We start from the raw sequence: 57,671 nt of genomic DNA, 5'->3' as shown, positions 1-57,671 counted from the left end.
CCGGGGCCCGCCCGCGCAGGGATCAAGCCTGACCGCCCGGAGCGGGCGGGCCCGGCGAACCCCCACCACGACGCACCGCAACGAACACGCCCCACCACCACGCACCGCAACGAGCTCGCCCCACCCCCGTACCCAAGTAATCGCCTTGCCCCGAGCGGGCCGCGACGGGCATCCTTGAGCCTGTGACCAGGCCCGATCCGGACGGGCCCGCCGGGCGCTCGGCACCGCCCGGCCCGCGGCGGCGCGGGGCGTTCACCTCTCTCTCACACGTGGCGCACCGCCCCGCGCCGCCGCACCGGCCACACCGGACGCTCAGGCGAAGATCAGCCCGCCCACCCAGAGCACGGCGATCACCAGCCCGGCGAGGAACTCCACCAGCATCGACAGCCCGGCGGCCTTGAGCGCGTGCACCGTCGACGGCCAGGCGAGCTGGTTGCTGCCCAGCCGCAGCCGCTCGGCTCCCCAGATCCCGCCGACGAACCCGACGACCAGGCCGACGACCGGGATCACGAAGAAGCCGACCAGCCCCAGCACCCCGCCGGCCAGCAGCGACGACGTCGGCACGCCCGCGTTCTTCAGGTTGCGCCCCGGCCACAGGTACTTGACGACGGCCCCGCCGACGGCGACGACCGTGGCGGCGGCCAGCACCAGCCAGCGGCCGGCCCCGGCGGTGCCGAAGACCGCCCAGACCAGCACGCCGCCCCAGCACAGCGGCAGCGCGGGCAGGCCCGGCACGATCACCCCGGCGAGCCCGGCCAGGATGGCCAGCGCGGCCACGATCGACACCACCGCCTGCGAGTCGGTGAGACTCATGGTGCACCCTCCGCATCGTCGCGCAGCCGGGCGGTGATCTCGGCCGCCGGCACGGGCGGGCCGAACCAGCGCCCCTGCCCGGTGTCGCAGCGCAGCGACCGTAGCCGCTCCGCCTGCGCCTCCGTCTCCACCGCCTCGGCGGTCACCCACAGTTCCAGCGCGTGCGCCAGCCGCACCAGCGCGTCGACGATCCGCTCGTCCCGGTGGTCGTCAGAGGAGACGGAGGAGGGGACGGAGGAGGCGTCGCCGGGCCGGATGCCCTCCACGAACGGCCCCGCCAGCTTGAGGCAGTGGATGGGCATCCGCCGCAGGTACGCCAGGTTCGAGTATCCGGTGCCGAAGTCGTCGATCGCCAGCCGTACGCCCAGGTCGGCGAGCTGGTGCAGCGCGCGCAGCGGCTCACCGGCGGTGCCCATCACGGCGCTCTCGGTCAGTTCGAGCTGGAGCAGCGCGGCCGGGAGGCCGGTGCGGCCCAGCGCGCCCGCCACCGTCTCGACGATGGCCGGGTCGTTGGCCTGCCGGGCCGCCAGGTTGACGCTGACGATCAGTTTCGCCTCGGGGAACTCGCGACGCCACGCCTCGGCGTCGCGGCACGCCTGCCCCAGCACCCATTCGCCGAGGCGGACGATGAGCCCGGTCTCCTCGGCCAGCCCGATGAACTGGTCCGGCCCGACCAGGCCCAGCTCCGGGTGCTGCCAGCGGACCAGCGCCTCCACGGCCACCATCGACGAGTCGAGCAGCGACACGATCGGCTGGTAGTGGACCACGAACTCGCCGCGGTCCAGCGCGGCGGGCAGGCCGGCGACCAGCGCGGAGCGGGCGATGTCGCGGGCGCTGCGTTCGGGGTCGTAGACGGCCCACCGGCCCCGGCCCTCGGCCTTCGCCCAGTACAGGGTGGTGTCGGCGGCCTTCATCAGCTCCGACGGGCTGGTCTCCCCCGCCGGGCACTCGACGATGCCGATGCTGGCGGAGACGGCCAGCTGCTGGTCGCCGACGTGCACGGGGGCGGAGACGGCGGCGAGGGCCATCTCGGCGACGCCCACCGCGTCGTCGATGTCCTCGCCGCCGTCGACGAGGATGACGAACTCGTCGCCGCCCATCCGGGCGACGAGGTGCCCGTGCCCGGCGACGCACTCGGCCAGCCGCCGGGCGATCACCACCAGCAGCCGGTCGCCGAGGTCGTGCCCGAGGCTGTCGTTGACCGCCTTGAAACCGTCGAGGTCGAGGAAGCAGACCCCGATCCGGTGGTCCGGGCCCGCGTCGGCGAGGACCTGGCCGAGGGTCTCGAAGAACAGCGTACGGTTGGGCAGGCCGGTGAGCGGGTCGTGCAGCGCCTGGAAGCGCAGCCGCTGTTGCAGCTCGTACCGCTCGGTGATGTCCTCGATCATCGCCACGGTGAAGCGTGGCCGGCCGTCGTCGTGCCGGATCAGCGAGACGGCCAGGTCCGTCCAGACGATGCTGCCGTCCTTGCGGTAGTAGCGCTTCTCCACCCGGGCCGAGTCGTGCTTGCCCTCGATGAGCGCCTGGTAGAGCTCCCACATGCCGGCGGCGTCGTCGGGGTGGAACAACGATGCCACGTTCGTGCGGCGCATCTCGTCGACGCTGTAGCCGAGCATGTCGGCGAACGCCTGGTTCACCTCGATGATCTGCCCGTCGACGCCGGCGATGCCGATGCCGATGGCCGCACCGACGAAGACGGCCCGGAACCGCGCCTCGCTGTCGCGCAGCGCCTGCTCGACGAGGTCCCGCGCCTGCCAGGCGCTGCGGGCGATGCGTTCCTGCTGGGTGAAGGTGCGGTCGCGCAGCGCCCGGGCGAACCCGGCGGCGAGCCCGCCCTGGAGCGCGGCGACCCGCTGGGCGGTGCCGGGGCGGCCCGCCCTCTCGGGCAGCACCTGGGCGACGAACCGGTCCCCGAGCGCCGCGACCGACCAGTCGAGCAGGCCCGGCTCGGCCAGGTGCGCCTCGACCAGCGCCCGGCCGACGCTCTCGGCCGGCCGGGCGGTGAACGCCTCGGCCAGCAGCGCCCCGGCCAGGTGCTCGGTGTGGCCGAGGAGCAGCCGCTCGGTCTCGGCGGCGCTGAACGGCACGAAGCCGAGCCGGCGGGCCGCGCGGGCCCACGCGGCGGCGTACGACTGGGCGCCGGCCCGGCTGAAGCCCGCACCGCCGGTCGCCGGCACGGCGGTGCTGGTGTCGCCGGTTGCCGCCACGGTGGTGGTGTCGCGGGCTGTCGCGTCGTCGCCGGGTGCCGGCGCGGCTGTCGCGTCATCGCCGGGTTCCGGCCTGGCTGTCGCGTCGTCGCCGGGTTCCGGCGCGGCTGTCGCGTCATCGCCGGGTTCCGGCCTGGCTGTCGCGTCGTCGCCGGGTTCCGGCACGGCTGTCACGTCGGCCTAGCCGGCGGGCTGGTCGTACCGGGCGACGCCGCCGAACGCGCCGAACCGCTCGGGGTGGGCGTCCACGTCGGACGGCGAGTCGGGACGCCAGAGCGGCATGTGCACCACGCCCGGCTCCAGGATCGTCCAGTCGCCGAAGAAGCCGGTGATCTCGGCGCGGGAGCGCAGCGTGATCTCGGTGGCGGTACGCGCCGACAGCCGCTGGGCGTCCAGCATCTCCTGCGGCTGGTCCTCGAAGGTGGAGTGCGACACGACGAGGAAGCTACCCGGGGCGGCGGCCGCCCGCAGGGTGGCGAGGACGTCGGCCGGACGGTCGGCGTCCGGGACGAAGTGGACCACCCCGGCGAGCAGGATGCCGACCGGGCGGTCGAGGTCGAGCAGGCCCATGGCCCGGCTCGCGGCGAGGATCGCCTCGGGCTGCCGCAGGTCGGCGTGGATCACCCCGGTCAGGTCGTTGCCGGCCAGCAGCTCCCGGCTGTGCGCCACGGCCACCGGGTCGATGTCGACGTACACCACCCGGGCCTTCGGGTTCGCGGCCTGCGCTACCTCGTGGACGTTGCCGACGGTGGGAATTCCCGAGCCGATGTCGAGGAACTGGTCGATGCCGGCGTCGAGCAGCGCCCGGACCGCCCGGCGCAGGAACTCCCGGCCCGCCCGCATGGTGGCGGCCAGGTTCGGCGTCATGCTGGCGATCTGCTCGGCCAACTGCCGGTCGATCTCGAAGTTGTGCGCGCCGCCGAGGAAGTAGTCGTAGACCCGGGCCGCGCTCGGTCGACTCAGGTCGATCTCGGTGGGAAGTGCGTCCGCCATCCTGTGTCGCTCCCGCCAGTGGTCGCCGCGGCACGGGCCGTGCCGGTCGTCGGAACACGGCACGGGGACGCCGGGCACGCCGACCGGCAGACCCGCGGGTCTGTGGTGTTCCACACTCTAAGCCGCAGGTTCCACCATCCGCGAGGTCTGTTTCCCGACCGGGACGTGGCCGGGCGGCCGGTCAGCCGGCTGACTCCAGCATCAGCGCGATGCCCTGTCCCACCCCGACGCACATGGTCGCCAGCGCCCGTCGGGCGTCGCGGCGGCGCAGCTCCAGGGCGGCGGTCAGGGCCAGCCGGGCGCCGCTGGCCCCCAGCGGGTGGCCCAGGGCGATCGCCCCGCCGTTGGGGTTGACGTGCTCGGCGTCCTCGGGCAGGCCCCACTCGCGCAGCACCGCCACCGACTGCGCGGCGAACGCCTCGTTCAGCTCGATCACGTCGACGGCGTCGAGGCCGACGCCGAGCCGGTCGAGCAGCTTGCGGGTCGCCGGGACCGGCCCGATCCCCATGATCCTCGGCGGCACGCCGGCCGCCGCCGCCCCGGTGACGCGGGCCAGCGGGGTCAGACCGTAGCGGGCCACCGCCGCCTCGCCGGCCACCAGCAGCGCCACCGCGCCGTCGTTGACCCCGGAGGAGTTGCCGGCGGTCACCGTGCCGCCCTCGCGGAACGGGGTGGGCAGCGCGGCGAGCTTCGGAAGCGTCGTCTCCCGGGGATGCTCGTCGACGTCGACCAGCTTCGTCTCGCGCCGGCCCGCCGGCACCGTCACCGGCACGATCTCCTCGGCGAACCGGCCGTCGGCCTGCGCCTTCGCGGCCCGCTGCTGCGACCGGTACGCGAACGCGTCCTGCGCGGCGCGGTCCACGCCGAATTCGGCGGCCACGTTCTCCGCCGTCTCCGGCATCGAGTCGATGCCCCAGCCCCGCTCCATCAGCGGGTTGACCAGTCGCCAGCCGATCGTGGTGTCGTAGACCTCGGCGGCGCGGGAGAACGCGGTGGTGGCCTTCGGCATGACGAACGGCGCGCGGCTCATGCTCTCCACGCCGCCGGCCACGACCAGCTCCGCCTCGCCGGCCACGACCTGCCGGGCGGCGGTGGCCAGGGCGTCCAGGCCGGAGCCGCAGAGCCGGTTGACGGTGCTGCCGGGCACCTCGCCGGGCAGCCCGGCCAGCAGCGCCGCCATCCGGGCGACGTTGCGGTTGTCCTCGCCCGCCTGGTTGGCGCAGCCGAGGACCACGTCGTCGACACGGGCCCAGTCCACCGACGGGTGGCGGGCCACCAGTTCCCGGATCACGTGCGCGGCGAGGTCGTCGGGGCGCACCCCGGCGAGTGCGCCGGCGTACCGGCCGATCGGGGTGCGGACACCGGCCACGAGGTATGCCACGGTCATCGACGTAGTCCTTCGGGGTGGGAAGGCCGACATTGCGGGCCCGCCGGGTCGCGGCGGGGCGGCCCCAGGATATCCGCGGGGGCAGCCGCCCGGCGCGGCCCGCCCGCCCGGGGCAAGGAAGGGCCCCTTGTTAACGCATTCTGTTGTACAGGGGGCCCTTCCTAACGTCCTACCGCAGGGCCCGCGGCGCGCGGTCCTCGCATCGACGGGCGACTGTGTAAGGAGCCTCACGCGGAGTGATCCTTCCACCCGGCGGGTGGCGGGCGTATCGTCGGCTGGCGATGACCAACGTCTGGGACCTCACCGTCCGCCTGTACGTCGACCTCCGACGGCAGGCCAGCGGCGTCTGTCCGGCGCGGCCCGTCTCCTCCTGACGCCCGCCCGACCGCCGATCTCTCCGCTTGGACGTTCCCATGGCTTCCGCCCTGCGCAAGTTTCCCTTCTCCCTCCAGATCCTGCTCGGCCTCGTGCTCGGCGTGGCGCTGGGCTTCGTCGCCCGCGCCAACGACCTGAGCTGGCTGGCCGGCACCCTCGACACCGTCGGCGGCCTCTTCGTCCAACTGCTGAAGCTGGCCGTGCCGCCCCTGGTCTTCACCGCCATCGTGGTCAGCGTCGTCAGCCTGCGCGGCGTCGCCAACGCCGCCCGGCTGGCGCTGAAGACGCTGCTCTGGTTCGGCGCGACCGCGCTGATCGCGGTGAGCATCGGCATCGGCCTCGGCCTGCTCACCGACCCCGGCCGGGGCGTCACCCTCGACGTGGGCGCCGCCGCCCCGCCGAAGGCCACCGGCTCCTGGACCGACTTCCTCACCGGCATCGTGCCGACCAACCCCGTCGGCGCGTTCGTCGAGGGCAACGTGCTCCAGATCGTCTTCCTCGCCCTCGTGGTGGGCGCGGCGGCGCTGCTGGTCGGCGAGGCCGCCGAGCCGTTCGTGGCGCTCAACCGGTCGCTGCTGAGCATCGTGCAGAAGGCGCTGTGGTGGGTGATCCGGCTCGCCCCGGTCGGCACCCTCGGCCTCATCGGCAACGCCGTCGCCTCGTACGGCTGGGACCTGCTGGCCCCGCTCGCGAAGTTCACCACCGCCGTGTACGTCGGCTGCGCGATCGTGTTGTTCGTGGTCTACCCGCTGCTGCTGCTCGCCGCCGGCCGCCTCAACCCGCTGCGCTTCTTCGCCGGGGCGTGGCCGGCGATCGAGCTGGCATTCGTCTCCCGCTCCTCGGTCGGCACCATGCCGGTGACCCAGCGTTCCGTCGAGCGCCTCGGCGTCCCCCGCGAGTACGCCTCGTTCGCGGTGCCGTTCGGCGCGACCACGAAGATGGACGGCTGCGCCGCGATCTACCCGGCCCTCGCGGCGATCTTCGTCGCGCAGGTCTTCGGGGTGGAGCTGGGCGTCGGCGACTACCTGCTCATCGCGTTCGTGTCCGTGGTCGGCTCGGCGGCCACCGCCGGCCTGACGGGCGCGATCGTGATGCTCACCCTGACCCTGAGCACGCTGGGCCTGCCGCTGGCCGGCGCCGGCCTGCTGCTGGCCATCGACCCGATCCTGGACATGATCCGCACCGCCACCAACGTGGCCGGCCAGGCCGTCGTGCCGACCATCGTGGCCGCCCGGGAGGGCACGCTCGACCGGGCCGCCTACGACTCGGCCGGCCGCCGCGACCTCACCGACCCCGAGCCGGCCGACACCGACCGCCGCGACCCCGAGCCGGCCGACACCGACCGCCGCGACCCCGAGCCGGCCGACACCGACCGCCGCGAACCCGGCACGGGCGACACCGGCCGCGCCGGACCCGCGACGGGCGACGCCGGCCGGCCCGCCCGCGCCGGGGAGCCGGCTCCAGCCCCCGCCTGACAGCTCGGAGAGGATCACCGCATGAGCAGCCTGTTCACGCCCCTGGCGCTGCGCGCCGTCACCCTGCCCAACCGGGTCACCCTGGCCCCGATGTGCCAGTACAGCGCGGGCCCCGACGGCCTGCCGACCGACTGGCACCGCGTACACCTGGGTTCCCGCGCGGTGGGCGGCGCGGGCCTGGTGCTCACCGAGGCGACCGCCGTGGTGCCCGAGGGCCGGATCAGCCCGCAGGACGTCGGGCTCTGGTCCGACGCGCACGTCGACGCCTGGCGGCCGGTCACCGCGTTCGTCGCGGCGCAGGGCGCGGTGCCGGCGGTGCAGCTCGCGCACGCCGGGTTCAAGGCGTCGACGTACGGGCCGTGGGCGCCCCGGCGCGGCGGGGTGCCCGACGCCGACGGCGGCTGGACGCCGGTCGGCCCCGGCGCGGAGCCGTTCGTGCCGGACTACCGGGTGCCGACCGCGCTCGACGAGGCGGGGATCGCGGCGGTGGTGTCGGCGTTCGCCACCGCCGCCGGCCGCGCGGTGGACGCCGGCTTCGCCGCGGTGGAGATCCACGCCGCGCACGGGTACCTGCTGCACGAGTTCCTCTCGCCGCTGACCAACCACCGCGCCGACGGCTGGGGCGGGGACCGGGCGGGCCGGATGCGGCTGACCCTCCAGGTGGCCCGCGCGGTGCGCGCGACGGTCGGCGAGCGCGTGCCCGTGCTCACCCGGATCTCCGCCACCGACTGGACCGAGGGCGGCTGGACCATCGAGGACAGCGTGGTGCTCGCCGGGGAGCTGGCGGCGGCCGGCGTCGACCTGGTGGACGCCTCGTCCGGCGGCGCGGCCCCCCAGGCGACCATCCCGGTCGGCCCCGGCTACCAGGTGCCGCTCGCGGCCCGGATCCGCCGGGAGGCGGGCGTCCCGACCGGGGCGGTCGGCCTGATCGTCGAGCCGGAACAGGCCGAGCAGATCGTGGCCGGCGGGGAGGCCGACCTGGTGCTGCTGGGGCGGGAGCTGCTGCGCGACCCGTACTGGCCCCGCCGGGCGGCGGCGAAGCTCGGCGCGACGCCGGACTGGCCCGTCCAGTACGAGCGCGCCTTCTGACCCACCCGCCGGCTGCCCCCGGGCCGGCCCGGGGGCAGCCGGCGGACTCGATGCCGGCCGCAGGGTGGGCGCGGCGGGTCAGCCGGCCAGGTGGCCCCAGTCCCGCTCCAGGTCCCGCCAGGGGCCGTGGGCCGCGACGGTGCCGTCGACGAGCACCACCACCTGGTCGGCGCGGACCAGCGCCGCCCGCTTCGACGTCGAGCCCACCACCGTCACCCCGTGCCCGCGCAGCGCCGCCCACAGCTCCAGCTCCGTGGTGACGTCCAGCGCCGAGGACACGTCGTCGGCGACCAGCAGTTCCGTACGCGGGGCCAGCGCCCGGGCCAGCGCCAGCCGCTGGAGCTGCCCGCCGGACAGCCGGGTGCCCTTGTGCCCGACGAGCAGCCCGAGCCCGCCCCCGTCGCCACCGGCCGCCGCCAGGTCGTGTTCGAGCTGGGCCGTCGTCACCGCCGCCGCCGCGTCCACGTCGTGCCCGAGCGCCACGTTGTCGGCGACGGTGCCGGAGAGCACCCGGGGCAGCTGGCCGACGTAGCCGACCTGCTGGGGGCGCAGGAACACCTCCGGCTCGGTGACCGGCTCGCCGTTCCAGCGCAGGACGCCGGTGTGGTGCACGATCCCGGCGAGGGCGCGCAGCAGCGACGACTTGCCCGACCCGACCGGCCCGACGACGAGCACGAGCTGCCCGCGTTCGACGGTCAGGTCGACGTCGTGGACGGCGAGCGTCCCGTCGGTGTGCAGCGCGCCGAAGCCGACCAGCTCCAGCCGGCGCAGCGGACGCCGCGGCGGGGGCTGCGGCGCGGGCGCGGTCCCGGCGGTCAGGTCGACCCCGGGCACCGCCGCCGAGTACGCCCCGACCCCGGCCATCGCGACCGTCCGGCGCGTCCACACCCGGGCGGACGGCAGCTGGGACACCAGCGACGCCGTCGTCCACGCGAACCAGCGGGCCGCGCCGAGCGTGGAGACCGCGACCAGGGTCGCCCCGGCGGACAGCCCGCCGCCGAGGTAGAGCGCCCAGGCGCCGATCGGCAGCAGGCCGCTGGCCAGGGCGGGCGTCGACCGGGCCCAGACCTGCACGGAGATCTCCCGCCGCTGCCGCTCGCTGCGCGTGGTGTCGAGGTCGGCGAGGTGGCCCAGCACCGGCCGGGTCGCGCCGGCCAGCTTCACCGTGCGGGCCGCCGACAGCGACGACACCAGCGCGGTGGCGAACGCCGCCCGCGCCGCCACGGTGGCCCGCGCCGACCGTTCCAGGCGCGGCCCGAACAGCGTCGCCGCCAGCCCGGAGACGACCATCGTGCCGGCGAAGAACAGGGCCGGGACCCAGCTGCCGGAGACCAGCGTCATGGCCACCACGATGAGCACGGAGATGGCCTGGTCGAGCATGTTGTCGGCGAGGATCACCACCCGTTCGGTGTCGCCGCCCTGGGCGACCACCTCCGCCGGGGTGTGCCCGCCGACCCGGCGCGGGCCGGTCTGCCCGTGCACCAGCCGCAGGCTGATCCGCAGCATCTGCCGGGTCCACCAGTTGGGGAACATGGTGCTGGTGAAGTAGGGCACCGGCGTCGTCACCAGCAGCCCGGCGACGATCCCGACCGCCGGCCACCACGGGCCGCCCACCCCGTCGACCAGGTCGGCCCAGAGCCAGGGCAGCACCACGCCGTCGAGGCCGAGCAGGCCCCCGAACCCGAACAGCGCGATCGCCGCGAGACCGTACCGTGGGTTGTTGGTGGTGAGGCGGAGGATCTCCCGCATCGTGCGGGTGCGCGGGGCCGGCGGCAGCGGGGGCGGCTCGACCTTCACCCGCGCGGCCCCGACCGGCGCGGCGGCCCCGGCGGCGCCGGGCGCGTCCGACGGCGGCGGCGGATCGGTCAGTACGGCCGCGCCGCCGGCCCGCCCGCCGGCGCCACCACCGACCCCCGCCCCGGCGTACGCGGAGGCGTGGCTCACGGCCAGCAGCTCGGCGAACCGCTCCGAGGCGTGCAGCGGCCCCGCCTCGACGACCGCGCCGTCGGCCAGCACGACCACCTCGTCGCACCGGCGCACCGAGGAGAGCCGGTGGGCGATGACGATGCCGATCCGGCCGGCGAGCAGCCGGTCGGTGGCCCGCTGCACCAGCGTCTCCGTGACCGGGTCCAGCCGCGCGGTGGCCTCGTCGAGGATCACCACGTGCGGGTCGCGGACCAGGATCCGGGCGAACGCGACAAGCTGCTCCTGGCCGGCGGACAGCACGTGGCCGCCCTCGCCCAGCCGGGTGTCCAGGCCGTCGGGCAGCCCGGCGATCCAGGCGGTCAGCCCCAGCTCGTCGAGCGCCCGGGCGGCGTCGCTGAGCAGGTCGGGGTCGAACAGCGCGACGTTCTCGGCGACGGTGCCGGCCAGGATCTCGGTGCGCTGCGGCACCACGGCGATCCACCGGCGCAGCCGCTCGACGTCGAGGTCGAGCAGGTCGGTGCCGCCGAGCAGGACGGTGCCGCGCGGCAGGTCCACGGCCCGGGTCAGCACCTTGGCCAGGGTCGACTTGCCGGACCCGGTGCGGCCCACGAGGGCGTACGACCGGCCCCGGGCGAACGTCAGCGACACGTCGCGCAGCGCCGGCGGCCGGTCGTCGTCGGAGCCGCCGGTCGGGTAGCGGTAGGTGAGGTGGCGCACGACCAGGTCACCCTCGACGGGCTCCCGGCCGCCGGCCGGCTCCTGCGGGGCGTCCTGGAGCAGTTGCACCCGCCCCCAGGCACCGAGCGCGTACTGCAACTCGGGCACCATCCGGCTGACGTTCTCGACGGTCGCGCCGAACGCGAGGACGAGCAGCCACACGGCGGTCAGCCGGGCCGCGTCGATCCGGCCGGCGGCCAGCGCCCACGCCCCGCCGAGGACCACCCCGACGATGCCGACCCGGATGACGCCGGCGCCGGTCGCGGTCACCCAGGCCGACATCCGCCACACCAGGTTGCCCCGGGCCAGCACCGCCGCGGCGCGTTGGGCGTAGAGCCGCAGCACGTACGGCCGGGCGAGGCTGGTGCGCACGTCGTCCTGGCCGTGGACGGCCTCCTCCATCACGGCGGCGAGGTCGGTCCAGGCCTCCTCCTCGGCCATCCGGGCCGGGGCGATCCGCCGCGTCGGGCGGCGCAGGACGAGGGCGAGCAGCGTGGTCAGCGCGAACATGCTCACCCCGGCCGGCCACCAGACGAACAGGGCCACGACCATGGAGAGCAGGCCGGTGGCGCTCAGCTGGGCGATGCGTACGCCGTGCCCGCGCACCTCGGAGGCCACCTGGTAGACGTCGCCGTCGATGCGGTCGAGCAGCTCGCCGACCGGGGTGCCCTCCAGGGTGGGCAGGTCCTGCCCGAGCGCCACCCGGCACAGCCGCCGCCGCACGTCGGCCGACCAGTCGGCGGTGACACCGGCCATCACGAGCCCGATGGTGAGGTCGGTCACGACGGCCGCGCACAGCGCCACGGCCAGGACCGCGAACAGGAGGCCCGAGCGGTGCACCAGCACCGGGCCGGCGAGCGCCGCGGCGGCGGCCTGGCCGGCGGCCCCGAGCACGATCAGGGTCGCCACCAGCGTCATCCGGCGGGCCGAGGTGGCCCACAGGTCACGGAAAAGGCGCATGTCGGTCCCTCCGGACACTCGGCTGGCGGTGTTCCCACCCTCCGTGATCCGACCGACGCCTTCAACGCATTTACCGCCCGCGCCACCCGCCCGGGTGTCGCCCCTCCCCCGCCTCCCGCCGCTCCCTGCGCTCCCGCCGCCTCCGCCGCTCCCGCGCCTCCCGCCGCTCCCCGCGCTCGGGGTGAGAGGGGAACCCTTCTCTACCGCAGGCGTTAAGAGGGGGCCCTTCCTTGCACCTCAGAAGAGGACGGTGGCGAGGGTGCCGACCGGGCGGAACCCGCAGCGTTCGTAGACGCGGCGGGCCGGCAGGTTGAAGTCGTTGACGTAGAGGCTGACGCTCGGGGCGACCCGCAGCAGCGCGTCGCGGGTGACCGCCGCCATCGCCGCCGTGGCGATGCCCCGGCCGCGCCACTCCGGGGCGACCCAGACCCCCTGGACCTGCGCGGTGTGCCGGGTCACCACCGCCAGCTCGGCCTTGAAGACGACCTGCCCATCGACGAACCGCGCGTACGCCCGCCCGGCCCGGACCAGGTCGACGACCCGCCGCCGGTAGCCGCGCCCGCCGTCCTCGGCCAGCGGCGAGACGCCGACCTCCTCGGTGTACATGGCCACGGCGGCGGGGAAGAGGCGGTCCACCTCGTTGCCGCGCACCAGCCGCACCTCGGGGTCGATGGCGATCGACGGGAGCGCGTCGGTGGCCAGCAGCGGCTGGTTGGGCCGGACGTCCCGGGCCGGCCCCCAGTGCGCGCAGAGCCGGTCCCAGAGGCCGAGCACCGCGTCGGCCCGCCCGACGATCGACGAGCAGAGCCGTTCCTCGGCGGCGAGCAGCTCGGCGTAGGCGGCGACGGCCGACTCCGAGGCGAGCACGGGGGTGAGGTTGCCGCCGAGCCAGCAGATCGATTCGAGGTTGCGGCGCGCGCCGTAGCCCAGGATGCGGGCCTCGGCCCGCCACCAGGCCAGCCCGCGCGCGGTGACCCGCTCGGCGACCTGCGCGCCCGCGAACGGGTCGAGGTCGAGCAGCCGCTCGACCGCGCGCCGCTCCGATTCCCCGAGTTGCCGCACCGGCGCCGTCAGCACGCCTCCAGCCTGCCAGATCGGCCGCCCGCCCCGCCGGCCGAGTACGGAGTCCGCCGCAGGCGGGACCGGGGGCACGGCGCGCATGGCAGCCGGCGCGCAAAAACGAGTTGTTGCCGACCCGTTGCCGATATATCGTTGATGCATCAGCGACAGAACTTCGAGGGGAGAACACCGTGGGGTTCCACCGACGGACACACCTGCACGAGGCGCGGATGCGGGGCTTCGGCTTCCCGCCGTTCCCGCCCGGCCCACCGTTCCCGCCGGTCCCACCCGGCCACGGGGGCCCGCACGGCGGGCGGGGCGGCCACCGGGGGCGCGGCCGGGGGCGACGGCCCAACGTCCGCGCCGCCGTGCTGGCCCTGCTCACCGAGCGGCCGATGCACGGCTACGAGATGATCCAGGAGATCGACTCCCGCACCGGCGGGGCCTGGCGGCCCAGCCCCGGGTCGATCTACCCGACCCTCCAGCTCCTGGAGGACGAGGGCGTCGTCGCCGCCACGACCGAGGAGGCTGGCGGCGGGCGCAAGCGGTTCACCGTCACCGAGGCGGGCCGGGCCGAGGCCGACGAGGCGGCCCAGGCCCCGCCGTGGGGCGAGTTCGCCGAGGACACCGTCGCGAGCTGGCACGACATCCGCGACGCCGGCACGCAGGCGATGCACGCGCTGCGGCAGGTGATGATGACCGGCACCGACGACCAGCGGGAGCGGGCCGCGCAGGTGCTCGCCGAGACCCGCCGCAAGCTCTACGCCATCCTCGCCGAGGGGTAAGGAAGGGCCCCTTGTTAACGCATACGGTCGAGAAGGGTCCCCTTCTCACGCCCCGGGCACCGCCCGCGCGGAGCACGCGGGGCAGGGGCACGCAGGGCAGGGGCACGCAGGGCAGGGGCACGCGGGGCAGGGGCACGCGCCATGGCAGCCGGGTGGACGGAGGGGCGCTCGGCGCAGCAGGGCCACACGACCAGGGGGCCGTTCCCGGCGGAACGGCCCCCTGTCGGCGCGTGGTGCGGCGTGCTGCGGCGGGTCAGTGCACCGTGACGGTGGCCCCCGGGAGCAGGTCCCGCAGCTCCTCGGGCAGCTCCGCGCCCATCTCGTCGGCGATCCGCAGCGCCTCTTCGATCAGCGTCTCCACGATCTGCCCCTCGGGGACGGTCTTGACGACCTTGCCCTTGACGAAGATCTGCCCCTTGCCGTTGCCCGAGGCGACGCCGAGGTCGGCCTCGCGGGCCTCCCCCGGACCGTTGACGACGCAGCCCATGACGGCCACCCGCAGCGGCACCGGCAGCCCCTCCAGGCCGGCGGTGACCTCCTCGGCCAGCTTGTAGACGTCGACCTGGGCCCGCCCGCAGGACGGGCAGGAGACGATCTCCAGGCCCCGCTCGCGCAGCCCCAGCGACTCCAGGATCTGGTTGCCGACCTTGATCTCCTCCACCGGCGGGGCGGACAGCGACACCCGGATCGTGTCGCCGATCCCCTCGGCCAGCAGCGCGCCGAAGGCGACCGCCGACTTGATGGTGCCCTGGAACGCCGGCCCGGCCTCGGTGACGCCGAGGTGCAGCGGGTAGTCGCAGCGCTCGGCGAGCTGCCGGTAGGCCCGGATCATGACCACCGGGTCGTTGTGCTTCACCGAGATCTTGATGTCGCGGAAGCCGTGCTCCTCGAACAGCGAGCACTCCCAGAGCGCCGACTCGACCAGCGCCTCGGCGGTGGCCTTGCCGTACTTGGCGAGCAGCCGCTTGTCCAGCGAGCCGGCGTTGACGCCGATGCGGATCGGCACCCCGGCGTCGCCGGCCGCCTTCGCGATCTCCTTGACCTTGTCGTCGAACTGCCGGATGTTGCCCGGGTTCACCCGCACGGCGGCGCAGCCGGCGTCGATCGCGGCGAAGACGTACTTGGGCTGGAAGTGGATGTCGGCGATCACCGGGATCTGCGACTTGCGGGCGATCGCCGGCAGGGCCTCCACGTCGTCCTGCGAGGGCACGGCGACCCGGACGATCTGGCAGCCGGACGCGGTCAGCTCGGCGATCTGCTGGAGGGTGGCGTTGACGTCGGAGGTGAGGGTGGTGGTCATCGACTGCACCGACACCGGCGCGCCCCCACCGACCGGCACCGGGCCGACCATGATCTGACGGCTGGCCCGGCGCGGGGCGAGCGCGGGGGGCGGCGCGACGGGCATACCGAGACTGACTGCGGTCACTTCAGGCACTCACCTTGAGAAGAGCGTGATCGGGTTGACGACGTCCGCGGTGACGGTCAGCAGCGTGAACACGCCACCGATCAGGATCACCACGTACGTGATGGGCATGAGCTTGAGATAGTCGACGCGGCCCGGGTCCGGGCGGCCGAACCGGGCGAAGACCCAGGACCGGACCCGCTCGAACCAGGCGATCGCGATGTGCCCGCCGTCGAGCGGGAGCAGCGGCAGCAGGTTGAACACGCCGATGAAGAAGTTCAGCGACACGAACAGCATGAAGAACACCAGCCAGGCGTTGTTCTCCACGGCCTCGCCGCCGAGCCGGCTCGCGCCGACCACGCTGATCGGGGTGTCCACGTCCCGCTCGCCGCCGCTGATGGCCGTCCAGAGGGCGGGCACCTTCTGCGGGATGCGCTTCATCGCCTCGTACGTGCCGACGGCCATGTCGCCGGTGAACCGCGCGGTCCCGCCGAGGGCGGCGACCGGGCCGTACTGGACCCGGGTGGGGGTGCTGAACTGGAGGCCGATGCCGAGCGCGGCGACCGGGCCGACCGCGCCCTTCGGGTCGTCCAGGGGCGGGCGCTGGGTCTGCGCGAGCACGGTGCTCGTGGTGCCGGGCTGGCCGTCGCGGACGTACCCGATCTGGGCGGTGTCGCCCGGCTTGGTGGCCCGCAGCGCGGTCAGCAACTCGCCGTAGTTGTTGATCGGGGTGCCGTTGAGCGAGGTGATCCGGTCGCCGTCGCGCAGGTTGCCCGTCGCGGCCGGGCTGGCCGGGTCGCTCGCGGCGCACTCGCGCACGGTGTTCTCCGGCACCACGCACTTGGCCAGGGCGATCACCGCCGGCTCCTGGCGGGCCTCGGCGTCGGTGGTCGGGAAGTCCGGGTTGGGCAGGCCGGCGGAGACGGCGATGATCCAGGTCGCGACGAGGGCCAGCGCGAAGTGGGTGACCGACCCGGCGGACATCACGATCGTCCGCTTCCAGACCGGGTAGCGCCACATCGCGCGGTGCTCGTCGCCCGGCTCGACGTCGTCGTCCTGCGGCGTCATGCCGACGATCTTGCAGAAGCCGCCGAGCGGGATGCCCTTGAGGCCGTACTCGGTCTCGCCCCGCTTGAAGCTCCAGATGGTGGGGCCGAAGCCGACGAAGTAGCGGGTGACCTTCATCCCGAACGCCTTGGCGGTGAGCATGTGCCCCGCCTCGTGCAGGCTGACCGAGACGAGGATGGCCAGGGCGAACAGGACCACCCCGAGCAGGTACGCCATCAAGCTCCTTCCACCGATGCCGATGCCGATGACGACGACGCCGAGACCGACGACGCTGACGCCGCCGATGGTGACGCCACGATGATCTCCTGCGCGTGCGCGCGCGCCCACGACTCGGCGGCGAGCACGTCCTCGACGGTACCTGGTTCGGCGAAATCGGGAGCATCGTCCAGCACCCGCCGGAGGGTGTCGACGATGCCGAGGAACGGCAGCCGGCCGGCGACGAACGCCGCGACGCACTCCTCGTTGGCCGCGTTGTAGATCGCCGGGCGGCAACGCCCCGCCTCCCCGGCCGCCTTGGCCAGCGCCACCGCCGGGAACGCCTCGTCGTCGAGCGGGGCGAACTCCCAGGTGTGCGCGGTGGTCCAGTCGACGGCGGCGGCGGCGTCCGGCACCCGGTCGGGCCAGCCGATGCCCAGCGCGATGGGCAGCCGCATGTCGGGCGGGCTGGCCTGGGCCAGCGTCGACCCGTCGGCGAACTCGACCATCGAGTGGATCACCGACTGCGGGTGCACCATGACGGTGATGTCGGCGTAGGGCACGTCGAACAGCTCGTGCGCCTCGATCACCTCCAGCGCCTTGTTGACCATCGTCGCGGAGTTGATCGTGACGACGGGCCCCATGTTCCAGGTCGGGTGCGCGAGCGCCTGCTCGGGCGTGACCTGCGTCAACTCGTCGCGCCGCCGCCCCCGGAACGGCCCGCCGCTGGCGGTGACCACCAGCCGGCGCACCTCGCCCCGGGCGCCGCCGCGCAGGCACTGGGCCAGCGCCGAGTGCTCCGAGTCGACCGGCACGATCTGCCCCGGCCGCGTCACCGCGGCCTTCACGAGGGGGCCGCCGGCCACGAGCGACTCCTTGTTGGCCAGCGCGAGGGTACGCCCGGCGCGCAGCGCGGCCAGGGTCGGCGCGAGCCCCAGCGAGCCGACCACCCCGTTGAGCACGACGTCGCAGGGCCACTGCGCCAGCTCGGTCATGGCGTCCGGCCCCGCCACGATCTTGGGCAGCTTGAAGTCGCCGCTGGACCAGCCGCGCCGGCTCGCCTCGGCGTAGAAGGCGAGCTGGAGGTCCTGCGCGGCCGACGCCTTCGCCACCCCGACCGCCTCGACGCGCAGTTCGAGGGCCTGCGCGGCGAGCAGCTCGACGTTGCCGCCCCCGGCGCCGAGCGCCACCACCCGGAACCGGTCGGGGTTGCGCCGGACGATGTCGACGGCCTGGGTGCCGATCGAGCCGGTCGAGCCGAGCAGCACAAGATCGCGGGGAGTTGTCACCCGCCCATTCTTCCCCAGCCGGGCTGTGCGCCCGCTGGGAGCCTCGCCGCCTGGTCCGGTCAGGCGGCGTCAGGACGCCTCGTCGTCGAGCAGGTCGGCCGGGTCGACGGAGAACTCGAACGGGCTCGTCATCGTGAACGTGCTGCCCGCCGCGGCGGCGGCCAGCGGGCGGTACTCGCCGTCGACCAGCTCGTAGAGCGCCAGGGTCGGCACCCGGTTGCGCAGGTCGACGCGGAGGAAGAAGGGCACGCCGGCGGCGGCGTACTCGCGGGGGCGGTCGATCACGTCCTTGCGCCGGTTGCCCGGCGAGACGATCTCCCCGAGCAGCACAGCCTGGCTGATGTCGACCGCCGACCGGCCACCGCCCGAGGCACGCAACACGGCAATATCCGGAATGAACAAGTTAGTCCCGGACGTCAGATTGATCTCCGGGTAGACCCAGAACCCCGCGCGGCGGGCAGCGCGATGCAATAGGTAGGGCAGTTCCCGCTCGACCGACTGGTGGTCGATTCCGGCATGTGGTGTCACGATCACGCTTCCGCTCAGGACCTCGACCTTGGGGCCGTTGGTCTCCGGCAAGAGGTCGAGGGCGAGCCGCGCGGTCCACGGCTCGTCGTGCCACCGGAGCACGTCGAACGACGGCTCGGGTCGCTGCGGTGCCGGCTCGGGCGCAAACGCTGCCTGGGCCATCCGGGCTCACCCCCTCAGCGGAACATCCTGCTGGCACCCAGCCTAGTCGCGCAGCCCCGATCCGCCCTGCTCGCACACGGTGTCCGACCGCGCCGTCAGGCTCCGGCGCGCAGGACGAAGGCGTCCAGCTCCTCGCCGCCGTACCAGTCGGTGCGCCGACCCACGTAGGCCATGCCGAGCCGCCGGGCCACCGCCGCCGACGCCGTGTTGCCCGGTGACACCACCGCCCACACCTGCGGGGTGCCCGTCGCCAGTTCCCGGGCCACCAGCGCACGGGCCGCCTCCGTGGCGTAGCCGTGGCCCCACGAGTCGGGGTGCAGGTGCCAGCCGACCTCGATGTCGGTGGTCGGCACGCGCTCGTCGCGGCCCGGCAGCGGCTTGAGCAGCACCGTCCCGACGATCCGCCCGTCGGCGAGCGTCTCGATCGCCCAGGTGCCGTACCGGTCGCCGTGGGCGGCGTGCCGCTCCCGCCAGGCGGCGAGCCGGTCGACCGCGCCGGACGGGTCGGTCAGCGGCAGCCCCGGCGCGCCCAGCCAGCGCACCACCTCGGGACGGGAGTAGATGTCGTAGATCCGGGCCAGGTCGCCCGGCTCGGCGGTCCAGTCGCGGATGGTCAGGCGTTCCGTGGTGAGCACGGTCATGACGCGGGATCGTAATGCGTACCGGGGAGCGGGGCGGGGAAGAAGGTCGCGGTGGCAGACGGATGGCAGCGGACGAAGCGGATCGTCAGCGCCGCGTTCCGGCCGGTACGCGGGCGGGACCTGTCGCTGCACGCCGCCGCCATCACGTTCTACGGGTCGATCGCCGTGGTGCCCGTGGCGCTGCTGGCCATCTGGACGACGGGGCTGGTCGCCGGGGCGGACCGGGTGCGCCGGCTCACCTCGTACGCCATCGAGACGCTGCCCACCGACATCGGCGCGCACCGGGCGGTGGCCGCGCTGCTGGAGGCCGGGCTCGGCCTGACCCCGGCGCTGGCCCTGGCCTCGCTGCTGCCGGCGTCGCTGTACGGCGAGGGGCTGCGCCGGGCGTTCGTGTCGGTGGCCGCCCCGCGCGAGCCGGGCGGGGCGCTGGTCGGCTGGCGGGGCCGGCTGCTGCTGCTCCCGCTGCTCGCGCCCGCCCCCGCGCTGCTGCTGTCGATCCTGCTGGCCCTGCCGGTGACGACCCACCTGGTGCGCCAGGGCGGCTGGCGGGGCGCGCTCGGCGTGGTGCTGTCGTTCCTCGGCGTCTGGCTGGTGCTCACCCCGGTGCTGATGTGGGTGTTCCGGGTGGTGGGGCCGGCGTCGCCGGACTTCCTGTCGACGCTGGCGCTCGGGTCGTTCACGGCGGCGAACCTGTCCGGCTTCCTGCACGGCTTCGTGCTGTTCGCCTCGCTGCCGCTCGACCTCGGGGTGCCGTTCGGCGGCTTCGACGCGATCGGCGGCGGGGTGGCGGTGCTGCTGTGGCTCTACCTCTTCCACGTGATCGTGCTGGCCGGGTACTCGGCGACGCTCGCCCTGTCGGGCTGGCGGTCCCGCCGCGCCGCTGCACGATGAGCATGCGCGAGGGCGCGGCGGGCCTCCTGCCCGGGTGTCGCTGGCCCCGGGTGTCGCTGGGCTAGGGTGTCGCTAGGGGCGGTCGAGCACGCCCGCCCGGGTCGCCTCGACGAAGCCCGCCCAGGCTGCCGGGGCGAAGCTCAGCGCCGGGCCCTGCCGGTCCTTGCTGTCGCGCACGCCCACCGCGTCGGCGAACGCCGCCACCTCGACGCAGTCGCCTTCCCCGCCGGAGCGGGTGGACGTGCGCCACACACCGTCACGCTGCACTGGACATCTCCTTCGCTGTCGATGCGATCAGCTCGCGGGACTCGGCCCCGCTCAGCGCCCGCTCGGCGAGCGAGCGCCAGGCTTCCTCGTACGTCTCGATCTCGTGCGGCCTGTCCAGGTAGACCGCGCCGCACGGCCCGTCGGAGTAGATGGTGGTCGGCTCGGGCTCCCGCACCTGCTGCGGGAAGTCGAGCATGGTGAACGTGCCCGCCTGCGACCAGCGGACCAGCCCGGCGTCCAGCGGCAGCACCCGGACGCTGACGTTGTGCTGCTCGCCCGTCACCGTCAGGGCGTCGAGCTGGCGGGCCATCGCCGCCCGGTCGCGCAGCGGCCGGCGCAGCACCGCCTCGCTGATGATCACGTCGAGCTGCGGCGCCCGGGGGATCGCCCGGACGAGCAGCCGCTGCCGGCGCAGCCGCACGTCTGCCTTCGCCCGGCGTTCCGCCTCGCTCAACTGCGGGCAGTCGGTCGCGATCACCTCGGTCATGTACTCGACGGTCTGCAACAGCCCCGGCACCAGGTCGGCCTCGTACTTGCGGATCCGCGTCGCGGCGGACTCCAGGCCGACGTACAGCTTGAACCAGTCCTTGATCGCCTCCCCGTAGCTGTGCCACCAGCCGTGCGCCTTGGTCTCCCGGGCCAGGGCGCGCATGGTGTCGATGGTCTCGCGTGACGCGCCGTAGACCCGGCACATGGCCTCCACGTCGTTCGGGTGCATGGAGACCTGACCCGTCTCGTAGCGCCAGATCCGGGGTGCCGACCATTCGAGTTCCTTGGCCGCCGCCGCGACCGTCACGTACGCGTTCTCGCGAAGCTCCCTCAGATATCTGCCGAGCTGCCTACGCGGGACGGTGCTGCCCGAGTCGTCCACGTCATCCCCTTGTCTGTCGTCGCGTAAGGCACCTCATCCCTTGGTCCGCATTCTTCTCCGAAGCATTGCTCACCGCCAGCAACGAAACGAGCATCATCAGTGACCACCGCTTCGCGGCGTGGTCCCCCCGAGGGGGCAGGAGCCTCCCCCGACCTCATCCCGGCTCCTGCCCCCACCCCCATGAACCGACCCGACCCGGAGGCGCACGTGGGCATCCCCGGAAGACGCCGCACCGACCGGCCCGTGCCGCTGGGCCCGACGCACCGCCGCGACTGGTCCCGCTGGGGGCGGCACTGCGTGTGCGGCCTGCGCTGGCCCTGCCCCGACCGCATGCTGTGCCGGCCCGACCCGCACCGACAGGCGGGCAGGCGGTGAACCGGCCACGCCGCCCCGACCGCCCGGCTGGTGGCCCCGGCGACCGCGCCGCACCGGGCCGCCGGGCCCCTGCGACGGGGCGAGCGACGACCATGAGCAGCGGGTACGGGGTGTCGCTGGCCGAGCTACGCCGGCACGTGGCGGCCCGCCCGACGTGGCGGTGTCGGGTGTGTGCTGCGCCGTGGCCCTGCCAGCCGGCGAAGCTCTGCCTACGCGCCGAGTACGCACGCGACCGGGTCGGGCTGGCGATCTATCTGTGCGTGCTGATGCACGACGCGATCGCCGACCGGCTGCGCACCCATCCGAAGGAGGTGGATCCGGCGGACTACTTCGCCCGCTTCATCGGCTGGACCCGCCACTGACCGCCCAAGAAGCGGAACACAGCAAGGTCCAGGGTCTGCAACAAGTTGTCGCCGAGCCACACGTTGCGATCACCCCGCACGTTACCTGGCCACGCTAAGCGCATGACGTGTCCACCCAGACCGCCACCGACGTCGACCTCAAGCCGCATTGCTTGCTCACCACCGGCTCAACTCACCGACTCAGACACCACCCTTTTCACCAACACTTTTAGCCGCATCCCAGAGAACCCAATGAAGCAGTCGATCGCGATCGACTGCGGCAGCGTTACGCAAGCTTTGGAACTCATCTATCGCCACGTCAAGGCGGGAGTAATGCAGCTCGACCCGCTCAACGCCGGATGCTTTCGTGGGATTCTTGACCGCCGCCACAACGCACATCCAACACGGCACAGGAGACGACTCTTGAAGGTAGGGCAGGAGATAGTAGCACCAGCCCTCTTGGACCACGAGACCGCTGCCCTTACGACTTAATCCATAGCTTTTGGCGGCATCGACAAGCGTGGACATCTCACGTGACGAGACCTCCTTGGCAACCCGGGGAACAGGCCATCCGAAGCGCGACCTGATCACACCTTCACGCCACAGCCTCCTCATCACGATCACCCCTCCGACACGACCACACACTCAAGGAACATCAAATATCACCGAACAACCAAAAATTCAGTGTCGGGCGTGATCTCCTTGAAGAATGGATCATTCATTCTCCGCAGAGCTTCCCCAATTCTGTGGTTTCCATTAACAACCGTACGACCATCAAGCACCATACTTCCCCCCAACTCATCTGGGTTGTTGATCGAATCAATCAACTGCCGATCAGACATTCCTCGCACTTGCGAGACCTTCACCTGATCCCCATAGTCAGGAAGCTCAACTCCCTCCAGGTCACGAAGCCTAACTGGAGTACGGCCGCCCGGGCCACGCGCGCACGCGCTACAGCCGTTCCGACCCGCGCGCACGCGCCCACGCAACAGACCACCCGAACCCGGCAGCCTTCTGCCCACAACGTCACGACGGGCACGACCATCTGGTCCACCAAGCCGTGACGCTCGCTTCACAGGTCAAGCACCACGACGATTCAGGCGATCGACGCCACGACGCTACGCGCCGCGCCACCGGCCACGTAGGGCACCGCCGGGATCGGACCGCAAGCATCCACTAATTCGCATACGCAGCTACCATCTGACATCAACCGTGACAGCAACCGGCATGCACAGCCACGAACTCCAGTGCACAAAATTACGGCACCGCTACGGAACGCAGCGTCGACCTGGCGCTCGTCATAGTCGATGTCAACGCCCCATGCGGAGACCCTTTTTGGAAGACGAATTCGCAGAAGTCGGCTGAGCCGGAATGAACACTACCGTAGACCCGAAGGGCCGGGCCAGGCTTTACCAAAAACCCGCCTGGCCCCTCCGGGCCGCCATTGACGTCACGCCGCGCGCCGACAGGCGCCCTGTTCTGGATTTACAACCCTCTCCCGCGAGATGGTTGCCACAGCCGCCTGCAGCACCTCGGAAAGCTCATCCCGAACACCCCAATAGCTACACTACGGGCTCCCGCCAATCCGTCGGATGATGCTTGCCATTCCCTCCGCAGCAGCTCTCAACGCATGGTCAAGAGCAGCAAGATACTCCACTCGATTTTGAGCATAAGAGTCGGAGGACACCTTTTGCCACGCATCTCGGTAAGCATCCTCTAGATCAAGGACCTCTTCGACAAGTTCTGCTCGCTGGTCGAATGAAAGACCAACCCTGCCCTGCAGGAGCATGCTTAGTTGAGCCCTGGTCGAAATAACATCCCCGACGAGGCGAATATGCGCTAGACCAACCCTCTCGCTTAAGAGGATCTCCGCAAGAACAGCATCGTGATGTTCCTCTTGACCTAGCAACGCAGCCCCTAGCCTAGAGTCCTTCTGAGCGCAACCATTCCTCGCGCCCCTGCCGGTATATCCACGCCACCAGCTCGCAAAATCGACACGCAGTAGGTTACGCAACTGTTGTGAATGCCATCATAGCCGCCGAGGTCCGCCCCAATTGAGCGTTGCTGGGCCCGCATGGCCGCTCCCACGTCAGGAACATCGAAGGTTCGCTCAATAACGTTTGGGCCAAGTGGCTCCGCTCGCGCACCCGTCGTCGGGAGACCATTTGGGCTTCCTACCCCATCCCATCCTGGGATTACTTGTTCAGTCTCCAGTGACCTGCCGCCGCCCTCTACCCGAATCGTGGCATGCTCCATATCGGCGTCCCAACGCACGGTTGCCTTACCACCACAGTTGTGTGCGAGTACCGGCGCATCGCCGGCTACGACATGGTACGTGTGGGTGTTGGCGATGGTGAGGTTGTGGACGGTGGCCCAGGTGGTGACGTGTCGTTGGACCGCGGTGATCTGGACGTGGGTGCCGGCGCTGGTCTGGAGCCACTGTCCGGGCTGGAGGTCGGTGGCGTCGATCCACTGCCGGAGTTCGGGTACCCAGAAGGGGTGTCCGTCGGTGGCGGTGATCTTGCTGGCGCCGTCGTCGTCCGCGTCGCCCTTGCTCGGGGTGTCGCTGGTGGTGATGGTGACGAGGTGTTTGGTGCCGGTGCCGGTGATCGTGGCGGTGACCGTCTCGACCTCGGTTTCGCCGGTGTCGGGATTGGTGGCGAGGACCTTGTCGCTGGGTTCGATGTCCTCGATGGGTTTGGTGGTGCCGTCGGCCATCAGGACCTTGGTGCCGGGGATGAAACTGTTGTCGGTGTTGCAGCCACCACCGCCGTCGGCTTTGCCGGTGCCGCCGCCTCCGCTGGTGCCGCCGTTGGAGCGGTTGGAGCCGCCGGAGCTGCCGCCGGGTTTGGAGCCCGTTGACTTTCCGCCGCCACCGTTTCTGGTGGTGGCTGCGGTGGAGCCCTTGGGATTGGCGCGGGCCTGAGCCTGCTTCTGGACGGGGTTGCCGGTCTTCTTGGCCTGTTCGGTGGCGCGGTTGCTGACCGTGTTGACCTTGTCCTGAACCTTCTTTTTCGCAGCTTGGGCCGCCTGCTTCGCGCGTTCGATGGCGAGTTTCTTGGCGTTGAGGGCGGCGGTCTCCGCGGCCCTCGCGGCACGCAGGACGTTCTCGGCGGCGCGTTTGGCGTTCTGGAGGGCGCGGATGGCGCTGAAGGTGCGTTTCACCGCGCTGGCGATCTTCAGCGCGCTCCTGGCGGCCTTCAAGCCTGGGCTCAGCATGCTGGTGACGAGGTCGATGCAGGACCAGACGCTGCCGCCGAAGCAGCCGAGGGCGGCGTTGATGCCGAGGAAGTCCTTCAGGACGTCCCAGGCGACGGACAGGATGACCGAGGTGACGGACTTGCCCATGATGGCCTGGGCGTCGGCGACCTGGGCCGCGGACAGGCCCGCGCCGGCGAGGGCGGCGGCGGTCTCCGAGGGGGTCAGGGAGATGGACAACCCGGAGGGGTCGGTGTGGGTGGCCGGGTTGTTGTGGGCGTACGTGTAGCCGTTGGACTGCAACGGGTCGGCGGTGTCCAGCACCGGGTCGGCGGAGAGGAACCGGCCCACGCTGGGGTCGTAGAGGCGGGCGCCCAACGGGACGTACCCGGAGGGGTCGTCGCGCCGGGCGCCGAGGAACCCGGTCGGGGTCTGCATGTTGGCGGCCAGGGCGGCGGTGCCGCGCTGGTTGCCGAACGGGTCCTGCTTACGGATCCGGGTGGTCATGTTGCCGTCGAGGGTGACCTCGGCGTACGGGGTGCCCTGGTGGTCACCGACGACGGCGGCGAGGGCGGACGGGTTGGTGCCGTGGGCGTAGCGCAGCACCGACCCGCCCGGGGCGGCGTACGAGCGCTGGCTGCTCACCAGCGCGCCGCCCTGCTGCGTGGTCACCTGTGACTCGCCCAGGTGCAGGGTGGCCTGCCGGCCTTGCACGGTCAGCAGCCGTGAGCCGCCCGGCCCATAGATGTGCCGCGTCTCGTTCTGCGCCTGCCACTGCTGCGCCGCCGCCCCGCCCGCGCACGCGGCCAGGACGATCGGGGTGCCGTCGGCGGTGGCCGCGTCGCGCACCGCGAGGCACAGCCCTGACGAGGTGTGCCGGAGCTGCCCGGTCGACAGGCGCTCCACCCGCTGGTCGGCGCCACCGTCACAGGCGCGGATCTGCGCCGCCGACCCGGCCGTCGTGCCGGTGGGCTGCACGCACCAGGTGTCGTAGATGGACAGGGTGCCCAGGTTGGGGTCGGGCTGGCCGCCGGCCGGGGTGAACGCCCACTTCTGCGCCACGGTGTCGTTGCAGGCGAACAGTTGCACCGGCTGACCGGCCGTCGCGCGACCGGCGTTCAGGTCCAGGCACTTGCCGCCCAGGCCCACGTACGGGGTCCGGCCCTTGCTGCCCTGCCCGGTGATCCGCTCGACCTGACCGTCGTACGTCCAGGTCAGGGTCTGCTCGTCGCCGTTCTGCACCGAGGTGACCGACTTCGTCTCGCCGGTCAGCTCGTACAACCGCTGGGCGGCGGCGGTGATCGCGGCGCCGGCCGGGGTGACGTAGTTCTTCGTGACCGTGGTGAGGGTGCGCGGCTGGCTGCCGTCGGCCCTGCCGTAGGCGTAGGTGGTGGTGGCGTCCTTGGCGGTGTCGCCGGTGAGGTCCTTATCCACCAGCTTCGTGCGGTTGCCGAGCAGGTCGTACTCGTACTCCTGCCAGTAGCCGGAGCCGTCCGCGCCGGCCGCCACGTTGAGCACGCCGCCGGTGCCCGCCGGGCCGGGTGCGCAGGACGCCTGGTCGGCGGCGGTCCACGCCCGCTTGAGCTGGCCGAGCGCGTCGTACTGGAAGCACTGCCGTTCCTGGATGCCCCCGGCCTGCTCGCGGATGGCCAGGACGTTGCCGGCGTTGTCGTACCAGTAGTGGCGGTTCGACACCAGGTTGCCGCCCACGACGCCGGTGTCGCCGGCCTTCTCGCGGTAGACCTGCTGGCTGGTCAGGGCGCCGCTGGCGTCGTCGTACGAGGCCATGGCCCAGACCCGGTGCGGCTGCGCGCCGAGCGTCGAGCGCAACACCTGACCGTACGGCGAGTAGACCGTCTCCGCGCCGTACCAGTCCTTGCCGGAGACCGACAGGGGCAGGCCATCCTTGGTGTAGCGGACCAGCACCTTCTCGCTGGGCAGCGCCCCGACGCCGGGCAGCACGGTCGACTCGGGCATCCCCGTGTCGGTGTAGGTGTAGCCGTACGTGTAGGAGGTTTGCAGCCCCCAGGTGCTGGCGATGCTCGCGGGCAGCGTCAGCGTGGTCGACGTCGGCTGGTAGTCGTCGGTGTAGCCGCCGATGCTCTGGGTGTACGGCAGCCCGTCGGTGTAGCGGGTGGCGGTCGCCGGCAGGCCCTTGCCGCCGGCCACCGTGTCGTAGGTGTACTCGCCGAGCAGGGTGCCGCCGCTGCCGCCGAGCCGCTGCTGGACGGGGCGGGACAGCTCGTCGTAGCCGTTCCACACCGTCACGCCCCGGGCGTTGGTGCTGGTGACCTGCCGGTCCCGGTGGTCGTAGGTGAGGGTGGTGACGCCGGTGTCCGGGTCGGTGGCGCTGACCGGCCGGCCCCGGTGGTCGTAGCTCCAGGTCCACTCCTTCGGGTTCTCGGAGTGGGTGGCCCGCGTCAGCTGGCCCTGCGGGTCGTACTGGTAGCGCATGGAGACGAACGCGCTGCGGTCGCCCTTGGTGTAGGTGTCGACCCGCGTGGTGCGGCCCAGGGCGTCGGTGAACAGCCGGAACGAGGCCGCGCCCGCCGGGTTGAGCACCGTGGAGTGGTCCGCGCCGTATTCGTAGCGGGTGGACCGCAGCGGCACCTCGACGCCGTTGTGGACGGGCATCTCCTCGACGACCCGTCCGAGCCCGTCGTAGGTGTAACGGGTGGCGTTGGGCACGGCGGTGTCGGCGGCCGGGGTGAACAGGGTGCCGCTCGGGTTTCCGTCGGCGTAGTAGGCGTTACGGGTCTGCCCCACCTCGCCGGCCCGGTTGTAGAGGGTGTCGGTGATCAGCCGTCCGCCGCCGACGGCCTCCTGCTGGCTCTGCCGTTCCCGGCCGAGGCCGTCGTAGATGGTGACCGCGGTCTCCACCCGGTTCTCGTGGCTGCGGGCCTTCGTGGTGACGTACGGTGGCTTGCCGGCCTGGATGGTGTACTCGGCCCGGAAGTCGGGGATCGCCCCGGCCGACGGGGTGCGGCCGGCGGCCCACGCCTCGACGAGGCGGCCCAGGGCGTCGAACTTCGACTCGCTGACCCGGTCGTTGAGGTCGGTGCTGCGCACCACGACCCCGCGGCCGGGGTCGAACTCCTGGATCTGCCGGTGGTTGAGGGAGTTCTTCTCCTCGACCTGGAAGGGCTGGCCGGTGGTCGGGGTGTAGGTGGTCGTGGAGGTCTTCAGGTCGGGGTCGGTGCGGGAGACGACCCGGCCGAGGGCGTCGAAGCCGACGGTGCCGTCGGACTGGAAGCCGGAGCCGTCGCCCTTGAGCGACCAGGTCTGGGTGACCAGGGCGCGGGCGTCCGCCGCCAGGGCGGTCCCGTACGCCGCGCCGTCGTAGGCGATCCGGCTGGCGGAACTCAGCGACGCCAGGTTCGTCCAGGTGGCGGCGGCGCAGGTGGTGGGGCTGGTCAGCATCTGCTGGGTCAGGCCGACCAGGTTCCGGTCGAGCCGGTGCAGGTAGGTGAGCTGGGTGCACGTCTCGTCGCCGGTCTTGCCGGTGTCGCCCAGCGACTCGATCTGCGTCGGCAGGCCGTGCGTGGCGTCGTAGCTGGTCTTCGTCTCGACCTTCCGGCTGGTGCGGGTGTCGTCGCCGGTGCCGGAGGAGCGGCTGTGCGCGACCACCCGGGATTCGGTGACCCGCCAGGCGCGCAGCGGGCTGAGCCCGTCGTCCCGGTTGCGCCGGCCGAGTTCCTCGGCCTCCGGGTAGGTGACGCTGCGGGTGAGCCAGTCGCCGGCCGCGGCGTCGGCGGTGGGGTAGGTGAGTTCCTCGGCGATGCGGCCGGCGAACGGCTCGCGGTCCTTGGCGATCTCCTGGCCGGCGGCGTCCTCGACGGACACGTCGTCGCCCATGCCCCGGAAGTAGCGGGTGACGGACTTGGTCGCCACGCTGCCATCGCCGTGGTCCGCGTCGGTCTCGCCGGTGCGGACGGTGACCTGCGCGAAGCCGGCGAACTGCGAGTACGTCCGGGCCGACTTCTTGGTGAACTCCTGCTCGGCGAGCTTCCACCCGGGGTCGGCGTAGCTGTAGCGGGTGAGGGTGCTGACCGCCGGGCCGTCGATGGCGGGGAGTTCCTCGACGCTGTCCACCACGTACTTGTGGAACCAGTCGATCTCCTCGGCGCTGGGGTCGGGGTGCCAGAAGGACGGGTAGCAGAGCCGGTTGTTGTTCTTCAGCGCGGTGGTGTCCGTCTTGCCGGGCAGCCCGGTGCCGGTGGCGCAGCCGCCCGTCGGCTGCTTGTAGCTGACGACGGTCTCGCCGCCGTACTCGTTGATGATCCGGGCGATGCGCAGCCGGGAGAACCCGGGGCGGTCGTCGTTGCGCACCCGGTTCGGCATGTCCTCGGGGTTCGCCTCGAAGCGCACCGGATTCAGGGTGATTTTGTCGGTGCCGCCGGTGGGCCCGTACCCGGTGCGGGTGATCGACTCCAGCCACAGCGCGGTGTTCGGCCCGGTCCGGGTGGTGGGGAACGCCTGCGCGAGCTGGTACTCGTCGACCACCTGGCGCGCGGTGCTGCCGGGCTGCCGCTGCGCCGAGGTGGTGATCTTGTCGAGCCGCTTGCGGGTGAAGAAGGACGGGGAGGCGTTCCAGCACTTCTTGTCGTCGCCGCAACGCAGGTCGGCCGGGGTGTCGTACCAGATCCGGTACTTGGCCGGGTCGCTGCTGGTGAAGTTGGCCTCGGAGCAGGTGACGGCGCCCTCGGCGAAGCACCGCTCCGCCACCGTGAAGGTGATCTGGGCGGCCGGGGCGGCGGAGAAGATGGTGTTGGCGCGCTGCCCGTAGTCGATCCGGGTGAGATAGCCGCCCCGGTCGTACGGGACGGGGGACTTGAAGTTGAAGTTGCGGGCGTAGTGGTTGGTCTCCTTGGCCCACCACAGGCTCATCGCGTTGCCGTGGACATCCTCGACGTAGTCCAGCGACCAGCGCCAGGCCTGGGTGCAGACCGAGCCGGCCCAGTTGCCCGCCTGGTAGCAGTCCTCGCCCGCGTGGTTGCCGTAGACCGGGACGGTCAGCACCGAGTTGGTGACCGGGTCGCCCGTGGACCAGCCGGGCAGGCGGTGCAGCCCGAAGTGGTGGCGGGTGCCGTCGCGGGTGGTGACGACCCAGTATTCCCCGTCGGCGTCGCCGTTCGCCTTGCCGGTGTCCTTGACCAGTTCCACCCGGGAGCCGTCGCCGTTGGCGGTGAACCAGGTCTCCTCGTCGGCGTCCCAGACGAGCTCGGTGGTCATGCCGCCGAGGGAGAGGGTCGCGTTGTCGGAGCCCCAGCACAGGTCGCCGGTGCGGTGCGTGGAGTTGTTCGCACCCGACTTCTTCGAGTCCTGGGTGCAGTTGGCGTAGCTGCGGGTGATGGATCCGGCGCTGTAGTCCCAGCCGTCGCCGATCCAGGAGGCCTGGTTGTTGGTGGCCGAGGTCCGGCCGTCGACCGACTGCGAGGAGTAGCCCAGGTTCACCCGGGGCATCAGGCCGCCGGGAGCCTCCGGCACCTGCACCTGGTAGCCGTAGGTGAACGCGCCGGAGGAGGCGCCGGCCGCCCAGGAACCGGAGGAGAGCAACGGGGTGGCGGTGTAGTCGCCACCGGCCGAGGCCCCGGTGTCGAGCACGCCGACCACCCCGGCGCCGGCGGCGCTCGCCGCGCTGCGCGCGCCCGCGGCGCCGCTCGGGCCGGCGAGCAGCGACCCGATCGAGACACTGCCGTTGACGAGCCGGCGGGTGCCGTCGTCGTCGGTCGCCGTCGGCGCCTCGTCGGCCGGCACCAGCTCCGTCTCGCTGGACACGGCCGCCCCGGCGTCTGGGTCGGGTGCCTGGTAGGGGGCGAACGACGGGGGCGACGCGGCACCCGTGTCGGGGGCGCAGTCACCGCCGTCCGGGTCGTCGTAGACGCAGCTGGGCAGCAGCACCAGGCCGAACCGGTCGGCCGCCTGCGGGCCGTAGAGGTCGGCGAAGGGCGTGTAGTCGACGCTGAGGGCCACCTCCGCGTCCGGGTCGGCGGTCACCGGCGGGGTGATCTTCATGATCAGGCCGGGGGCCCCGACGGCCTGGGACGCCTCCGGGCTGGAAAGGTCGACCTTCCAGGTGCCGGCCAGGTCGGCCGGATCGCCGCCCTCGGGCACGCCGAGGGCGACCGGCAGGTCCTCGACCGGCAGCGGCGCCGGGGGTCGCGGCCGTCAGGTCCACCTCGCCGCTGTCCTGCTGCCACGGGGTGACCGCCTGCGGCTCGTACGGGTCCACCGGCACCTCGGCGGCGGTGGTCAGCTCCGTCTCGGCGTCCGCGTCGTGGTCGACGTGCCTGATGGTGGGGATGTCGGGCAGCTCGACCGGCATCCCGGTACGGCTCATGCCGGCGCCCGGCACCGCCCACGCCTGCGCGGGGGCGATCGCCACCAGCAGGTTCACCGAGAGCGCCAGCGCCAGCGCCCGGCGGGTGGGCGACCAGCGCCGGCGGCCCGTGGCCGGTCGGGCGGGTCGGCCGGGACGCCGTCGGGACAGCAATCCGGTTCCAGGCATACGTCGGCTCCCACCCAGGCGCGAAGACGGAAGAGATCGCGGTACGACCGCGACGGCACGGCACGCGCCGGGCGTGGCACGCCCGAGCACTGTGGATCAATCAGCGCTCTTACTCAAGGTGACCGGACGTAACCGGAGCGGCGCGGCAGTGATCCTGGCCACCACCCATTCCTCCATGAGAGCCACCAGGCGAATGAAGTCACCTTTGGCGGATCTATCCGTAGATGCCCGTCAAGCCCGGCTGATGAAAGCCGCATAGGTCAACTCTCGGTCGCGAACTCCGACGACAGCGCGTACAAGATCACGAATTGATAACGGAAGAAAGTGTGACGAGCCGGCGACTGGTTGTGCGATCGTGTGCCCGCGCTTGCTGCCCCGTGGCCCTCCGCCGGACGGGATCGCTCGTCGTTGCCGCCGCCCTGTCCGCCCGGCCCCCACGGGAGTAGACCGCCGTGACCGTGCCTCGCCTGCTCAGCCCTTTCGTGCGTACGCGTACCCGGCAGCTCTGCACCCTGGGCTTCCTGCTGGTCGCGCTCCTCGTGGCCGGGCTGCCGTACTGGCTACGCGCCGACGACAGCCGGCCCTCCCGACCGCAGCGGGCCACCGAGGCCGCGCCGGTGGACACCGCCGGCCGGGACTACTCGGCCGCGATGGCCGAGGCCCGGCGCACCGGTCAGGAGGTGCCCGTCGACACCGCGACCACCGCCACCTCGCTCACCTGGGCGCGCCCGGACAGTAAGCTCCGCACCACCTTCCACGCCCTGCCCCAACGCGCGAAGACCGCCTCCGGGCAGTGGGCCCCGATCGACACCACGCTCACCCGCGCCAGCGACACCCCCACCGGGCTGGATGTCACGCCGGCCAACGCGCCGGTGCCGGTCCGTTTCTCCGCCGGCAGCCCTTCCGCGGCGAAGCAGGGCGGGCAGTCGAGCGGCACCACCACCAACTCCCTGCGGCTCGCCCCGGCCGTCCAGCCCGAGAGTCCCGCCGAGACCGCCCTCGCCGAGGTGCAGATCGACGGCCACACGATCACGTACCTGTGGCCCGGCCTCCTGCCGGAACCGGTGCTGGACGGGCCCCGCGCGCTCTACCCCGAGGTGTTGCCCGGCGTCGACCTGCTCGTCGTCGCCCGCGAAGAGGGCGGGTTCGGGCAACTGCTGATCGTCAAGAACCGCAACGCCGCCACGCTCGACGCCGTCGACACCCTGACCTACGGGCTGCGGTCCGCGACGGCCGTCTTCCGCCACCAGCAGCCCACCAACGGGGTGCAGATCCTCGACCCCGTCAGCGGTGCGGAGATCGGCTCCATCCCCAGCCCGTTCGCCTGGGACTCCGCCGGCAGGGAACCCACCTCGCCCGAGACGCCGCTGCGCACGGCGGTGGACACCAGCGCCGACGTGCTGCAACTCTCCGGCCTCAGCGGCGCCGAGCCCGGTTCCCGGCAGGGCCCGATGCCCACCCGACTCGACGGTGAGGACACCGGCGAGGCCCGGTTGCACCTGGACGCCGCCGCCACCGGCCTGCTCACCGACCCCGAGGCACTCTTCCCGCTCTTCCTCGACCCGACCCTCAAGACAGGACTGCAGTCCTGGGCCACCGTCTACAAGCAGAGCCCGAACACCAACACCTACCACAGCACCAACTTCAACAGCGGCACCTCGGACGCCCGGGTCGGCTACGACGAGGACACCCCGCTGACGACGCGTTCCTTCTGGCGGATGGGCTTCGACAGCAAGATCAAGGGAACGGTGGTCAGTGAGGCCGGCTTCCGGGTGCTGAACAACCACTCCTGGTCCTGCACGGCCCGGGAGATGCAGCTCTGGCTCACCGGCGCCATCTCCTCCAGCAGCACCTGGCAGAAGCAACCGGCCTGGGAGTCCCTGCAGCAGAAGCGGTCCTTCGCCCACGGCTACGGCAGTAGCTGCGACGACGAGTACGTGCGGTTCGACGTGCTGGGCGCGGCCCAGGAGGCGGCCACCAAGGGCTGGGGAAGCATCACCCTCGGCATGCGCGCCACCAGCGAGTCCGACACGCTGACCTGGCGCAAGTTCAAGGCCAACACGGCGGAGCTGGAGGTCGTCCACAACCGTCCCCCGGGCGAGCCGACGGACGGCCGGACCTCGCCCGGCGGCAGTTGCGTGCCCGGCCCCGGCGGCGGCGCCACCATCGCCCGGACCACGATCTCCCTGTCGGCGAAGGCCATCGACCCGGACGGCAACCTCAAGGGGCTGCGCTTCCGCTTCTGGCGGACCGGCACCACGGCGCCCGCGGGCACCCTCGTCACCCACTCCAGTGACGGCAGGGCCAGCCGGACGATCCTCCCCAGCGACCTGGAGGACGGGGTCACCTACTCCTGGGACGTCCGCGCCGAGGACCACTCGAACGCGTCGTCCTCGTACTATCCGCCGGGCACCGAGCCGTGCCGCTTCACCATCGACGCCTCCGCGCCGCCGGCACCCGACGTCGCCAGCGACGTGTGGCTGGAGGCGACCCCGGACGGCACCACCTGGTCCACGGTCAAGTTCGGGCAGACCGGCCCGGTCGAGTTCAGCGCGGCCGGTGCCGCCCAGTTCAGCTACTCGTTCGAAAGCATCAACCCGATCACGGTGCCGGCCGTGGGGGGCAAGGCCACCGTGACCGCTCTGGCACCCCGGCACGCGGGACCGAACACCCTGCACGTGTACGCCTTCGACGCGGTCGGCAACCGCAGCGTCCGCACCGACTACACCTTCTACGTGCCGCCCAGCGAGACTGCCGACAAGCCCGGCGACGTCACCGGCGACGACCTGCCCGACCTGCTCCTCGTCGATGCCACGGGCAACCTGCGCACCTACGCGGGCGACGAGGGCGGCGAGTTGTACTCGTGGCTCGCCGCCTCCTACACCACCGGCAACGAACTGAACCCGCCGGGACACTGGTGGGACGCGGGTGCTGCCAAGGCGGCCCTGATCGCCAAGTACGACGACGCCTACCCGGGCGACGGCATCACCGACCTGTTCGCCCGCACCCCCGACGGCCGATTCTGGCTCTACCCCGGCGACGGATACGGCAGTTTCGACGTCAACCGCCGGCTGCGGGTCCTGCTGCCGGCCGGCGCGCCCGATCCGAACACCTGGACCCAGATCAAGGCCGTCGGTGACGTCACCGGCGACAAGCGCCCGGACCTGGTGGTGCGGGCCGGGACGGCGTTCTGGATGCTCGGTGGCTACACGGGGGCGAGCTTCCAGGAGGCGACCCTGATGGAGGGGTCGGCCTGGGCCCGCCGGGAGGTCGTCAACGTGGCGGACATCGACGTCGACGGCATCCCCGACCTGCTCTGGCGCAACCTGGACAACGGCAACATGTACGTCCGCCACGGCCTGCCGGGGACGGCACCGGGCAGCGTCGACCTGCACTCGCTCAAGCAGGCCGCCAACTCGCGTGACGGCGATGTCTCCTACGGCACCGGCTGGACGGAGGCGGCGATGAGCGCGGTGATCGCGATCCCGGATGTCAGCGGCGACCAGGTGCCCGACCTCTGGGTGCGGTCTGGCGCCGACGGTCAGATCCGGGTCTACCACCCCTCCGCGACGAGCGCCGGTTCCCCGGTGAAGGTCGTGCTGGGCGCGGACTGGAGCACCATGAAGTCCTTCGGCTGATCCATCAGGACTGGCCAATGCTGTGGGGACAATAGGGAGCTGAGTCACCTACGACATCACGCCGCCCGGCCCTTCCCGCCCTCCCCACCGGCCCCGGCGCGTCCCTGCACCCCGGGTGCCCATCGGGGTGCAGGGGTGGGTGGGTGATGTCGTAAGTGACTCAGCTCCCTAGCGGGCGGGACGGGGCACGTCAGCGACCTCCGGGTATCCGGTGGCGCAGCCGTTCGGAGGGCAATCGGCGGCCCGGCGGTCAGAGTCAGGAGGCAGGGTCAGCGGCGGAAGGGGCCGGTGATCTCGTACGTGATGCCGTCGGAGCCGGTGACCGCCCCGCTGACGCCCCGCTGGGAGGAGAAGTAGAGGCGGCTGCCGTCCGGGGAGAACGCCGGGCCGGTCAGCTCCGAGCCCGACTGGCCGAGCAGGCGCAGGAACGGGGTGACCACGCCGGCCGGGGTGATCATGTTGATCTCCAGGTTGCCGCCGTCCTCGGCGACGTACAGGTCGCCGGAGCGGGTGCCGGTGATGTTGTCGACGCCGGTGAGCGGGGCCGCCCCGGCGGGCACCAGCGAGTCGTCGTACGCCAGGTCGAGGCGCTGGCCGGCGGCGTCGTACGCCCAGACCCGGTTGTCGCCCTTGGTGGTGAACCAGCAGGTGCCCCGGTCGTACCAGCAGCCCTCGCCGCCGTCGAAGTGCTGCGCCGCGCCGACCTGGCGGCGGGTGGGGACGGGAAAGCCGTCGCGGTCGGGCACGTCGGCCCAGGTCACCGGGCCGGTGACCTGACCGGTCGGCGCGCAGAGCACCTGGAGCCGGCCGGTGCGCAGGTCGCCCCAGGTGTCGGGGACGAACCGGTAGAAGCAGCCGTCCTCCTCGTCCTCGGTGAGGTAGACGACGCGCCGGTCGGGGTCGCAGGCGGCGGCCTCGTGGGTGAACCGGCCCATCCGGGTGCGTTCCTCGGCGGCGCGGCTGCCGTCGGGCCAGGTCTCCATGACCCGGCCGAGCGGGGCCTCCTCGCAGGAGAGCCAGGTGCCCCACGGGGTCGCCCCGCCGGCGCAGTTGAGGTTGGTCCCGCCGAGGATCCGGTACGCCGAGGCGATGCTGCCGTCGGCGCGGAACCGCACGGCCGACGCGCCGCCGGCGAGCGGGATCTCGGAGTTGGAGACGTAGATCCAGCCGTCGGGGGCGGGGAAGCACGCGCCGCCGTCGGGGGCCCAGTGCCACAGGTAGGAGGTGCCGGCGACCCGCTGCCCGGAGCGGGCGACCACCCGGCTGGTGAAGCCGGCGGGCAGTTGGATGCCGTTGGCGTCGGCGGCGAGCAGGTCCCCGTACGGGCCGGGGCCGGGCTGGGCGGGCCCGACGGCGAGGGCCGGCGCGGAGCGGGCGGCGGAGGCCCAGAGGCTGCCGCAGAAGGCGGCGGCCCCGCTGGCGACGGTGGCGCGCAGGACGGTACGACGGTCCATCGGTTACCTCCCGGTAGGGTCGATGCCCCACCGACGGTAGAGCCGGTGAGGCATCGACACCAGTGACTACCCGATGAACGCGGGGTGACGGCTCTCCGGCCCGACCGCCTCGGGTTCGGGCGCGTCCGGCGGCGCGGGCTGCGCCGGGTCGTCCGACTCGCGGATGCCGAAGCGGCGGTAGACCGCGCCGAGCGGGCCGGGGGCCCACCAGTTCCAGCGGCCGAGCAGGCGCATGGTGGCCGGCACCAGCAGCGCCCGCACCAGGGTCGCGTCGACCACGATCGCCACGATCATGCCGATCCCGATCAGCTTGATGTACGCCATCGCGCCGGTGGCGAAGCCGGCGACCACGATGACCAGCAGCAGGGCGGCGGCGGTGATGATCCGGCCGGTGCGTTGCAGGCCGGCGGCCACCGACGCGGTGTTGTCGCCGGTGCGGTCCCACTCCTCGCGGACCCGGGAGAGCAGGAACACCTCGTAGTCGGTGGCCAGGCCGAACAGCACGGCGAGCATGAGGATCACGTTGCTCGGCTCGATGAACCCGGTCGGGGTGAAGCCGAGCAGCCCGGACAGGTGGCCGTCCTGGAAGATCCAGACCACCACGCCGAACGACGCGCCGATGGAGAGCAGGTTCATCAGCACCGCCTTGACCGGCAGCACCACCGAGCCGAACGCGAGGAAGAGCAGCAGCAGGGTCGCGCCGGCCATCAGCAGGGCCATCCAGGGCAGCCGGTCGCCGAGGCTGTCCAGCAGGTCCCGGTCGACGCCGGGCCGGCCGCCGACGAGCACCCGCGCGCCGTCCGGGGCGGGCAGGGCGCGCAGGTCGCCGACGAGGTCCCGGGCGGCGTCGCCGGTCGGCTCGCCCGGGTAGGCGACGGCGAGCAGCGTCGAGGCGCCGTTGGTCGCGGCGACCCGCACGCCGGTGACCCCGGGCACCGCCGCGATCCGGTCGGCGAACGGCTCGACCGCGTCGGCCGGCACGCCGGTGACCAGCACGTCGATGGGGGCGATGGTGCCGCCGGGGAACCGCGCGGCGATCCGCTCGGAGACCACCCGGGGCCCGGCGTCCGCCGGCAGCACCCGCTCGTCGACCCCGCCGAACCCGGCGCGCAGGAACGGGGTGGCCAGCAGCCCCAGGATCAGGGCCACCCCGACCAGGTAGGGCACCGGGCGGCGCATCACGCTGCGTGCGATCCGGGCCCAGGCGCCGCCGGTGTCGGCCTGCGCCGGGCCGGCGCGGTGCGCCCCGCGCCGCCACGGCAGCGGTACGCGCACCGCGTCGACCCGGCGGCCGAGCACCGCGAGCAGGGCCGGCAGCACGGTGAGCGCCGCGAGCATGGCGACCAGCACGGCGGCCATTCCGCCGAGGCCCATCGAGCGCAGGAACGGCTGCGGGAAGACCAGCAGGCTGGCCATGGCGAGGGCGACGGTGAGCCCGGAGACGAGCACGGTGCGGCCGGCGGTGGCCATGGTGCGGCGTACCGCCTCGGCGGTGTCGCGGCCGGCGGCGAGTTCCTCGCGGAACCGGCTGACCACGAACAGGGCGTAGTCGACGGCCATGCCGAGGCCGATCAGGGTGATCACGTTGATCGCGAAGACCGACACGTCGGTGACCATGCTGAGCAGGCGGACGGCGACCAGCGCGCCGAGGATGGCGAGCCCGCCGACGAGCAGCGGGGTGGTGGCGGCGACCAGCCCGCCGAAGATCAGCACGAGCAGGACCAGCAGCACCGGCATGGAGAACAGCTCGGCGCGGGTGATGTCCTCGCTGGTCTGCTCGGTGGCGTACCGCTGGAAGGCCACCGCGCCGCCGAGCTCGGTGCGCAGCCCGGGGGCGTCGAACGCGGGCCGCACCGCGTCGAACGCCTCGGCGCGGGCGTCCTCGTCGACGCCGTCGAGCTGGACCAGGGCGTAGGTGGACCGGCGGTCGGCGGAGACCAGGTGTGGCGCCGGGGCGTCGTAGAAGGTGGTCACGCTGGTGACCTCGGGACGCTGGCGCAGCGCCGCGACGGTGCCGGCGACCGGGTCGCGGAACGCCGGCTGGTCGACGGTGGCGGTGTCGCTGGACCAGAGCACGATCACGTCGGCGCCCTGCCGGCCCAGTTCGGCGGTGATCCGCTCGGCCGTGCGGCTGGACTCGCTGGCCGGGTCGGCGAACCCGCCGCCGCTGAGCTGGCCGAAGACGCCGGTCCCCCAGGTCGCGCCGAGCGCCATGAGCGCCACGGCGGCGGCCAGCACTGCCCAGCGGGCCCGCACCACCGCCCGCCCCCACCAGTCGAACATCGCAATCCCCCTCACCGACCGTTAAGGTCGTGGTCAGTAACCATGGCTCTCCGAAGTGAACGCCGTTTACTATTACTACGTCGTTCGCTCCAGTCAAGGGGGTTCACGCATGTCCGCACCGACCCGGCGGGAACGGCTACGCGCGGCCACCCTCTGCGAGATCAAGAACGGGGCGCGCCGGCTGTTGGTGACCGGCGGGGTCGAGGCGGTCTCCCTGCGCGCCATCGCCCGCGACATGGGGATGACCGCGCCCGCCATCTACCGCTACTTCCCCAACCTGGAGGGCCTGGTCGGCGCGCTGACCGGCGACCTCTACGACGAGCTGCGCGCCATCAGCGAGGCGGCCCGGGACACGGCCGGCGACGACCCGGTCGACCAGCTCACGGCCATGTGCCGGGCGATGCGCCGCTGGGCCGTCGCGCACCCCGCCGAGTTCACCCTGATCTTCGGCAACCCCGTCCCGGGGGTCGCCACGTTCACCGACGCCTGCGCCGACGCCGAGCACCCCGGCGCGCGGCTCGGGGCGGTCTTCCTCGCCCCGTTCCTCGCGCTGACCCGGGACGGAGCGCTGCCCGGGCCACCGGCCGACGCGCTGCGCCAGCAGCTCGGCTGCCACCTCGCCCCGCTCACCACCAAGCACGGCGACCTGCCGATCGAGGTCGCGTACGCGTTCCTGTCCGCCTGGACCCGACTCTACGGGCTCGTCGCCATGGAGGTCTTCGGCCACCTCGCCTGGGCCGTGGACTCCCCCGAGGCGCTGTTCGAGACCGAACTCGCCGCGCTGTTCGCCCCGCTGCGCGGGACGCCCGGCACCGGCCCGCCGACCGGGAACGGCGACGGCCCCCCGGCCGGGTCCGCGCGGCACTAGGCTGCCCGAGCATGAGCGAGCGCAGCGGCACGACCGCGACGAGCAAGGCGAGTGAACTGCCGGCCCGCGCCGACGTGGTGGTCGTCGGCTCCGGGCACAACGGGCTGGTCTCGGCGATCCTGCTGGCCCGCGCCGGCCTCGACGTGCTGGTGCTGGAGGCCGCCCGGGTGATCGGCGGGGCCACCCGCACCGAGAACCCGTTCCCGAAGGTCCCCGGGCTGCGCCACTCCACCGGGTCCTACCTGCTCGGCCTGATGCCGCCGGAGCTGCTCGCCACGCTCGACGTGCGCATCCCCGTGCTGCGCCGCGACCCGCACTACTTCCTGCCCACCCCGGGCGGCCCCGGGTCGCCGTACCTGCTGATGGGCAGCGACACGGCCGCCACCCGGCGGCAGCTCGCGGAGTTCTTCTCCCCCGCCGACGTGGCCGCCGACGACGCCATGCAGGCCGAGCTGGCCCAGCTCCGCGACGACCTCGCCCCCGCCTGGCTGGCCGAGCCGCTGCCGGTCGAGGAGATCGCGCAGCGGCACGTCCGGCCCGCCCTGCGGCAGGTCTTCGTCGACCTCGTGCGCGGCTCCGTGGCCGACTACCTGGCCCGCTTCGACTTCCGCTCCGAGCTGCTGGTCAGCATGTACGCGGTCACCGACGGCCTGTCCGGGCTCAACGCCGGCCCCGACGACCCCGGGACCGGCCACAACTTCCTCGTGCACAACATGTGCCGGCTGCCCGGCTCCGACGGCACCTGGATGATCGCCGAGGGCGGCATGGGCACCGTCTCGCGCACCTTCGCCGCCGCGGCCCGCGCCGCCGGGGCCACCATCCTGACCGACGCCCCGGTCACCGCGATCACCCTCGACGGCGGCGCGGCCAGCGGCGTGACCCTCGCCGACGGCCGGCACGTGGCCGCGCGGGTGGTGCTCGGGGCGTGCGACCCGTACCGGCTGATGGACCTGCTGCCCGACGGCGCGCTCCCGGCGGAGCTGGGCGCGCGGATGGCGGCCGTCCGCCGGCCCGGCACCACCCTCAAGGTCAACCTGGCGCTGACCGGGCTGCCCCGATTCTCCTGCCTGCCCGACGACGCGCCCAGCCCGTTCGGCTCCACCATCCACCTGCTGCCCGGGTCGGCGTCGCTGGTCGGCGGCGGGGGCGAGCCGCCGATGGCGGCGCTGCGCGCGATGTGGGCCGACGTGCAGGCCGGGCGGCTGCCCGCCGAGCCCACCATCGAGTGGTACCTGCACACCACCGTCGACCCGTCGTTGCAGGACGAGGCCGGGCACCACTCGTCGGCGCTGTTCGTTCAGTCGGTGCCCTACGCCCTCGCCGACGGCACCTGGGACGCGGCCCTGCCCGGCTACGTCGACCGGCTGATCGGCATCTGCGAGCGGTACGCGCCCGGCACCGGCGACCTGATCGCCGACGCCGTGCCGCTGCCCCCGCCCGGCATCGAGGCGCACTTCGGCATCACCGGCGGGCACATCCACCACGTCGACAACACGGTCAGCTTCACCGACCGGATGCCGTACGCCACCGGCGTCGACGGCGTGTACGCCGGCAGCGCCGGCTGCCACCCGGCGGGCAGCGTCATCGGGGCGGCCGGTCACAACGCGGCCCGCCGCATCCTCGCCGATTGGGGGTAAGGAGGGGCCCCTTGTTAACGCATCCGGTAGAGAGGGGTTCCCTTCTCACCCCGTCGGGCGGGGCGCTCAGCCCTCGGCGGCCGCGATCTCCTTCGACGGGGGCAGGTCGCCGGGGCCACGGATCAGGTAGAGGCCCACGAGCAGGAGGTAGGCGACCAGGCTGAGCACCGGGTCGACGAAGACCACCGCGAAGGCGACCAGGTAGAGCACCGGCCCCAGCAGGAACCGGCGGGCCACCGCCCGGGCCAGCCGGGGGTCCAGGTCCGGGTGGAGCAGGTGGCGCCGCCGCGCCCACCACCAGCTCAGGTTGAAGAACAGCGCCTCGCCGAGCACCGTGCCCACGTAGAGGGCGGCGGTGAGCCGCTGGTCGCCGACCGGGCCGCGCAGGTTGTCCGACAGCAGGTTCGCGGCGAACGGGATGGCCGCGACGAAGAGCAGCAGGAGCAGGTTCAGCACCAGCAGCAGCTGGTCGACGCGGACCACGTACCGCCACATGTTGTGGTGGGTGAGCCACACCTGGCCGACGATCGCGAAGGTGATCACGTACGCCAGGTACGACGGCCACTCGTGGAACAGCGCGCCCGCCAGGTCCGTCCCGGTGGGGTGCTGCGGGGCGAACTGGAGCAGCTCGACCGCCATCAGGGTCAGCACGATGGCGATCACGGCGTCGCTGAACGCCTCCACCCGGGAGGCGTCGCGGGCCATCTCGCTGCGCCGGCCGTACCGGTAGCCGGCCCCCTCGTCCGCCCCGCCCGTCACGGCGTCGACCCGCCGGTCACGACTCCACCCCGCCCGTCACGACTCCATGGTCACCTGCGGGCGGGGCGGAACGGGAAGGAACGGCACAACGGGGATGAACGGGACGGAACGCCGGGTCAGGGCGTCGGGGCGGACGCGTCCGCGCGGTGCGCCCGGACCTTGTGCCCGACGCTGGTCAGGCAGCGCCCGCTGGGCAGGTCGAACTTCCAGCCGTGCAGCTGGCAGGTGAGCTGGTCGCCCTCGACGATGCCGAACCGGGTGAGGTCCGCCTTCAGGTGCGGGCAGCGGCGCTGCACCACCCAGTCGCCGAGGGTGATGTCCTCGGCGTCGCTGGTGCGCTCGTGCTCGTCGTACCAGCCCTCGGCGTACTGGAGGCGCTCGGTGGACAGGCACTTGAAGAAGGCGTACACGAACTCGTTGTACTGGCCGATCCGGGCCGCCGAGAACCGGCAGGACAGGAAGAGCGAGTTGACCCAGTCGACCTCGCCGATGTGCAGCAGGTGCTCCACGAGGGCCCGCTCGGTGCGGAACCGGTAGCGGACCTTCTCGTCGGCGTACGGTCGGACCTCCTTGCCGGGGAAGTCCACCACGATCGACTCGACGGACTCGCCGTCGTAGTCGACCAGGTCGAAGCGGACCGGGCCGCCGACGCCCTTGGCCAGGTAGATCGACTCCTCCAGCAGCGGCTCGATGCGGCGCTTCATCCCGGCCAGCACGTCGACCTCGGGGTGCCGCCAGGACGCCTTCTCCGCCTCGATGACGCCGCGCTTGCGCTCCCGCATCTCCTCCAGGTGGGCCGTCTTGTCCGCGAAGAACTCCTCGACCGGCTGCGGGTGGGTGGTGGTCGCCCCCGAGGCGGTCACCTCGGCGACGCTGCCCGGCAGCAGCACGATGCCGTTGGTGCCGCCGACCTTCGCGTACTCGGCGAGGAAGACCGACTGGTCGGGGAAGATGTTGCCCTCGTCGCCGTGGATGTCGTTGAACTGCCACAGGTCGTCGTCGAGGAAGCACGGCGGGCCGGCGATCGGGAAGACGTGGTCGGCCTTCAGGTCGGCGATGTAGCGCCAGGTGCGGTCGAACTGCCGCTCCCGCTTCTGCTTGCCGAACGCGGTCTTCGCCGACTGCGGCAGCTCGTAGACCATCGGATACCAGATCGCCCCGGAGAACTGGAGCAGGTGGGCGTGCACGTGCCCCAGCTCGGCGAAGACGCTCAGGTCGGTCGGGCGGGCGTCGTTCTGGTTGAGCAGCCGCACCCCCTCGTGCTCCACCCACAGCGAGGAGTCGCCGATCGGGCCGTCGGTCGGGCTGGTGAGCGCCTGGATCATGATCCGCAGGCCGCCGTCGAGCTCCACGACCTGCTCGTTCGGGGCCCGCAGGAACTTCGTGAAGCCCAGCGCCCGCAGCTCGTCCTCCATCTCCGAGGTGGGGAACTCGGGCAGCAGGACGGTGGCGTCCTTGGACACGAAGTCGCGCAGGTGCGCGGCGTCGAAGTGGTCCCGGTGCAGGTGCGACACGTACAGGTAGTCGACGTCGCCGAGGGTCTCCCAGTCGAGCTGGGAGTTGTCGGGGAACGGGAACCACGAGGCGAAGTAGGCGGGATTGACCCACGGGTCGCACAGGATGCTGCCCGCGGCCGTGTCGATCCGCATGCTGGCGTGTCCCGTACCGGTCACTCGCACCGCAGTCCCCCTCAGAAAGACAATCAAGGTGTACGTCCCGACGCTACCGGAGGCAGTCTGGCCGCCGGCCCGCGACGCCGGTAGTGCCGTCCGGCCCGGGTCCTCCGGCCTCCGGCCGGTCCACTGGGCGCCGGTGGCCGGCACGGGGCACCGGCGGCGGCTGCGGGCCGGTGTGTGCCGGGCCGGCGGGAAACCCCCACCGCACGAGGTCAGCCGCGGGGCGTGCCAGACTAACCGGAGATCCGATCGCGAGGGAAGGACCGACAGTGGCAGGAAGCGAGCCGGTGACGTCGCCAGATCAGCACAAGCCCGGGCACCGCAAGGCCGGGCGGATCGGCGCGGTGGTCTCCGCGCTGGCGCTGTTGGCCATGCTGTGCGGCAACCACGAGGGCAGGGTCGAGGACATCTGGCTGGTGGGCCTGGCCGTGCTGCTGCTGGCCATCGTCGTCGGCGACACGGTGCTGCGCCGCAACGGCCTGCGGTCCTGACCCCGGCCGGACCGGCAACGCGCGAAGGGCCCGCCCCCGTCGGGGTGGGCCCTTCGTCGTGTCCGCGTGCCCGGCGGCGCGGGCGGATCGCCCGCGCCCGCCGGACGGTCAGCGGCCGAAGAGGATGTCCTGGACGTCCTTGAGCGCGGCGTCGACCTCTGCCTCGAAGTAGCCGCCCGGGACCAGGCCGAAGCGCAGGGTGTCCAGGTCCTTCGGGTTGACCGGCATCGGGCCCCGGCCGGCCATCCCACCGAGGATGCCCTCGAAGAGCCGGTCGACCTGGTCCGGGTCGTATCCACTGCCGAACCGGCGCACCTGGAAACTGCGGCGGATCTGGTCCACCCGGTGCAGGTCGCTGCCGGGCGGACCGGCCATCGGCGGGCCACCGACGGGCGGGCCACCGACGGGCGGGCCACCGACGGGCGGGCCACCGACGGGCGGGCCACCGATCGGGGGGCCGCCCACGGGCGGGCCGGCCAGCGGCGGCGGGCCCCCGATCGGCTGCGGCGGCATGGGCGGGGGCCCGGCCGGGCCACGGCCGCGCAGCTCACGAAGGTCGCGCTCGGGCATCCGGATCTCGGCGGTCATGTCGGCCCGCCCGTGCCGGCCCGCCTCGAAGCCGTCGAAGCGCTGCTCGTCGGGGGCGTAGCCGCCGGGGCCCGGGGGCAGGCCCCGGGGCGGCGGGCCGCCGGGCCCCCTACCGGGGCCGGGACCCATCGGGCCGCCCGGACCCAGCGGGCCGCCACCCGGGCCGCGCGGGGCGTCGTACCCGCCGCGCGGCGCGTCGTAGCCGCCTCCGGAGAAGCCACCGGTCGGCTCGTCGTATCCGCCGCCGCCGCCGGAGAAGCCACCGGTCGGCTCGTCGTACCGGCCGTAGCGGTCGCCGGGCGGGCCGGCCTGCGCCGGCATCGGCCGGGGCGGCATGGGCTGCGGCATCGGCGCGGGCCCCCGGTCGTCGCGCAGGAGCGGCCCACGGTCGTCGCGCATCGGCAGGGGGCCGCGGTCGTCGCGCATCGGGACGGGCCCCCGGTCGTCCCGCATCGGCGGGCCCATCCGGTCCGGCGGGCCCATCCGGTCGGACATCCGGGGGTCTGCGCCGCGACCGGGCGAGCCGCCGCGCTCCTCCAGCTCGGCCAGTTGCCGCTCGACGCGGTCGAGGTGCAGGTCGACCTGCCACTCGTCGTAGCCGTTGAAGCGGACCCGGAAGACGACGTCGTGGACCTCCTGGGAGGCCACGGGCGCGCCAACGGGCCGGCCGTCGAGCGTCGCCTCGACCCGGTCCAGGAAGGCGTCCACCTCGTCGACCTTGTATCCCCGGCGGAGCGCCTTGCGCCGGAAACGCTGACCCTGACTCGCCACTATGTCTCCTGGTCTCGTTCGGTACGCCCCGTCACGCCGTTGCCTCCTGCGGCGTCCCGCTGTCCCCGTCGCCGGCGGCGGCGAGCTGCCCGCACGCGCCGTCGATCTCGCGCCCCCGGGTGTCCCGGACCGTCGTCGAGACCCCGGCGGCGCGCAGACGCCGGACGAACTCCCGCTCGACGGGCTTCGGGCTCGCGTCCCACCGGCTGCCCGGGGTCGGGTTGAGCGGGATGAGGTTGACGTGGGCCAACCTGCCGGCCAGCAGCTTGCCGAGGAGGTCGGCCCGCCACGGCTGGTCGTTCACGTTTTTGATCATCGCGTATTCGATCGACACCCGACGCCCCGTGCGGGCCGCGTAGTCCCACGCCGTGTCCAGCACCTCGGCGACCTTCCACCGCTGGTTGACCGGCACGAGTTCGTCGCGCAGCTCATCATCGGGCGCGTGCAGGGACAACGCAAGGGTCACCGACAGGTCTTCGCTGGCCAGCCGCCGGATCGCCGGCACCAGGCCGACCGTGGAGACCGTGATGTGCCGCTGGGACAGGCCGAGCCCCTCGGGGGCGGGGGCGACCAGCCGGCGGATCGCCGCGACGACGCGCGAGTAGTTGGCCAACGGCTCACCCATGCCCATGAACACGACGTGGGACAGCCGCGGCGGTGAGCCGGCGACCGCGCCGGAGGCGGCCACGCCGGCCAGGTAGACCGCCTGGTCGACGATCTCGGCCGTCGACAGGTTGCGGGTCAGCCCGGCCTGGCCGGTGGCGCAGAACGGGCAGGCCATGCCGCAGCCCGCCTGGCTGGAGATGCAGACGGTCACGCGGTCCGGATATCCCATCAGCACGCTCTCCACCAGCGAGCCGTCGTGCAGCCGCCAGAGCGCCTTGCGGGTGGCGCCGTCGTCGCAGGCGAGCTCGCGGACCGGGGTGAGCAGGGTGGGCAGCAGCTCGGCGGCCAGCCTGTCCCGGGTGGCCGCGGGCAGGTCGGTCATCGACGCGGCGTCGCGGACCAGGCGGCCGAAGTAGTGGGTGGACATCTGCTTCGCGCGGAACGCCGGCTCGCCCAGCTCGGCCACCAGGGCCTGCCGGGCGGGCAGGTCGAGGTCGGCGAGGTGGCGGGGCGGCATGGCCGCGCGGCGTGCGGCGGGGGTGTCCGGGGTGACGGGGATCAGGGGAAGGCTCGTCATGACCCGTCCAGTCTCCCACGCCGTTCGCCCGACGCACCTGGCCGGAGGTGCCGAATCGGACCCGACCACGCGGCCGGAACGGGCTGACCGGCGTGATTCATGCCTCAGCCCACCACCGGGACGAAAACCGCCAGCAACAGGTACGCGGTGGGCACCGCGAACAGGATCGAGTCGAGGCGGTCCATCAGGCCGCCGTGCCCGGGCAGCAGGTTGCTCATGTCCTTCACGCCGAGATCCCGCTTGATCATGGACTCGGCCAGGTCGCCGAGGACCGCCGCGCAGGAGACGGCCACGCCGAACAGGGCGCCCCACCAGGGGGCCACGTCGAACAGCAGCCAGATCAGCAGGGCGCTGCCCGCCGCCGCCGCGGTGACCGAGCCGCCGAAGCCCTCCCAGGACTTCTTCGGGCTGATCGAGGGCGCCATCGGGTGCTTGCCGAGGTTGGCTCCCGCCGCGTACCCGCCGGTGTCGGAGAGCACCACCGCGACCAGGGTGACCAGCACGCGCAGGTGCCCGTCGCCGGGCGCGGCGGCGAGCATCGCCGCGAAGCCGCCGAGGAACGGCACGTACACGGCGATGAGGGTGGCCGCCGTCAGGTCGCGCTGGTAGTCGCCCGGCCCGTCGCCCAGCCGCCAGATCATCGTGCCGAGCACGGTGACCAGCAGGCCCAGGCAGAGCGCGTCGGGGCCGGCGAACCAGGCCAGGCCGACCGTGAGCACGCCACCGGCGATCAGCGGCACCAGCGGCGGATGGGCCCCGCTGCGGCGGACCGCCCGGGCCATCTCCCAGCTGCCGATCGCGATCGCGGCGGCGAGCACGAGGAGGAAGGCGGGCAGGTAGAAGAAGAGCGGCAGCAGGACGGCCGCGCCGAGGCCGACGCCCACCCCGATCGCCGCCGGCAGGTTGCGGCCGGCGCGGCCGGCCGGGGCCTGCTGGGTGGGCGGACGCTCCGCGCTCGCCCGTCGCCGGCCGGGCCCGCGCCGGCCCCGGGGCGGCTCCGGCTCGGCGACGTCGCCGGCCGGCCCGTCCGACGGGTACGCCGGACCGGCCGGCTCGTCGGGCGGGTACGCCGGCCCCGTCGGCGGGTGGGCGGGGAAGAGCCCGTCGGGCTCGGGAGCGAACCGGCCACCCGCCCCGGGAGCGCCACGCCAGCCCGGCGGGTCGACGGGGTCACCGGGTCGCGGCGGCTCGTCGGGCACCGGGCGGGCGCCGTACGGGTCGGTGGCGTCGGCGTCGAACGGCTCCGGCCGCCCCGCCGGGCGGCGCGTCTCGGGCCGACCGCCCGGGGCCACCGGGGCGTACGCGTCGGTGGTGGCGCTGCGGGCCCACTGCCCCGGCTCCAGCTCACGGTCGGGCCAGGGGAGCGCGGCGGGGGCGTCCGGCCGGTCCCAGCTGCGGGACTCGGGGCTGCGGTAGGGGTCGAGGTGGGACATCACGCACCGAGCGGACGCGGTACGGGGTTCACCACATGACGTACGACCAAGACCATCCCCTACGACGACTGTTCCGTCCGATTGACCGGCGCGACGGCCGGGCGATCCCGCCCGTTCACCGCGTGGTGGCCGGAATCGTGCCGAGCCTACTGCACGGGTCGCCCCGGGAGGGTGGACGAGCCCTCCGTGCGCCGCCGGCGGTGCGCCCCGGGTTCGCCCGGTTCCGGCCCGTGACGACGGAGGCACCGGCGCCGCCGCCCGACGACGGCGGCACACCGGTGCCACGACAACAGGTCTCGCGTGCCGGCCCTGGGGCCGGTCGCGGCTCAGACCTCGAGCAGCTCGCTCTCCTTGTGCTTGACCAGCTCGTCGACGGTGGCCACGAACTTCTGGGTCAGGTCGTCGAGGTCCTTCTCGGCGCGGCGGCCCTCGTCCTCGCCGACCTCGCCGTCCTTGACCAGCCGGTCCAGCTCCTCCTTGCCCTTGCGGCGGATGTTGCGCACCGCCACCTTGGCCTCCTCGCCCTTGTGCCGGGCCACCTTGATCATCTCGCGGCGGCGCTCCTCGGTCATCTGCGGGAGCAGGATGCGCAGCTGGGTGCCCTCGTTGTTCGGGTTCACGCCGAGGTCCGAGTCGCGGATCGCCCGCTCCATGGCGCCGATCTGCGAGTTGTCGTACGGCTTGATGATGACCATGCGAGGCTCGGGGACCCCGATGGACGCCATCTGGGGCAGCGGCGTGGGGGTGCCGTAGTAGTCGATGATGACCTTGGAGAACATGGCGGCGTTGGCGCGACCGGTGCGGATGGCGCCGAACTCCTCCTTGGCGTGCTCGATGGCCCGCTCCATCTTCTCCTCGGCCTCGAGGAGGGTGTCGTCGATCACCGGTCTCCTCGCCTCCTTCTTTGTGCTCGTCGTGGGCTGTGCTGTGTGTCGCGGGGCCGCCTCGCGCGGCCCACGGCCGCTCAGGCGGTGATCAGGGTGCCGATCTTGTCGCCACCCACCGCGCGGATGATCGTGTCGTCGCCCTGCGCGCCGAAGACCAGCATCGGCAGGCCGTTCTCCATGCAGAGGCTGAACGCGGCCGCGTCGGCGACCCGCAGGTTGCGGCGGAGCACCTCGGAGAAGGTGATCGAGTCGAGCTTGCTGGCGGTCGGGTCGATCCGGGGGTCGGCGGTGTAGACGCCGTCCACGCCGTTCTTGCTCATCAGCACCACGTCGGCCCGGATCTCCAGCGCCCGCTGGGCGGCCACGGTGTCGGTGGAGAAGTAGGGCATGCCCGCGCCGGCGCCGAAGATGACGACCCGGCCCTTCTCCAGGTGCCGGATCGCGCGCAGCGGGATGTAGGGCTCGGCGACCTGGGCCATCGTGATGGCGCTCTGCACCCGGGTCTCGATGCCCTCCTTCTCCAGGAAGTCCTGGAGGGCCAGGCAGTTCATCACGGTGCCCAGCATGCCCATGTAGTCGGCGCGGGCGCGGTCCATGCCCCGCTTCTGCAGCTCCGCGCCGCGGAAGAAGTTGCCGCCGCCGACCACCACGGAGACCTGCACGCCGCGGCGTACCACGGTGGCGATCTGCCGCGCGATGGCCTGGACGACGTCGGGGTCGACGCCGATCGCGCCGCCGCCGAAGACCTCGCCGGAGAGCTTCAGCACCACCCGGCGGGCCCGTCCCGGCGGTGGGGCGGTCGGATCCTCCGCCGCCAGGCTCCGGTCACTCACAACCTGCGTCATCCGCCCCGCCCTTCCCCGGCCGCACCCCACGTGCGCCGGTTACCGCGTACCTGCCGTCGCTGACCCTACGCCGCCGCTCCGGCCGCGCGGGCCAGGCATGGGACGAGGAGGCCGCGGTGCCCGTCACGTACACCAGCGGCCTCCTCGTCGACGTTCCCTGCCCACGGGCGCGCATCAGGCGCCCGACCGGCGGCTCAGGCCTGGCCGACCTCGAACCGCAGGAAGCGGGTCACCTCGATGCCGGCCTCGGCCAGCACCTGCTTCACGGTCTTCTTGTTGTCGGCGACCGACGCCTGCTCGATCAGGACGTAGTCCTTGAAGAAGGCGTTGACCCGGCCCTCGACGATCTTCGGCAGCGCGGCCTCGGGCTTGTTCTCCTCGCGGGCGGTCTGCTCGGCGATGCGCCGCTCGGACTCGACGACGTCGGCCGGCACCTCGTCCCGGGTGAGGTACTTCGGCCGCATCGCGGCGATCTGCATGGCGACGCCCCGGGCGTCGGCGTCCCCGGCCTCGTCGGTCTTGCCGGCGTACTCCACCAGCACGCCGACCGCCGGCGGCAGGTCCTGGCTCTTGCGGTGCAGGTAGACCGCGACGGTGCCGTCCAGCTTGGCGAAGCGGTTGAGCACCAGCTTCTCGCCGATCTTGGCGGACTGCTCCTGGATCAGGTCGGCGACCGGCTTGCCGTCGATGCTGCTGGCGAGCAGCTCCTCGGCGGAGGTCGCGCCGCTGGCCTCGCCGTGCTCGACGAGCTGCTGGGCCAGCGCGATGAAGGCGTCGTTCTTGGCGACGAAGTCGGTCTCGCAGTTGAGCTCCAGCAGCGCCTTGCCGGAGTGGGCGACCAGGCCGTTGGCGGCCGTGCGGCCGGCCCGCTTGCCGACGTCCTTCGCGCCCTTGACGCGCAGGATCTCGATGGCCTTGTCGAAGTCGCCCTCGGCCTCGGTCAGCGCCTTCTTGGAGTCCATCATGCCGGCGCCGGTGAGGTCGCGGAGCTTCTTGACGTCCGCGGCGGTGAAGTTGGACATGACTCTCTCTTCGGTGTTGGGACTCGGTGGGTTGGTCTGGGGGCCGGGTGGGTCGAGCCGGGACCGGTCACCCGGGACCGGGCCGGACGCGCCCGGCGTGCCCGCCGCGCCCCGCCGCCCGGGGAAACGGACGGCGGGCGCGCGGCGGCGCGGTCACTCCGCTGCGGCGGCCGCCGGCTGCTCGGCGGCGGGCTGCTCGGCGGCGGCGGGCTGCTCGTCGGCCTTCTTCGGCTCCTCCAGCAGCTCGCGCTCCCACTCGGCCAGCGGCTCGTCGGCGCCGACCTGACCCGGCTCCGGCTTCTCGTCGCCGCCCCGGCGACGGCCCGAGCGGGCGATCAGGCCGTCGGCGACGGCGGCGGCCACGACCCGGGTCAGCAGCTCGGCCGAGCGGATCGCGTCGTCGTTGCCCGGGATCGGGAAGTCGACCTCGTCGGGGTCGCAGTTGGTGTCGAGCACCGCGATCACCGGGATGCCCAGCTTGCGGGCCTCGTCGACGGCGATGTGCTCCTTCTTGGTGTCGACGATCCAGACCGCGGCCGGGAGCTTCTGCATGTCCCGCAGACCGCCGAGGGTCTTGGTGAGCTTGATCTTCTCGCGGGAGAGCTGGAGGGTCTCCTTCTTGGTGTAACCGGCGGCGGTGCCGCTCAGGTCACCCAGCGCCTCCAGCTCCTTCATCCGCTGGAGCCGCTTGTACACCGTCTGGAAGTTGGTCAGCATGCCGCCGAGCCAGCGGTGGTTGACGTACGGCTGGCCGACCCGGGTCGCCTGCTCGGCGATGGCCTCCTGGGCCTGCTTCTTGGTGCCCACGAAGAGGATGCTGCCGCCCTCGGCCACCGTGTTGCGCACGAAGTCGTACGCCTTCTCGATGTAGTCGAGGGTCTGGCGCAGGTCGATGATGTAGATACCGTTGCGCTCGGTGAAGATGAAGCGCTTCATCTTCGGGTTCCAGCGCCGGGTCTGGTGCCCGAAGTGGACACCGCTCTCCAGCAGCTGACGCATGGTCACGACGGCCATGGTGGGGTACTCCTTGTGATCCCTGGTTGCGCCGCCCGGCCGGCGGCCGGGCGTCCTGGCGCCCGGTCGCCGGCCGTGGTGGGCCCGACGATGATCGGGACCAGGGAGGCCGCCGCCCCACGAGACGTGGAGAGGGCGCGCGAGGTCGACCGCGCGAGGCGGTCGCCAAGCGCCCAGTGTACGCCCCTGCCCGGCGCGCGGCTCAGCGGGCGGCCGAGCGCGGCGGGTCAGGGGCGGGCGGCGCGGCTCAGCCGGCCGCGAGCGCGGCGGCGAGGAACAGCACCAGCCCCACCGTCAGGTACGCCGTCGGCGGGCGGAGCCAGCCCCGGCCGCCCTCGGCGAGCGCGAGGCCACCCGTGCGCAGCCCGTAGAGCCCGATGCCGAAGATCGGCAGCCCGCCGGCCAGGAAGATGCCCACCACGACGTCGGCCGCCGACAGCGGGTCGCCGAGCACGCCGTGGCTCAGCACCCGCAGGGCCGGGACCTCGAAGGCCGCCACCAGCACCGCGATCAGCACGGCGAGCGCCGGGCGCCGGGTGCGGTAGACGCCGTCGGAGGGCGCCGGGCCGGGACGGCGCAGCCCGTCCGGGGCGTACGCCGGGTCGAGGCCGGGCGGCGGCAGGTCGGGGCGGGGCGCCACCGGGGGCATGGGCCCGGTCGGCAGGTCCAGCGGATGCGGCTCGGCGGGACGACCCGGATCGGCGGCGCGCGCCGGCTCCACGGCGGTGGCGCTGCCCGCGCCCCGGTCCACCGGGCCCCACTCCCCCACGCCCCGGTCCGCCGGCTCGTCCGGGCGGCCGGACTCGGCGCGGCGGCCCGACTCGCCGGGGCGGCCAAGGTCGCCGGGACGACCGGGGCCGCCGAGGCCGCCGAGGTCACCGGGGCGACCGAGGTCGCCAGGGCGGCCCGACTCGCTGGGGCGGCCGGGCTCGATGATCGGGTATCCGCCGAGCGGCGCGGCGCGCGGCGGCTCCGCGCCGCGTCCCACCGGGTCGACCCCGAGCGGGTCCGCGTCGAGCGGGGCGTCCCGCGGGCCCGCCTCGCGCGCCGGACCGGACAGCAGGGCGCTGTCCCGGGCCGGGCCGGGCAACGGCCGGTCGTCGTGCGCCGGGCCGGACAGCGGCCGGTCCTCGTAGGCCGGGCCGGGCAACGGCCGGTCGTCGTGCGCCAGACCGGCGAGCGACCGGTCCTCGTGCGCCGGGGCGGACAGGGAGCGGTCCTCCTGCCCCGGCGCCGCCAGCGGCGTGGGGCGCTGCCCGATGGTCAGCGGGAACTCGACGGCCCGCTGGGCGGGCGGCAGCGGGAACGCGACGGAGTGCTGACCGGCCGGCAGCGCCGCGTCGGCGGACGGGGCCGGCTCGGCGGCCCGCGCCGCCCGGCGCGCCTCCCGTTCGGCGGCGAGCTCGTCCATCGACACCCCGAACGAGCCCGTGTCGGCCCGGCGGGACCGCGCCGGACGGTAACTGTCCGTATCGGGGTCGGTGGACCCGAACGCGTCGTCCGCGCCGTGCCGCCCGGTCTCGCCGTACCGGCTCACGGGTGGGTCGGTCAGCTCGTCGTAGCGCCGCTCTCCGGTGTCGCCGCGCTGGTCAGCGGCTCGGAGATCGTCGGCTCGATAGCGTTCTTCGCCCGCCGGGCGCCAGTCCGACTCGCCGTACCCGCGCTCGCCGGGGTACCAACGCGACTCCTGATCTTCGGGAAAGCTCCGTCGTGCGTTCACGGTCGGCACCGTATGTGACAGGCGCACCCCCGCGCCATCCGGACGGACGGCGCGCCGGCGGCGACACCCCCCGGGAGCACCCGGAAACGGGCACCGTCCGGCCGCCGGCACGTAGCACACCAAGGGCATGATCGTCCGTTCGTCCACAACCGCCTCCGTCGTCCACAGGCGTCCGGCGGAGGCGAGCGCGGTTCGGCATGGTGCGGGCCATGACGAAGCGGAACCAGGCCGTCGGCGCGTACGGGGAAAACTGCGCCGTCCGGCACCTGATCGGAGCCGGGCTGCGCCCGGTCGCCCGCAACTGGCGCTGCCCCGCCGGTGAGATCGACATCATCGCCTGGGACGGCCCCGTGCTCGCCTTCTGCGAGGTGAAGACCCGGCGCACCACCGACTACGGGACGCCGGCCGAGGCGGTCGTGCCGGCGAAGGCGCGGCGGCTGCGGGGGCTGGCGGTCCGCTGGCTCGCCGAGACCGGCACCAGGGCCGGCGAGGTGCGCTTCGACGTCCTCTCCGTCGAGCTGCCCGACGCCGGCGCGGCCCGGGTCGAGCACCTCAAGGGCGCGTTCTGATGGGCGGCCGGGCGTGAGCTACGCGAAGGTGCTCTGCGTCGGCCTGGTCGGGGTGACCGGGCACGTGGTGGAGGTGGAGGCCGACCTCGCCCCGGGGCTGCCGGCCGTGGCGATCTCCGGCCTGCCGGACACCGCCCTGCACGAGGCCCGCGACCGGGTGCGCGCCGCGATCGTCAACTCCGGCCAGCGCTGGCCCAACCGGCGGATCACCCTCAACCTGCTGCCGGCCACGCTGCCGAAGTTCGGTTCGGCCTTCGATCTGGCGATCGCGGTGGCGCTGCTCGGCGGCTCCGGGGAGCTGCCGCTGCTGCCGCTGGAACGGGTGGTGGTCCTCGGGGAGCTGGGGCTCGACGGCACCGTCCGGCCGGTGCGCGGGGTGCTGCCCATGGTGGCCGCCGCCGCGCGGGCCGGGCTGCACCGGGTGGTCGTCCCGGTGGGCAACGCCGCCGAGGCGGCGGTCATCCCGGGCGTCCGGGTCCGCGCCGTGGACACGCTGCACCGGCTGGTCGGCTTCGTCCGGGACGGCACGCCGCTGATCGAGCCGCCCGGCCCCGCCCCGGCGGAGGGGCCGGGCGGGCCGGACCTGGCGGAGGTGGCCGGGCAGGCGCTGGGCCGGCGGGCCCTGGAGGTGGCCGCCGCCGGCGGGCACCACCTGGCGCTGTTCGGGCCGCCCGGCGCGGGCAAGACGATGCTCGCCGAGCGCCTGCCGTCGATCCTGCCCGAGCTCGACGACGACGCGGCGCTGGAGGTCACCGCGCTGCACTCGATCGCCGGGCTGCTGCCGGCCCACGGCCATCTGCTGCGCCGTCCGCCGTTCCAGGCCCCGCACCACACCGCCACGGTGGCCGCGCTGGTCGGCGGCGGGTCCGGGCTGGCCCGCCCCGGCGCCGTGTCGCTCGCCCACCGTGGGGTGCTGTTCCTCGACGAGGCGCCGGAGTTCGGCAAGGGGGCCCTGGAGGCGCTGCGGCAGCCGCTGGAGCACGGCCGGGTGCAGCTCGCCCGCAGCCGGGGCGGCACCGAATACCCGGCCCGCACGCAGCTCGTCCTCGCCGCCAACCCCTGCCCGTGCGCGCGGCCGGCCGGCGACACGTACTGCGAGTGCTCCCCGCTGGCCCGTCGGCGCTACCTCGGCCGGCTCTCCGGCCCGCTGCTGGACCGCATCGACGTGCAGGTGACCCTTCCGCCGCTGCGGGCGGCGGAGCTCATGGAGGCGGGGGGCACGGGCGAGTCGTCGGCGACGGTCGCGGCCCGGGTGGCCGCCGCCCGCCGGGTCGCGGCGGACCGCTGGGCGGACAGCGGCTGGCGGGTCAACGCCGAGGTGCCCGGCCCCCGGCTGCGCCGGCCGCCGTGGCGGCTGCCCGAACGGGACACCCGGGAGCTGCGCGGGCGGCTCGACTCCGGGTCGCTGTCGGCGCGCGGCTTCGACCGGGTCGTCCGGTTGGCGTGGACGGTCGCCGACCTCGACGGGCGGGACCGCCCGCACGCCGACGACGTCCGGGAGGCGCTGCAACTGAGAATGGGGGACGGAGCGTGAGCAGCGACGACGACCGGCTGGCCCGGGTGGCGTTGACCTGGTTGACCGAGCCCGGCACCCGGTCGGTGCACCGGCTGGTCGAGCAGCTCGGCGCGGTCGGCGCGCTGGAGCTGCTGCTGGGCGGCGGGGCGCCGGAGGATCGGCTGCGCGCCGCCGTGGCCGCCCGCAGCCGGCACGGGGACGCCCGGGCCGTGGCGGCCGACGCCCTGGCCCGCGCGGTCCGGCTGGGGGCCCGGCTCGTCATCCCCGCCGACGGGGAGTGGCCCGCCACCGTCGAGCACCTGCGCCGGCTGGCCCTGCCCGGCACCACCCGCCGGGTGGACGTCGAGACCGCGCCTCCGCTCTGCTTCTGGGTGCGTGGCGCGTGGCCGCTCGGCGACGCGCTGGACCGGGCGGTCTCGGTGGTCGGCGCGCGGGCCGCCACCCCGTACGGGGTGCACGTCGCCACCGAGCTGGGCTACGGGCTGGCCGACCGGGACTGGACGGTGGTCTCCGGCGGCGCGTTCGGCATCGACGCGGCGGCGCACCGGGGCGCGCTCAACGCGGGCGGGCTGACGGTGGCGGTGCTCGCCTGCGGGATCGACCGGCCGTACCCGATGGGCAACGCCGCGCTGTTCGACCGCATCGGCGAGGCCGGGTTGCTGGTCAGCGAGTGGCCGCCCGGGGCGGAGCCGTTGCGCCCCCGGTTCCTCGTCCGCAACCGGGTGATCGCGGCGGCGACCCGGGGGACGGTGCTGGTGGAGGCGTCGGCCCGCAGCGGAGCGACGCAGACCCTCAACCGGGCCCTCGCCGCCGGCCGGCACGCCATGGTGGTGCCCGGGCCGGTCACCTCCGCCATGTCGGTCGGCGCCCACGAGCTGCTGCGCGAGCACCCGTCGGCCCGGCTGGTCACCGGCGTGGCGCACGTGCTGGAGGAGGTCGGCCGGATCGGTGCCGACCTCGCCCCGCCCGCGCGCGCCCCGCATCGACCCCGGGACCTGCTCGACGACGAGGCGACGCAGGTGCTGGAGTCGATGCCCCGGCGCGGGGCGACCGGCGTCGACCGGTTGGCCGCGCGCGCCGGGGTGGACGTCAGGACCGCCCTGCGCAAGCTCTCCCTGCTGGAGGAGCTGGGCCTGGTGCGCCGCCGCGCCGACGGATACGCGCTGGCCACCGGTGCCGCGCCGGCGTCGGGGACGTGACGGGTGCCGGTCCTGCTCCGCGTCGGTGCCCGGCCGGGCTCGGCGCGCGCCCGTAAGCTGGGCCGGTGCGAGGCTACGGACGGGCGCGGCGGCGGGCGGCGGGCACGCGGGGCTGTCCCCGGTGAGCCGCGCCGGTCCCGGCAGCAGGGCGACGCACGCGGCCCTGCCCACGCCGATGCGGGAGGCGGTCGACGACTTCGCCGACCACCTGGCCCGGGTGCGCAACCGGTCGGCGCACACCGTCCGCGCGTACGTCGGCGACCTGGTCTCCCTGCTCGACCACGCCGCCCGGATGGGCTGCGCCGAGGTGGCCGACCTCGACCTGGGCGTGGTGCGCAGCTGGCTGGCGAAGCAGCGCACGACCGGGGCCGCCCGCACCACGATGGCGCGGCGGGCCGCCGCGGCGCGCGCCTTCAGCGCGTGGGCGCAGCGCGCCGGGCTGGCCCCCGCCGACGTGGCCGCGTCGCTGGCCAGCCCCCGCGCCCACCGGGAGCTGCCGACGGTGCTCCGCGCCGACCAGGCGGCCGCCCTGATGCGGGCGCCGGCCGGCCCCGGGGCCCCGGCGGCCGGCGCGCCCGCGGCGGGACCCGGTTCCG

38 protein-coding genes and 3 pseudogenes (1 of these 41 cut by a window edge) are annotated in these 57,671 nt (G+C 73.4%); 14 read left to right on the top strand and 27 right to left on the bottom strand.

Annotated features, from left to right (window positions below):
- Positions 1-312: 312 nt before the first annotated feature.
- The 4 genes from O7633_RS28485 to pcaF form a co-directional block, all read right to left on the bottom strand.
- Positions 313-813, bottom strand: a complete 501-nt coding sequence (locus O7633_RS28485) for a DUF456 domain-containing protein (protein WP_282324593.1) — start codon at positions 811-813, stop codon at positions 313-315.
- A complete protein-coding gene (locus O7633_RS28480; RefSeq protein WP_282328673.1) occupies positions 810-2,990 on the bottom strand; it encodes an EAL domain-containing protein in 2,181 nt (726 codons plus the stop codon). The genes O7633_RS28485 and O7633_RS28480 overlap by 4 nt, the downstream gene beginning before the upstream one ends.
- Positions 2,991-3,200: 210 nt before the next feature.
- On the bottom strand, positions 3,201-4,013 hold the full coding sequence (locus O7633_RS28475) for an SAM-dependent methyltransferase (RefSeq protein WP_282324592.1): 813 nt from the start codon (positions 4,011-4,013) through the stop codon (positions 3,201-3,203).
- A 181-nt stretch (positions 4,014-4,194) separates the two neighbouring features.
- On the bottom strand, positions 4,195-5,400 hold the full coding sequence (gene pcaF / locus O7633_RS28470) for a 3-oxoadipyl-CoA thiolase (protein ID WP_282324591.1): 1,206 nt from the start codon (positions 5,398-5,400) through the stop codon (positions 4,195-4,197).
- A 425-nt stretch (positions 5,401-5,825) separates the two neighbouring features.
- Here pcaF and O7633_RS28465 point away from each other — a divergent pair.
- Both O7633_RS28465 and O7633_RS28460 read left to right on the top strand, forming a co-directional pair.
- Positions 5,826-7,109, top strand: a pseudogene (locus O7633_RS28465) (dicarboxylate/amino acid:cation symporter); the annotation flags it as partial.
- A 162-nt stretch (positions 7,110-7,271) separates the two neighbouring features.
- Positions 7,272-8,339 (top strand): NADH:flavin oxidoreductase/NADH oxidase, encoded by a 1,068-nt coding sequence (locus tag O7633_RS28460; RefSeq protein ID WP_282324590.1) that lies wholly within the window; start codon positions 7,272-7,274, stop codon positions 8,337-8,339.
- Positions 8,340-8,417: 78 nt separating this feature from the next.
- On the opposite strand, the gene O7633_RS28455 is transcribed toward O7633_RS28460, so the two are convergent.
- Both O7633_RS28455 and O7633_RS28450 read right to left on the bottom strand, forming a co-directional pair.
- Positions 8,418-11,942, bottom strand: coding sequence for an ATP-binding cassette domain-containing protein (locus tag O7633_RS28455; protein WP_282324589.1), 3,525 nt, complete (start codon positions 11,940-11,942; stop codon positions 8,418-8,420).
- Between the two features lie 237 nt (positions 11,943-12,179).
- On the bottom strand, positions 12,180-13,019 hold the full coding sequence (locus O7633_RS28450; protein ID WP_282324588.1) for a DUF4081 domain-containing GNAT family N-acetyltransferase: 840 nt from the start codon (positions 13,017-13,019) through the stop codon (positions 12,180-12,182).
- A gap of 173 nt (positions 13,020-13,192) precedes the next feature.
- On the opposite strand from O7633_RS28450, the gene O7633_RS28445 reads away from it, so the two are divergent.
- Complete coding sequence (locus O7633_RS28445; RefSeq protein WP_282324587.1) at positions 13,193-13,786, top strand: PadR family transcriptional regulator; 594 nt, start codon at positions 13,193-13,195, stop codon at positions 13,784-13,786.
- A gap of 253 nt (positions 13,787-14,039) precedes the next feature.
- Here the strand turns inward: O7633_RS28445 and ispG are convergent, their stop codons facing one another.
- From ispG to O7633_RS28420, 5 genes are all read right to left on the bottom strand, one after another.
- A complete protein-coding gene (ispG, locus tag O7633_RS28440; protein ID WP_074473855.1) occupies positions 14,040-15,212 on the bottom strand; it encodes a flavodoxin-dependent (E)-4-hydroxy-3-methylbut-2-enyl-diphosphate synthase in 1,173 nt (390 codons plus the stop codon).
- A gap of 9 nt (positions 15,213-15,221) precedes the next feature.
- Positions 15,222-16,472: a site-2 protease family protein gene (locus tag O7633_RS28435; RefSeq protein ID WP_282324586.1), complete on the bottom strand. Its 1,251-nt coding sequence runs from the start codon at positions 16,470-16,472 to the stop codon at positions 15,222-15,224.
- Positions 16,472-17,740, bottom strand: coding sequence for a 1-deoxy-D-xylulose-5-phosphate reductoisomerase (gene dxr / locus O7633_RS28430; RefSeq protein WP_282324585.1), 1,269 nt, complete (start codon positions 17,738-17,740; stop codon positions 16,472-16,474). The genes O7633_RS28435 and dxr overlap by 1 nt, the downstream gene beginning before the upstream one ends.
- Positions 17,741-17,809: 69 nt before the next feature.
- Complete coding sequence (locus O7633_RS28425; protein ID WP_282324583.1) at positions 17,810-18,430, bottom strand: Uma2 family endonuclease; 621 nt, start codon at positions 18,428-18,430, stop codon at positions 17,810-17,812.
- Between the two features lie 95 nt (positions 18,431-18,525).
- Positions 18,526-19,071 (bottom strand): GNAT family N-acetyltransferase, encoded by a 546-nt coding sequence (locus tag O7633_RS28420; RefSeq protein WP_282324582.1) that lies wholly within the window; start codon positions 19,069-19,071, stop codon positions 18,526-18,528.
- 51 nt (positions 19,072-19,122) lie between these two features.
- On the opposite strand from O7633_RS28420, the gene O7633_RS28415 reads away from it, so the two are divergent.
- A complete protein-coding gene (locus O7633_RS28415; protein ID WP_282324581.1) occupies positions 19,123-19,962 on the top strand; it encodes a YhjD/YihY/BrkB family envelope integrity protein in 840 nt (279 codons plus the stop codon).
- Between the two features lie 72 nt (positions 19,963-20,034).
- On the opposite strand, the gene O7633_RS28410 is transcribed toward O7633_RS28415, so the two are convergent.
- Positions 20,035-20,214: a DUF397 domain-containing protein gene (locus O7633_RS28410; RefSeq protein ID WP_229404555.1), complete on the bottom strand. Its 180-nt coding sequence runs from the start codon at positions 20,212-20,214 to the stop codon at positions 20,035-20,037.
- A 4-nt stretch (positions 20,215-20,218) separates the two neighbouring features.
- On the bottom strand, positions 20,219-21,100 hold the full coding sequence (locus O7633_RS28405; protein ID WP_282324580.1) for a helix-turn-helix transcriptional regulator: 882 nt from the start codon (positions 21,098-21,100) through the stop codon (positions 20,219-20,221).
- A 180-nt stretch (positions 21,101-21,280) separates the two neighbouring features.
- Here O7633_RS28405 and O7633_RS28400 point away from each other — a divergent pair, with 180 nt between their 5' ends.
- Positions 21,281-21,475 carry a hypothetical protein gene (locus O7633_RS28400; protein WP_282324579.1) on the top strand — a complete coding sequence of 65 codons (195 nt, stop codon included), beginning with the start codon at positions 21,281-21,283 and terminating at the stop codon, positions 21,473-21,475.
- Positions 21,476-21,567: 92 nt separating this feature from the next.
- The gene (locus O7633_RS28395) at positions 21,568-21,837 is read left to right on the top strand and encodes a hypothetical protein (protein ID WP_282324578.1); all 270 of its coding nucleotides are present in this window, start codon (positions 21,568-21,570) and stop codon (positions 21,835-21,837) included.
- A 180-nt stretch (positions 21,838-22,017) separates the two neighbouring features.
- Here O7633_RS28395 and O7633_RS28390 read toward each other — a convergent pair whose 3' ends face one another.
- Both O7633_RS28390 and O7633_RS28385 read right to left on the bottom strand, forming a co-directional pair.
- Positions 22,018-22,344 (bottom strand): hypothetical protein, encoded by a 327-nt coding sequence (locus O7633_RS28390; RefSeq protein ID WP_282324577.1) that lies wholly within the window; start codon positions 22,342-22,344, stop codon positions 22,018-22,020.
- Between the two features lie 1,389 nt (positions 22,345-23,733).
- Positions 23,734-31,522 (bottom strand): annotated as a pseudogene (locus O7633_RS28385) (ricin-type beta-trefoil lectin domain protein).
- 452 nt (positions 31,523-31,974) lie between these two features.
- Between O7633_RS28385 and O7633_RS28380 the strand changes: the two are divergent.
- Entirely contained in the window at positions 31,975-35,160 is a 3,186-nt protein-coding gene (locus tag O7633_RS28380; protein WP_282324576.1) for a DNRLRE domain-containing protein, read from the top strand.
- Between the two features lie 269 nt (positions 35,161-35,429).
- Here the strand turns inward: O7633_RS28380 and O7633_RS28375 are convergent, their stop codons facing one another.
- Positions 35,430-36,614, bottom strand: a complete 1,185-nt coding sequence (locus tag O7633_RS28375) for an alkaline phosphatase PhoX (protein ID WP_282324575.1) — start codon at positions 36,612-36,614, stop codon at positions 35,430-35,432.
- Between the two features lie 66 nt (positions 36,615-36,680).
- Positions 36,681-38,897: an MMPL family transporter gene (locus tag O7633_RS28370; protein ID WP_282324574.1), complete on the bottom strand. Its 2,217-nt coding sequence runs from the start codon at positions 38,895-38,897 to the stop codon at positions 36,681-36,683.
- A 109-nt stretch (positions 38,898-39,006) separates the two neighbouring features.
- Here O7633_RS28370 and O7633_RS28365 point away from each other — a divergent pair, with 109 nt between their 5' ends.
- Positions 39,007-39,765 carry a TetR/AcrR family transcriptional regulator gene (locus tag O7633_RS28365; RefSeq protein WP_282324573.1) on the top strand — a complete coding sequence of 253 codons (759 nt, stop codon included), beginning with the start codon at positions 39,007-39,009 and terminating at the stop codon, positions 39,763-39,765.
- Positions 39,766-39,776: 11 nt separating this feature from the next.
- Positions 39,777-41,402, top strand: a complete 1,626-nt coding sequence (locus O7633_RS28360) for an NAD(P)/FAD-dependent oxidoreductase (RefSeq protein WP_282324572.1) — start codon at positions 39,777-39,779, stop codon at positions 41,400-41,402.
- Between the two features lie 66 nt (positions 41,403-41,468).
- Here the strand turns inward: O7633_RS28360 and O7633_RS28355 are convergent, their stop codons facing one another.
- Both O7633_RS28355 and O7633_RS28350 read right to left on the bottom strand, forming a co-directional pair.
- Entirely contained in the window at positions 41,469-42,107 is a 639-nt protein-coding gene (locus O7633_RS28355) for a TMEM175 family protein (RefSeq protein WP_282328672.1), read from the bottom strand.
- Between the two features lie 170 nt (positions 42,108-42,277).
- The gene (locus tag O7633_RS28350; protein WP_282324571.1) at positions 42,278-43,840 is read right to left on the bottom strand and encodes a Rieske 2Fe-2S domain-containing protein; all 1,563 of its coding nucleotides are present in this window, start codon (positions 43,838-43,840) and stop codon (positions 42,278-42,280) included.
- Between the two features lie 266 nt (positions 43,841-44,106).
- On the opposite strand from O7633_RS28350, the gene O7633_RS28345 reads away from it, so the two are divergent.
- Positions 44,107-44,328, top strand: coding sequence for a DUF2631 domain-containing protein (locus tag O7633_RS28345; RefSeq protein WP_096761598.1), 222 nt, complete (start codon positions 44,107-44,109; stop codon positions 44,326-44,328).
- 108 nt (positions 44,329-44,436) lie between these two features.
- Here the strand turns inward: O7633_RS28345 and O7633_RS28340 are convergent, their stop codons facing one another.
- The 8 genes and pseudogenes from O7633_RS28340 to O7633_RS33190 form a co-directional block, all read right to left on the bottom strand.
- Complete coding sequence (locus O7633_RS28340) at positions 44,437-45,687, bottom strand: DivIVA domain-containing protein (protein ID WP_282324569.1); 1,251 nt, start codon at positions 45,685-45,687, stop codon at positions 44,437-44,439.
- A 31-nt stretch (positions 45,688-45,718) separates the two neighbouring features.
- Positions 45,719-46,870, bottom strand: coding sequence for a 23S rRNA (adenine(2503)-C(2))-methyltransferase RlmN (gene rlmN, locus O7633_RS28335; RefSeq protein WP_074473837.1), 1,152 nt, complete (start codon positions 46,868-46,870; stop codon positions 45,719-45,721).
- A 104-nt stretch (positions 46,871-46,974) separates the two neighbouring features.
- Positions 46,975-48,303, bottom strand: a complete 1,329-nt coding sequence (locus tag O7633_RS28330; RefSeq protein ID WP_282328671.1) for a phosphatidate cytidylyltransferase — start codon at positions 48,301-48,303, stop codon at positions 46,975-46,977.
- A gap of 326 nt (positions 48,304-48,629) precedes the next feature.
- The gene (gene frr, locus O7633_RS28325; RefSeq protein WP_282324568.1) at positions 48,630-49,187 is read right to left on the bottom strand and encodes a ribosome recycling factor; all 558 of its coding nucleotides are present in this window, start codon (positions 49,185-49,187) and stop codon (positions 48,630-48,632) included.
- Positions 49,188-49,267: 80 nt separating this feature from the next.
- Complete coding sequence (gene pyrH, locus O7633_RS28320; RefSeq protein ID WP_074473835.1) at positions 49,268-50,035, bottom strand: UMP kinase; 768 nt, start codon at positions 50,033-50,035, stop codon at positions 49,268-49,270.
- A gap of 194 nt (positions 50,036-50,229) precedes the next feature.
- Entirely contained in the window at positions 50,230-51,057 is an 828-nt protein-coding gene (tsf, locus tag O7633_RS28315; RefSeq protein WP_282324567.1) for a translation elongation factor Ts, read from the bottom strand.
- Positions 51,058-51,210: 153 nt separating this feature from the next.
- Positions 51,211-52,071 (bottom strand): 30S ribosomal protein S2, encoded by an 861-nt coding sequence (gene rpsB, locus O7633_RS28310; protein ID WP_282324566.1) that lies wholly within the window; start codon positions 52,069-52,071, stop codon positions 51,211-51,213.
- Positions 52,072-52,318: 247 nt separating this feature from the next.
- Positions 52,319-52,771, bottom strand: a pseudogene (locus O7633_RS33190) (hypothetical protein); the annotation flags it as partial.
- Positions 52,772-54,000: 1,229 nt separating this feature from the next.
- On the opposite strand from O7633_RS33190, the gene O7633_RS28300 reads away from it, so the two are divergent.
- The 4 genes from O7633_RS28300 to O7633_RS28285 all read left to right on the top strand — a co-directional run.
- Positions 54,001-54,360 carry a YraN family protein gene (locus O7633_RS28300; protein WP_282324564.1) on the top strand — a complete coding sequence of 120 codons (360 nt, stop codon included), beginning with the start codon at positions 54,001-54,003 and terminating at the stop codon, positions 54,358-54,360.
- Positions 54,361-54,373: 13 nt separating this feature from the next.
- Positions 54,374-55,894 carry a YifB family Mg chelatase-like AAA ATPase gene (locus O7633_RS28295; protein WP_282324563.1) on the top strand — a complete coding sequence of 507 codons (1,521 nt, stop codon included), beginning with the start codon at positions 54,374-54,376 and terminating at the stop codon, positions 55,892-55,894.
- Complete coding sequence (locus tag O7633_RS28290) at positions 55,891-57,075, top strand: DNA-protecting protein DprA (protein WP_282324562.1); 1,185 nt, start codon at positions 55,891-55,893, stop codon at positions 57,073-57,075. Before O7633_RS28295 ends, O7633_RS28290 begins: the two co-directional genes overlap by 4 nt.
- Before the next feature lie 175 nt (positions 57,076-57,250).
- Positions 57,251-57,671, top strand: the beginning of a protein-coding gene (locus tag O7633_RS28285; protein ID WP_282328670.1) for a tyrosine recombinase XerC. 563 nt of this gene lie beyond the right edge of the window; only the first 421 of its 984 coding nucleotides appear in the window; its start codon is at positions 57,251-57,253; the stop codon falls past the right edge of the window.

It is taken from the genome of Micromonospora sp. WMMD712 (genome assembly GCF_029581295.1).
Classification (GTDB): domain Bacteria; phylum Actinomycetota; class Actinomycetes; order Mycobacteriales; family Micromonosporaceae; genus Micromonospora; species Micromonospora carbonacea.
Note: the sequence above shows the minus strand (reverse complement) of the source record. Positions and strands in the feature narration are given on the sequence as shown.

What these genes read in the sequence shown, in the direction of transcription:
- O7633_RS28485 (WP_282324593.1), bottom strand. Translation starts at nt 813, where the DNA reads ATGAGTCTCACCGACTCGCAGGCGGTGGTGTCGATCGTGGCCGCGCTG.
- O7633_RS28475 (WP_282324592.1), bottom strand. Translation starts at nt 4,013, where the DNA reads ATGGCGGACGCACTTCCCACCGAGATCGACCTGAGTCGACCGAGCGCG.
- pcaF (WP_282324591.1), bottom strand. Translation starts at nt 5,400, where the DNA reads ATGACCGTGGCATACCTCGTGGCCGGTGTCCGCACCCCGATCGGCCGG.
- O7633_RS28460 (WP_282324590.1), top strand. Translation starts at nt 7,272, where the DNA reads ATGAGCAGCCTGTTCACGCCCCTGGCGCTGCGCGCCGTCACCCTGCCC.
- O7633_RS28455 (WP_282324589.1), bottom strand. Translation starts at nt 11,942, where the DNA reads ATGCGCCTTTTCCGTGACCTGTGGGCCACCTCGGCCCGCCGGATGACG.
- O7633_RS28435 (WP_282324586.1), bottom strand. Translation starts at nt 16,472, where the DNA reads ATGGCGTACCTGCTCGGGGTGGTCCTGTTCGCCCTGGCCATCCTCGTC.
- O7633_RS28425 (WP_282324583.1), bottom strand. Translation starts at nt 18,430, where the DNA reads ATGGCCCAGGCAGCGTTTGCGCCCGAGCCGGCACCGCAGCGACCCGAG.
- O7633_RS28420 (WP_282324582.1), bottom strand. Translation starts at nt 19,071, where the DNA reads ATGACCGTGCTCACCACGGAACGCCTGACCATCCGCGACTGGACCGCC.
- O7633_RS28400 (WP_282324579.1), top strand. Translation starts at nt 21,281, where the DNA reads ATGAACCGACCCGACCCGGAGGCGCACGTGGGCATCCCCGGAAGACGC.
- O7633_RS28395 (WP_282324578.1), top strand. Translation starts at nt 21,568, where the DNA reads ATGAGCAGCGGGTACGGGGTGTCGCTGGCCGAGCTACGCCGGCACGTG.
- O7633_RS28390 (WP_282324577.1), bottom strand. Translation starts at nt 22,344, where the DNA reads ATGTCCACGCTTGTCGATGCCGCCAAAAGCTATGGATTAAGTCGTAAG.
- O7633_RS28375 (WP_282324575.1), bottom strand. Translation starts at nt 36,614, where the DNA reads ATGGACCGTCGTACCGTCCTGCGCGCCACCGTCGCCAGCGGGGCCGCC.
- O7633_RS28370 (WP_282324574.1), bottom strand. Translation starts at nt 38,897, where the DNA reads ATGTTCGACTGGTGGGGGCGGGCGGTGGTGCGGGCCCGCTGGGCAGTG.
- O7633_RS28365 (WP_282324573.1), top strand. Translation starts at nt 39,007, where the DNA reads ATGTCCGCACCGACCCGGCGGGAACGGCTACGCGCGGCCACCCTCTGC.
- O7633_RS28360 (WP_282324572.1), top strand. Translation starts at nt 39,777, where the DNA reads ATGAGCGAGCGCAGCGGCACGACCGCGACGAGCAAGGCGAGTGAACTG.
- O7633_RS28355 (WP_282328672.1), bottom strand. Translation starts at nt 42,107, where the DNA reads ATGGCCCGCGACGCCTCCCGGGTGGAGGCGTTCAGCGACGCCGTGATC.
- rlmN (WP_074473837.1), bottom strand. Translation starts at nt 46,870, where the DNA reads ATGACGAGCCTTCCCCTGATCCCCGTCACCCCGGACACCCCCGCCGCA.
- O7633_RS28330 (WP_282328671.1), bottom strand. Translation starts at nt 48,303, where the DNA reads ATGTCCCACCTCGACCCCTACCGCAGCCCCGAGTCCCGCAGCTGGGAC.
- pyrH (WP_074473835.1), bottom strand. Translation starts at nt 50,035, where the DNA reads ATGACGCAGGTTGTGAGTGACCGGAGCCTGGCGGCGGAGGATCCGACC.
- tsf (WP_282324567.1), bottom strand. Translation starts at nt 51,057, where the DNA reads ATGTCCAACTTCACCGCCGCGGACGTCAAGAAGCTCCGCGACCTCACC.
- rpsB (WP_282324566.1), bottom strand. Translation starts at nt 52,071, where the DNA reads ATGGCCGTCGTGACCATGCGTCAGCTGCTGGAGAGCGGTGTCCACTTC.
- O7633_RS28300 (WP_282324564.1), top strand. Translation starts at nt 54,001, where the DNA reads ATGACGAAGCGGAACCAGGCCGTCGGCGCGTACGGGGAAAACTGCGCC.